48 protein-coding genes and 1 pseudogene (2 of these 49 running past the window's edge) are annotated in these 57,671 nt (G+C 38.5%); 12 read left to right on the plus strand and 37 right to left on the minus strand.

What is annotated here, in order from left to right:
* From ACJ004_RS16340 to ACJ004_RS16400, 13 genes are all read right to left on the minus strand, one after another.
* On the minus strand, positions 1-247 hold the 5' end (the start) of the coding sequence (locus tag ACJ004_RS16340) for an allantoate amidohydrolase (RefSeq protein ID WP_410894177.1). The gene continues 1,004 nt to the left of window position 1, outside the view; the window shows 247 of its 1,251 coding nt (coding positions 1-247); it begins with the start codon at positions 245-247; its stop codon lies off the left edge, out of view.
* Between the two features lie 200 nt (positions 248-447).
* Entirely contained in the window at positions 448-1,338 is an 891-nt protein-coding gene (locus tag ACJ004_RS16345) for a sugar phosphate isomerase/epimerase family protein (protein ID WP_410894178.1), read from the minus strand.
* 208 nt (positions 1,339-1,546) lie between these two features.
* Complete coding sequence (locus tag ACJ004_RS16350; protein ID WP_410894180.1) at positions 1,547-3,304, minus strand: thiamine pyrophosphate-binding protein; 1,758 nt, start codon at positions 3,302-3,304, stop codon at positions 1,547-1,549.
* The gene (locus tag ACJ004_RS16355) at positions 3,305-4,765 is read right to left on the minus strand and encodes a four-carbon acid sugar kinase family protein (RefSeq protein ID WP_410894182.1); all 1,461 of its coding nucleotides are present in this window, start codon (positions 4,763-4,765) and stop codon (positions 3,305-3,307) included.
* 26 nt (positions 4,766-4,791) lie between these two features.
* Complete coding sequence (locus tag ACJ004_RS16360) at positions 4,792-5,739, minus strand: transketolase family protein (RefSeq protein WP_410894183.1); 948 nt, start codon at positions 5,737-5,739, stop codon at positions 4,792-4,794.
* A 1-nt stretch (position 5,740) separates the two neighbouring features.
* Positions 5,741-6,565 carry a transketolase gene (locus ACJ004_RS16365; protein ID WP_410894184.1) on the minus strand — a complete coding sequence of 275 codons (825 nt, stop codon included), beginning with the start codon at positions 6,563-6,565 and terminating at the stop codon, positions 5,741-5,743.
* Positions 6,566-6,842: 277 nt separating this feature from the next.
* The gene (locus ACJ004_RS16370; protein WP_410894185.1) at positions 6,843-7,598 is read right to left on the minus strand and encodes an IclR family transcriptional regulator; all 756 of its coding nucleotides are present in this window, start codon (positions 7,596-7,598) and stop codon (positions 6,843-6,845) included.
* 522 nt (positions 7,599-8,120) lie between these two features.
* Positions 8,121-9,515 (minus strand): allantoinase AllB, encoded by a 1,395-nt coding sequence (gene allB, locus ACJ004_RS16375; RefSeq protein WP_410894186.1) that lies wholly within the window; start codon positions 9,513-9,515, stop codon positions 8,121-8,123.
* 192 nt (positions 9,516-9,707) lie between these two features.
* A complete protein-coding gene (locus tag ACJ004_RS16380) occupies positions 9,708-11,111 on the minus strand; it encodes an NCS1 family transporter (protein WP_410894187.1) in 1,404 nt (467 codons plus the stop codon).
* 595 nt (positions 11,112-11,706) lie between these two features.
* On the minus strand, positions 11,707-12,237 hold the full coding sequence (gene tpx / locus ACJ004_RS16385) for a thiol peroxidase (protein WP_410894188.1): 531 nt from the start codon (positions 12,235-12,237) through the stop codon (positions 11,707-11,709).
* Between the two features lie 135 nt (positions 12,238-12,372).
* Positions 12,373-13,290 carry a class II fructose-bisphosphate aldolase gene (locus ACJ004_RS16390; protein WP_410894189.1) on the minus strand — a complete coding sequence of 306 codons (918 nt, stop codon included), beginning with the start codon at positions 13,288-13,290 and terminating at the stop codon, positions 12,373-12,375.
* A gap of 475 nt (positions 13,291-13,765) precedes the next feature.
* Positions 13,766-16,123 (minus strand): putative bifunctional diguanylate cyclase/phosphodiesterase, encoded by a 2,358-nt coding sequence (locus tag ACJ004_RS16395; protein ID WP_410894190.1) that lies wholly within the window; start codon positions 16,121-16,123, stop codon positions 13,766-13,768.
* Between the two features lie 19 nt (positions 16,124-16,142).
* The gene (locus ACJ004_RS16400) at positions 16,143-16,709 is read right to left on the minus strand and encodes a hypothetical protein (RefSeq protein ID WP_410894191.1); all 567 of its coding nucleotides are present in this window, start codon (positions 16,707-16,709) and stop codon (positions 16,143-16,145) included.
* A gap of 328 nt (positions 16,710-17,037) precedes the next feature.
* On the opposite strand from ACJ004_RS16400, the gene ACJ004_RS16405 reads away from it, so the two are divergent.
* Together ACJ004_RS16405 and ACJ004_RS16410 are read left to right on the plus strand one after the other, a co-directional pair.
* The gene (locus tag ACJ004_RS16405) at positions 17,038-17,175 is read left to right on the plus strand and encodes a hypothetical protein (protein ID WP_410894192.1); all 138 of its coding nucleotides are present in this window, start codon (positions 17,038-17,040) and stop codon (positions 17,173-17,175) included.
* A gap of 244 nt (positions 17,176-17,419) precedes the next feature.
* Positions 17,420-19,099, plus strand: a complete 1,680-nt coding sequence (locus tag ACJ004_RS16410; RefSeq protein ID WP_410894193.1) for an Ig-like domain-containing protein — start codon at positions 17,420-17,422, stop codon at positions 19,097-19,099.
* Between the two features lie 319 nt (positions 19,100-19,418).
* Here ACJ004_RS16410 and ACJ004_RS16415 read toward each other — a convergent pair whose 3' ends face one another.
* Positions 19,419-20,201, minus strand: coding sequence for a hypothetical protein (locus ACJ004_RS16415; protein WP_410894194.1), 783 nt, complete (start codon positions 20,199-20,201; stop codon positions 19,419-19,421).
* Between the two features lie 302 nt (positions 20,202-20,503).
* Between ACJ004_RS16415 and ACJ004_RS16420 the strand changes: the two genes are divergently transcribed.
* Positions 20,504-21,382 carry a methyl-accepting chemotaxis protein gene (locus ACJ004_RS16420; RefSeq protein WP_410894195.1) on the plus strand — a complete coding sequence of 293 codons (879 nt, stop codon included), beginning with the start codon at positions 20,504-20,506 and terminating at the stop codon, positions 21,380-21,382.
* A 557-nt stretch (positions 21,383-21,939) separates the two neighbouring features.
* Positions 21,940-22,134, plus strand: a complete 195-nt coding sequence (locus ACJ004_RS16425; protein WP_410894196.1) for a Spo0E family sporulation regulatory protein-aspartic acid phosphatase — start codon at positions 21,940-21,942, stop codon at positions 22,132-22,134.
* Between the two features lie 118 nt (positions 22,135-22,252).
* On the opposite strand, the gene ACJ004_RS16430 is transcribed toward ACJ004_RS16425, so the two are convergent.
* Positions 22,253-23,050, minus strand: coding sequence for an EcsC family protein (locus ACJ004_RS16430; RefSeq protein WP_410894197.1), 798 nt, complete (start codon positions 23,048-23,050; stop codon positions 22,253-22,255).
* Positions 23,051-23,516: 466 nt separating this feature from the next.
* Entirely contained in the window at positions 23,517-24,041 is a 525-nt protein-coding gene (locus ACJ004_RS16435; protein WP_410894198.1) for a type 1 glutamine amidotransferase domain-containing protein, read from the minus strand.
* Between the two features lie 366 nt (positions 24,042-24,407).
* Between ACJ004_RS16435 and tagU the strand changes: the two genes are divergently transcribed.
* On the plus strand, positions 24,408-25,343 hold the full coding sequence (tagU, locus tag ACJ004_RS16440) for a polyisoprenyl-teichoic acid--peptidoglycan teichoic acid transferase TagU (RefSeq protein ID WP_410894199.1): 936 nt from the start codon (positions 24,408-24,410) through the stop codon (positions 25,341-25,343).
* Positions 25,344-25,427: 84 nt separating this feature from the next.
* On the opposite strand, the gene ACJ004_RS16445 is transcribed toward tagU, so the two are convergent.
* The 8 genes and pseudogenes from ACJ004_RS16445 to ACJ004_RS16480 all read right to left on the minus strand — a co-directional run.
* On the minus strand, positions 25,428-26,423 hold the full coding sequence (locus tag ACJ004_RS16445; RefSeq protein WP_410894201.1) for a sugar kinase: 996 nt from the start codon (positions 26,421-26,423) through the stop codon (positions 25,428-25,430).
* Complete coding sequence (locus ACJ004_RS16450) at positions 26,416-27,063, minus strand: bifunctional 4-hydroxy-2-oxoglutarate aldolase/2-dehydro-3-deoxy-phosphogluconate aldolase (RefSeq protein ID WP_410894203.1); 648 nt, start codon at positions 27,061-27,063, stop codon at positions 26,416-26,418. The genes ACJ004_RS16445 and ACJ004_RS16450 overlap by 8 nt, the downstream gene beginning before the upstream one ends.
* A 126-nt stretch (positions 27,064-27,189) precedes the next feature.
* The gene (locus tag ACJ004_RS16455; RefSeq protein ID WP_410894205.1) at positions 27,190-28,815 is read right to left on the minus strand and encodes a mannitol dehydrogenase family protein; all 1,626 of its coding nucleotides are present in this window, start codon (positions 28,813-28,815) and stop codon (positions 27,190-27,192) included.
* Positions 28,816-28,838: 23 nt separating this feature from the next.
* Positions 28,839-30,272: a glucuronate isomerase gene (gene uxaC / locus ACJ004_RS16460; protein ID WP_410894206.1), complete on the minus strand. Its 1,434-nt coding sequence runs from the start codon at positions 30,270-30,272 to the stop codon at positions 28,839-28,841.
* 17 nt (positions 30,273-30,289) lie between these two features.
* Positions 30,290-31,825 carry an MFS transporter gene (locus ACJ004_RS16465; RefSeq protein ID WP_410894207.1) on the minus strand — a complete coding sequence of 512 codons (1,536 nt, stop codon included), beginning with the start codon at positions 31,823-31,825 and terminating at the stop codon, positions 30,290-30,292.
* 118 nt (positions 31,826-31,943) lie between these two features.
* Positions 31,944-33,047 (minus strand): mannonate dehydratase, encoded by a 1,104-nt coding sequence (gene uxuA / locus ACJ004_RS16470; RefSeq protein WP_410894208.1) that lies wholly within the window; start codon positions 33,045-33,047, stop codon positions 31,944-31,946.
* Between the two features lie 54 nt (positions 33,048-33,101).
* Positions 33,102-33,794 carry a GntR family transcriptional regulator gene (locus ACJ004_RS16475; protein ID WP_410894209.1) on the minus strand — a complete coding sequence of 231 codons (693 nt, stop codon included), beginning with the start codon at positions 33,792-33,794 and terminating at the stop codon, positions 33,102-33,104.
* Between the two features lie 220 nt (positions 33,795-34,014).
* A pseudogene (locus ACJ004_RS16480) lies at positions 34,015-34,113 on the minus strand (amino acid ABC transporter ATP-binding protein); the annotation flags it as partial.
* Positions 34,114-34,733: 620 nt separating this feature from the next.
* Here ACJ004_RS16480 and ACJ004_RS16485 point away from each other — a divergent pair.
* A complete protein-coding gene (locus ACJ004_RS16485) occupies positions 34,734-36,356 on the plus strand; it encodes an ABC1 kinase family protein (protein WP_410894210.1) in 1,623 nt (540 codons plus the stop codon).
* A 243-nt stretch (positions 36,357-36,599) separates the two neighbouring features.
* Here the strand turns inward: ACJ004_RS16485 and ACJ004_RS16490 are convergent, their stop codons facing one another.
* The 4 genes from ACJ004_RS16490 to ACJ004_RS16505 form a co-directional block, all read right to left on the minus strand.
* Positions 36,600-37,037, minus strand: a complete 438-nt coding sequence (locus ACJ004_RS16490; protein WP_410894211.1) for a universal stress protein — start codon at positions 37,035-37,037, stop codon at positions 36,600-36,602.
* A 27-nt stretch (positions 37,038-37,064) separates the two neighbouring features.
* Complete coding sequence (locus tag ACJ004_RS16495; protein ID WP_410894325.1) at positions 37,065-38,420, minus strand: DHA2 family efflux MFS transporter permease subunit; 1,356 nt, start codon at positions 38,418-38,420, stop codon at positions 37,065-37,067.
* Between the two features lie 315 nt (positions 38,421-38,735).
* Complete coding sequence (locus ACJ004_RS16500) at positions 38,736-39,170, minus strand: MarR family winged helix-turn-helix transcriptional regulator (RefSeq protein ID WP_410894212.1); 435 nt, start codon at positions 39,168-39,170, stop codon at positions 38,736-38,738.
* A 137-nt stretch (positions 39,171-39,307) separates the two neighbouring features.
* Positions 39,308-39,631 (minus strand): hypothetical protein, encoded by a 324-nt coding sequence (locus tag ACJ004_RS16505; RefSeq protein ID WP_410894213.1) that lies wholly within the window; start codon positions 39,629-39,631, stop codon positions 39,308-39,310.
* Positions 39,632-39,886: 255 nt separating this feature from the next.
* Between ACJ004_RS16505 and ACJ004_RS16510 the strand changes: the two genes are divergently transcribed.
* The 5 genes from ACJ004_RS16510 (at position 39,887) to ACJ004_RS16530 (ending at position 45,435) form a co-directional block, all read left to right on the plus strand.
* Positions 39,887-40,078: a helix-turn-helix domain-containing protein gene (locus ACJ004_RS16510; RefSeq protein WP_410894214.1), complete on the plus strand. Its 192-nt coding sequence runs from the start codon at positions 39,887-39,889 to the stop codon at positions 40,076-40,078.
* Positions 40,079-40,241: 163 nt separating this feature from the next.
* A complete protein-coding gene (locus tag ACJ004_RS16515) occupies positions 40,242-40,667 on the plus strand; it encodes a hypothetical protein (protein WP_410894215.1) in 426 nt (141 codons plus the stop codon).
* A 512-nt stretch (positions 40,668-41,179) separates the two neighbouring features.
* On the plus strand, positions 41,180-41,776 hold the full coding sequence (locus tag ACJ004_RS16520) for a DUF5317 domain-containing protein (RefSeq protein WP_410894216.1): 597 nt from the start codon (positions 41,180-41,182) through the stop codon (positions 41,774-41,776).
* A 731-nt stretch (positions 41,777-42,507) separates the two neighbouring features.
* Positions 42,508-43,788 (plus strand): bifunctional diguanylate cyclase/phosphohydrolase, encoded by a 1,281-nt coding sequence (locus tag ACJ004_RS16525; protein WP_410894217.1) that lies wholly within the window; start codon positions 42,508-42,510, stop codon positions 43,786-43,788.
* Between the two features lie 1,260 nt (positions 43,789-45,048).
* Entirely contained in the window at positions 45,049-45,435 is a 387-nt protein-coding gene (locus tag ACJ004_RS16530; RefSeq protein ID WP_410894218.1) for a VOC family protein, read from the plus strand.
* A gap of 66 nt (positions 45,436-45,501) precedes the next feature.
* On the opposite strand, the gene ACJ004_RS16535 is transcribed toward ACJ004_RS16530, so the two are convergent.
* From ACJ004_RS16535 to ACJ004_RS16570, 8 genes are all read right to left on the minus strand, one after another.
* The gene (locus ACJ004_RS16535; protein WP_410894219.1) at positions 45,502-45,954 is read right to left on the minus strand and encodes an SRPBCC family protein; all 453 of its coding nucleotides are present in this window, start codon (positions 45,952-45,954) and stop codon (positions 45,502-45,504) included.
* Between the two features lie 49 nt (positions 45,955-46,003).
* Complete coding sequence (locus ACJ004_RS16540; RefSeq protein WP_410894221.1) at positions 46,004-46,480, minus strand: hypothetical protein; 477 nt, start codon at positions 46,478-46,480, stop codon at positions 46,004-46,006.
* A 298-nt stretch (positions 46,481-46,778) separates the two neighbouring features.
* Positions 46,779-47,717, minus strand: coding sequence for a ribose ABC transporter substrate-binding protein RbsB (rbsB, locus tag ACJ004_RS16545; protein ID WP_410894222.1), 939 nt, complete (start codon positions 47,715-47,717; stop codon positions 46,779-46,781).
* A gap of 23 nt (positions 47,718-47,740) precedes the next feature.
* Complete coding sequence (locus ACJ004_RS16550; protein ID WP_410894223.1) at positions 47,741-48,679, minus strand: ABC transporter permease; 939 nt, start codon at positions 48,677-48,679, stop codon at positions 47,741-47,743.
* Positions 48,679-50,178 carry a sugar ABC transporter ATP-binding protein gene (locus ACJ004_RS16555; RefSeq protein WP_410894224.1) on the minus strand — a complete coding sequence of 500 codons (1,500 nt, stop codon included), beginning with the start codon at positions 50,176-50,178 and terminating at the stop codon, positions 48,679-48,681. The genes ACJ004_RS16550 and ACJ004_RS16555 overlap by 1 nt, the downstream gene beginning before the upstream one ends.
* A gap of 1 nt (position 50,179) precedes the next feature.
* Entirely contained in the window at positions 50,180-50,575 is a 396-nt protein-coding gene (rbsD, locus tag ACJ004_RS16560; protein WP_410894225.1) for a D-ribose pyranase, read from the minus strand.
* Positions 50,572-51,477, minus strand: coding sequence for a ribokinase (gene rbsK, locus ACJ004_RS16565; RefSeq protein WP_410894227.1), 906 nt, complete (start codon positions 51,475-51,477; stop codon positions 50,572-50,574). The genes rbsD and rbsK overlap by 4 nt, the downstream gene beginning before the upstream one ends.
* Positions 51,467-52,471: a LacI family DNA-binding transcriptional regulator gene (locus ACJ004_RS16570; RefSeq protein WP_410894228.1), complete on the minus strand. Its 1,005-nt coding sequence runs from the start codon at positions 52,469-52,471 to the stop codon at positions 51,467-51,469. Before ACJ004_RS16570 ends, rbsK begins: the two co-directional genes overlap by 11 nt.
* Positions 52,472-53,117: 646 nt before the next feature.
* On the opposite strand from ACJ004_RS16570, the gene ACJ004_RS16575 reads away from it, so the two are divergent.
* Positions 53,118-56,825 carry a polysaccharide deacetylase family protein gene (locus ACJ004_RS16575; protein ID WP_410894230.1) on the plus strand — a complete coding sequence of 1,236 codons (3,708 nt, stop codon included), beginning with the start codon at positions 53,118-53,120 and terminating at the stop codon, positions 56,823-56,825.
* A 274-nt stretch (positions 56,826-57,099) separates the two neighbouring features.
* Here the strand turns inward: ACJ004_RS16575 and ACJ004_RS16580 are convergent, their stop codons facing one another.
* A protein-coding gene (locus ACJ004_RS16580) for a hypothetical protein (protein WP_410894232.1) crosses the window boundary here: on the minus strand, positions 57,100-57,671 show its 3' portion. The gene runs 67 nt beyond the window's last position; 572 of the gene's 639 nt are visible here — the last part of the coding sequence; its start codon lies off the right edge, out of view — the gene reads right to left on this strand; the stop codon is at positions 57,100-57,102.

Here is a 57,671-nt window from a genome sequence, read left to right on the forward strand (position 1 = left end):
AACCAATCATTAAAACTGGAGCAGAAGGATCTTTCCCTTCATAACGACCGATAATATTGTTAAGGCCATCTTTTCTTACTGTCATTCCAGCTGCTTTCATCCACTCTTCAATTAGTCTTTCTGCTTCTGAACTTTCGACTGTGAAAGGTAATCTTGTGACACCAACAGATGTAGATGAACAACCAGCAAGTTCTTCGATTCTAATCCTGATTCTTTTAGCATCAATGTCATGCTGAAGTTTAATCAAACCATCACTTCCTTGCTAATTTGGTCTACAGAAATATTTTATTATTAATACAAATTATGGTCATTATTTATGTTAAATACTAATTACATCATGATTAGATGTTCTACAATAGATAATTCTTGTTAATTACAGCGATATGAATTAGCGACAAGTAAAAATACTTGTCGCCAGTTAATCCAGAGAGGACTATCAACATATGCTTAGCTTACTAAACGACCTTTTTTTGAATGTAATAATGACCATGCATCTACTAGAGTACGTTTTGATTGTGCAATTACAATATCTGAAGACTCTGTTCCTACAGGTTTTACTTCAAAAGCAACCATGTTCTTAATCCCCTCACCGATATAACCAATTTCTAATAGTGCTCGTAAGTACTCTGCTAATTCTGGAACATCCACTTCGCTACCTGGATAGCCGAAGCGCGGATGCTGATCACCATAAGCAGGATCAGAAGTATCTTTAATATAGCAATTTCCGATATGAGCATGATTAATATAATCACGAGCAACAGTTAATGCATGACTAGAAGTTTCACGTTGCATTGGTAAATGACTTAAATCAAGCATTAAACCGAAAGTAGGATCTACTTTACGAACTTCTTTCGCCACTTCAACAGCAAGTGTATTAGAACCGATTAAACATTTTTTATCAGTCTCATCATCAAATGTTTCAAGTGAAAGGATTAAATCACCTTTAGATCTTGCATAATCACATAATTCTTTGATTGAATTCGTTAGTAATTGTAATGCAATATCTTGGTTAGTGTCTGGTTTAGCCCCACTTAAGAAACCAATTTTAGAAGCATTTAATTCGTAAGCTTGGTCGATTCCACCTTTAACTAAATCGATTGCTCTTCTACGCTCAGCTTCATTAAAAGAGTTTAGGTTTCCCTTGTTTCTTAAAAGAATTGGTTGTGCTCCAAATCCCACAGTCATTCCACCAGATTGTAGAGTTTGAATGACTTCTTTACGATCCTCAGAATTGTTTATAGATGTAATCTCAATACCAGAGAAGAAATCATCCTGTACAATTTTCTTTATTGTTTCAACAGTTGGCCCATCTCCGCCCATTGTTTCCGGATAAGCCATAAAATGAACGATTCCGACTTTCATTGAATTATGAAGGTTTGCTGACATTATTTTGCCGATATTTCGGCTTCCCTCCTTTAATAATTAAACTTTTTTATAAACCACATTACATTGAAGTACAGTCAATTTACTTAACATTATTTAGATGTCTTTGAAGCAAGGCAAACCAATTGTTTCAATAAAATCTGACTTCTTTCAAAAGCAATAATTATTTAGAAAAATTAATTTGGTTAGAGTATTTGAATCCGTTAAGTGCACCGTTGTTTGCAAACTCGCATGCTTTATTTGGATCAGGATCAACAATAACTTCAATTAAATATGGTTTTCCAGAGTCAACTGCACGTTGTAGAGCAGGTTTGATATCATCATAATGAGTAACAAGCTCACCACGAACACCCATACCTTCAGCCGTTTTAACAAAGTCGATTCCGCGCTCTTCATTATCAGATAATTCATTTTTGTAATTTAAATCGGTAGAAATTCGGCGGTTATCATAGAACCAGTTTTGTTGTTGACGAATTAATCCAAGTAATGAGTTATTTAAACAGAAAATAATTACCGGAATATCATGTTTTGCAGCTGTAGCGATATCTTGTAATGACATACCTAAGCTTCCGTCACCAAGGAGGTTTACACTTTGTCTTTCAGGGAATGCAAGTTTCGCTGCCATTGCTGCACCAAGCCCCCACCCCATAGTACCTGCACCACCAGTTAATAGGTATGTTCTTGGTTCATAAGTTTCAAATAATTGACAAGACCAGATTTGACTGATACCACAATCATGTGATACGAATGCATCGCGATCTAAGAATTCACGAAGTTCGCGTATTGCACGCTCTTGTCTGATTGGAAGTGATGTGTAATCAGTTTTACGAGCCCATTTTTTACGGTCTTCAGTTAAGTCAAGTTTAGAGCCTGCCTCAGCAGTTGCAGCTACAGTAGCCGCAAGTGCTTTATAAGCTTCTGCAAGTTTAACCATGAATGTTTTAACATCAGAAGCAATACCTAGAGTAGTTGGTACAACTTTACCAAGTTCTTTGTTATCAAGGTTTACGTGGATAACTTTCTTACCGTTTTGTGTGAATACATCAACATTCCCAGTAGAACGGTCGGCGAAACGGCCAGCAAGGTTGATTACTAAGTCAGCTTCAACAATTGTTTTGTTACCGAATGGAGTGTCGAGCATTGTTCCCATACGTCCAGCGAATAATGGGTGATCGTTAGGGAATGTATCCATGCCCATACCAGAAGTTACAACAGGGATTTGAAGTTCTTCAGCTAATGCTTTTAATTCAGCAGTAGCGTTTGCAATGTTAACCCCGCCACCAGAAAGTAATACTGGTCTTTTAGCATCTTTTAATAATTCTAAAGTTTTCTCGATATCCGCGTCAGTAGCTTGTGGTAAGGCATCTACTGGAGTGGAAGCGATCAGGGCATCTAAGTCTACTTCTACTTCTACTTTTTGTTGATCAACTGGCAAATCAAGTAAAACTGGGCCCTTTCTACCTGTAGTAGCTGTTACCCATGCTTCTTGGATAAATTGAGCAGCTTTCGAACCGTCTGTTAAACGGTATGAAGCTTTCGTTACAGGCTTTGCCATTTCAACGATAGGAGCTTCTTGGAATTGCATGGTTCCAATTAAACTATTTTTTTGTTGGCCCGTAATCGCTATCATTGGAATCGAATCCATCCATGCACTGTAAAGGCCTGTTAAGAAGTTCGTTCCACCAGGACCTGAAGTTGCAGCACACACACCAACTTCACCCGTAGCTCTTGAATAACCGTCAGCCATAAAAGCACCCGTTTGTTCGTGACGAACTACATATGATTCAATTTTAGTTAATTCTTTTATTGCATCGTAGAATGGCAGGATTGCTGCCCCCGGTACACCGTAAATGTGTTTTACTCCTCTTTTTTCTAAATACAATGCAATTAACTCCGCAGCTGTCATTTTTTGTTTAGCCATTTAAATCTCTCCCTTTTGATCGTTTTTAATATTTTCAAAGATTTGTGCAATCGATTCTTTTTCTCCTACATTGCCCGGAAATACTATATAAGGGGTATCTTTGAACTTAGCTTCACTTCCAGTTAACCACACTGGAACACCAGCTATTGCTTGCCCTAAAATTTTTGCATATTTTATTTTCAAGCCCTCAGTTGCCACATCACTAGAGGTTATACCGCCTTTTGCAATAATAAACTTTGGCTTAACTTTTAGTGAGCGAACCACTTCAACCAAGGAACCTGACACAGTTTGACTAATTTTTAAATTTTCTTCTATTTCTTTTGCAATAATTACATCTCTACTTGTAAAAACAAGCGTATCGCGATTAGAAGAAATATTATAATCTACTAATTGGCATACTCGTGTTAGCTCTTCAGCTCTAGTTTCTTCATTTAGAACTTTTACAACATTAATTTCGATTTGTTCAATCGGGTATTTCTTTATTAGTTCGTTGATTTGTTCCGTTGTTTTTTTCGTGTGAGAACCTACAACGACAAATCCACCATTGTTACGGCTTTCATCTTTTGAAACAATCTCATCAGCTGACAAATATGGACGATCATAAATTCCAGCAATCGATTTTACAAATGATGCTGCAGTTCTAAATAAGAATTGTTTACCAGAATCAATTGCTTTAAGGACAGCTAATGATACGATGTCTAAATCATAATAAGATTTGGCATTCACTATAATAGGAGTATTATTGCGTGCTGAGAGTAAAATCTCGTAAACTTTATCAATCCCACCATTATGAATATCTTCAAGTGAAATGATCAATGAGGACTCTGAAGCTACTCTTCCATTTGTCTTCTCTTCAATCCATTTTGGCAAATTAGCTGTTTTGAAGCCGAAAACTGAATCATTCGCAAATTCGGTTTCACTTACTGGGACAAGCTGGAGATCTACACCTAAATAATGAGTATTATCAAAGGTATAACGATGAGCTTCAAAGAATGCCGGTACGATTAAATGACCTGAAATCTGACTTTTAGCAGCTTTTAAAAGTTCATCTTGTAGTACATCAATTTCCAGTGGATAATGTCCTCTTAATGTTGAGTCACTTCTACTAATAATTGAGAAGCTAATACCCATCTCTCGAGTAACTTCCGCAATATTCCGAACAATCTCTCTATTAATGTTTTCAGTTTTTTCTGCATTGTAACTTCTTGTGTTTGTTAAAATGTAAAGTACACTTCTCTCATCAGATAAACCTTTTTTAATCCAATCTTTTCTCCAATCCGTAATGACAAAAATATCATGGACAGTTTGGACACCAGTTGGATCATCATCTAAAACAATTAATTTATGTTTTGTTTGTTTTAAATGATCTTTAATTTTAGCACGCAGGCTATCATCCGATTTAGAGAAGAGGGGATTTTCTAATGTATCTTTTAAATTTGGATATTGGGTTACGTTTGACAAAAACCCTCCCCCTTTCAAAAAGGTAATTAGCTATTTACTTTTTCACCTAATAGTTCATTTGCTGTTGAAACAATACGATGTGCTCTTAATTCAAAGAGGTCAAGTAACTCATCCATTTTTCCAGAAACTCCGAAACGGTCATTTGTACCGATTCTTCTTAATTTAGCTGGTTGACTTTCTGATAATACTTCAGCAACTGCACTACCTAATCCACCTATAATTGAATGCTCTTCAACGGAGATAACATTTTTTGTTTTTGCAGCTGAAGCTACAATTGCTTCTTTATCAATAGGTTTAATTGTATGAATGTGCAAAAGTTCAGCGCATACACCTTGTTTTTTTAATTCTTCTACCGCCTTTAGTGATTCATCAAGCATAATACCAGTACTAATGATTGTAATATCAGAACCTTCACAGTATTTAATTGCTTTACCGATTTCGAAAGGCTCTTCTTTCTTTGTAACAATTGGTACAGGTAATTTACCAACACGTAAGTATATTGGTCCATCATGGTAATAAGCTGCTTCTACTGCTTTTTCCATTTCAACAGCATCTGCTGGAACAATTACAGTCATACGTGGAAGTGAACGCATTAAAGAGATATCTTCAAGCGGTAAATGTGTTGCTCCCTCTTGAGCAGCTGATGTACCAGCGTTGTGTCCGACAATTTTCACATTGTTATTTGAGTAACATACAGAAATTCTCATCTGATCAAATGCGCGTCCAGTAAGGAAGTTTGCATAAGCATTCGCAAATGGTACTTTACCCGCTATTGCCATACCCGCTGCAGTTCCTACTAAATCACATTCAGAAATACCGATGTTAAAAAAGCGGTTTGGAAATTTATTTTTAAATAGATTTGTCATATTTGATTTTGCGCAGTCCGCATCAAGTACCACTAAATTATCATGTTTTTCTCCAAGTCTAATTAGTGCATCAGCAAAACCTTTACGTGGTGCTTCTAGATTTGCCATCTTAAGCCAACTCCTTTAAAGCGATTTCTAATTGCTCATCATTTGGAGCCATTCCATGCCATTCATGTGTATCTTCCATAAATGAAACTCCCTTACCTTTAACCGTATGAGCTAGAATTGCAGTAGGTTTACCTTTTGTACGTTTAGCTTCTTTAAACGCTTCGTTTACTGCATTGATATCATGGCCATCGATTTCAACAACGTGCCAGCCGAAAGATCTAAATTTATCTCCAAGATTTTTAACACCTTTTACATTTTCAACGAAATCATCAAGTTGGATTTTGTTCCAGTCGATAATGGCACAAACGTTATCAAGATTGTAATGTGCACTTGTCATCGCTGCTTCCCATATTTGACCTTCTTGTAATTCTCCATCACCAATCATGCAATATGCTCTTCTATTGCTGCCATCTAGTTTTGCCGTTAAACCAACACCATTAGCAACTGATAACCCTTGACCAAGTGATCCTGACGATATGTCTACACCCGGGATATGCTCCCCACATGGGTGTCCATGTAATCTACCGTCTACATCCCGGAATGTCATTAACTCTTCAACCGGGAAGAATCCTTTTTCAGCTAATACTGAGTAAAACACGGGTGTACAATGTCCTTTTGATAGGAAGAAACAATCACGTTCTTGCCATTCTGGATTGTTGGGATCAACATTCATATGTTCAAAAAATAATACAGACATTAGTTCAGTAGCGGATAAGGATCCTCCTGGATGCCCACTTCCAGCATGATTTGTCATTTTAACTATGTGCCGACGAATTGTTTTGGTTAGGTCATTATAAAACTCGCTTTTCTCTTTAGAAAAAACCACTATTACTCCTCCTCCGTTTCTCAATAAGCAACACGGTTTCATGTATAAGTTAAAAAAATAACGTATTTTGTTGCTTATCAACTAACCGCGTTTCTTATTTTGATAATATCATCGTTTTTTGAATATTTCAAGTATTATTGTCGTTTAAATTTTTTTTTAAGTTTGTTGAATTACAAAAGATCAGAGTACCTATTAAATAAGAATCGAAAATAACCCCTAATCAAAAATTTCTACATAAAAAAAGAACTGGTCTTATACCAATTCTTATTTTAAATATTTAATTGTCTGTGTAACCAAGCCTTTTGGAAATCTTTTTACCTATATCCATGATAATTGGTTTAATTTCAGCTAATCTTTCTTCAGTCATTCGGATGCTTGGTCCTGAAATACTAACAGCAGCAGTAATTTTCTTCCGATTATCAAAAATTGGTGCTGCAATACAGGTAATTCCCGGTTCATTTTCTTCAACTTCAGTACCAATACCTTCGTTCCTTATTTTTCCCAATTCTTTAAAAAAGGATTCTTTATCTGTAATCGTTTGTTCAGTATGTTTTGGTAAACCATGCTTGTCAATCATATCTACAATCTCATTTAGCGGCAGATGGGCTAAGATGACCTTCCCAACTGCCGTACAATGTATTGGGGCCCTTCTTCCAACTTGTGAATGTGTTCTAAGGGTTTCACTTCCCTCAAGCTTTTCAATATAGATTACCTCTCCTTGATCATATACGGTCAAGTGGATCACCTCATTAATATGTGATTCTAACTCTTCCAAAAAAGGTTTAGCTTGAGTTCTCAAGTCAATCGATTCTAGTAACATCGAACTTAATTCTAAATATTTATATCCTAATTTATATTTTTTAGTTTCAGGATTTTGTTCGATGAATCCATGTTCTACAAGAGTACTTAATAATCTGAATATAGAGCTTTTATTTAAATCTAGGTTGGAGGCCAGCTCAGTAACACCCATCCCTTCTTTACGCTCGCTTACTAAAGAAATAATTGTTAACGCCCTATCTACTGACTTAACCATTTATATTAACCTCCGATTAATGCCTAAATTACTCTTACCACAAGAGCAATAATGTCCTTATTAATACTAAAACGACATACTCTTTTTAATTTCCTTTATTTTAACAGAAAAAATGTTGCGTAAGAAGCAATAATGTTTTTATATAAAATTTTACCATAAAGTCGTAACTATTCAAATTAGTGTTTGATTTAAAAGAATTCAAGGGACATAACAGCATTCAAAATTATATTTTATGACAGGCTCTTTTCGTAACCTTGTTGCTTTTGGAGCTTTATAAGGTTCATTTACTAAGTTCCTAGGCAATTTTCGCAAATGTTCTTACGAAAAGATGCCACGAAGATATAGTTATACGGGTTGATGAACTTATACGAAAAACAACAATCTATGCGAAAATAGCCTTATGATAAAACACGAAAAGAAGGTGACGCAATTAAGAGCACCTTAAGTGCCCTTTTAGGTCAACCTTCTTTAGATAACACACAAGTACCTTAATTAGTTTCAACTTGAGACTTCAAGGAGCTTTTAGACACTAGCAGGTGCTTCTACGAAACTAGTTTTCGCCGAAATAAACTTCCCAATTGGCTGACCTACAATTCCTTTCTCAAGGTCAAATACTAGTTGTCCTCTTACAAATGTTTTCGTCACTCGACAGTTTATATTCCTTCCTACATAGGGACTATGTTGATGACGGTAATACAAATCTTCTGACTGAACGGTGTACGATTTATTGGGATTAAGGAGAATGATATCAGCGTCATAGGATACTTTAATGCTACCTTTATTTCTTAAGTTAAATATTTCTGCAGGCTTTGTCGCAATCATCTTTGAGAATTCCCTTACAGAAACTCCACGTTTTTTAACAGCCTCGTCAAACATTAAATCAACATTATTTTGGCAACCACTAATCCCTCCCCACATCTCAAACATATTATTTGTTTTGCTTTGCTTCATTTCAGGAGGGCATGGGGAATGATCTGATGTTAAAATATCAATTTTCCCATCCTTAAGGGCTTCCCATAATTTATCTTGTTCTGTTTTAGCACGAAGTGGTGGGGCACATTTCGCAACAGGACCTATTTTTTCAAAGTCTTCCATATCTAACGTAAAATAGTGAGGACAAGATTCTATCGTTACTTCTTGGCCTTGTTGACGTGCTTTAAGGATCTCTTCAACAGCCTCTGTACTACTAATATGAACAAAGTGTAATTTACATCCAGTCTCTTTACCTAATAACAATGCACGTTTTACAGCATCAACTTCAGTAAAAATTGGACGGGATTCTACATAGTCTCTTGCTGTTGTTTTCCCTTGTTTCTTCTTTTCAACTGCTAGTTTATCAGTAAGCTCTGCATTCTCAGCATGTATAGATAAAACATGTCCCAATTCTGCTAGTTTTTTCATACCTTGATATAGAGTAAAATCATCAACATTTTTAAAGTCTCCAATTTCCTCACTACCACATGTTGCCATAAAACATTTGAAGGCCACTACACCTTCGTTAGAAAGGTCCTCTAAATCTTCGAGATTATCAGGAACTAATCCACCATACAAAGCATAATCAACATACGCCTTATTTTCAGCAGATTTTAATTTTAAATGGAGTGAACTCTTTGTAGTCGTTGCAGGAAGAGCATTTAAAGGCATGTCAATAAAAGAAGTAGTACCTCCTGCAGCTAGTCCTTGAGTTCCTGTTACAAACCCTTCCCACTCCGTTCTTCCTGGTTCGCAAATATGAACATGGGCGTCTATCATCCCAGGCATGACATATTGATGAGAAGCATCCACAATTTCAGCAGATTCCCCGGCTATTTCTTTTGAAATTTCAGCAATTTTACCATTAAGTATGCCAATATCAAGTTGTTCTACTGAATTTTCCATTACAACATTACCGTTTTTTATCACTAAATCAAACTTCATTCTCCCAACTCCCTTCGATATTTTGGAATTTTCTGTATATTTACTTTACTTAGCTACCTTAATCAATAAATATAAATTAATTCCCTTATTCCAAATGATGTAATAATCTCGAATAAAAAATTGACGTTTCAATATTAAAAATAAATTGCATAAAAGTAGATGATAAAAAACATCCACTCCTTATTCATTATCTTATTGAATTTTCTCAAATATCGTGCCCTTTTTGAATTTTGAATCTTTAAATGCAAACCTCGTCAAAAGAATATATGCAATACCTCCTACAACTACACCGATAATCCAACCCAGCTCCACTTTCATAAAGGCTGCGCCCGCGCCGATAAGCATTGCAAGCAGTGCGCATGGATTATATCCCGTAAATGGGCCGTCTTCATTATACAAATCTTCAACATTTACTTTTTGCTTTCTTAATATATAATATTCGACTAATAAAATAGAAACAATCGGGCCTAAAAATGCGGAATAAATAAGAATGAACATACCAAGACCCTTTGCCGAAGAATCCTGTACAAGTACCCAAGGAAATGAGCCTAATGCAAGAAGTCCCGTTATAGTAACAGCAGCTTTATATTTCATTTTTGTAATCAATGTAATAACATAGGTCGGTGGAATAATATTGGCAACCATGTTAACTGCAACCGCACCTATAACAATAAATACTGATACACCTACTGTAATATAAGGGTTATCTACTACTATAGCAAACGCTTTCACAGGGTTAGAGTTGCCGGATGCGGAAGCAAGCATTGCGCCGATTGTAAGTACAAATCCGTACGCTATTAAAATAGGTGAAAAGTACAAAAATCCGCGTTTTTTATCGCTAATACCAGATTTGAGCTCTCTTGAATAGTCCGCTGCGCTCAAAAAGATAGCCGCATAATTTCCCATAAACATCATGATGAATGCAAAGAACGGCAAGCCCCAAGAGCCTTCTGCATGAACCCACTTTTCTACAATAACATCACTATGGGAAGTTAGAAGAATTCCAAATACATAGACGAGTGCCAGCATAATAACAACGGATGCAAGCGTTTCCACCCATGCTATGGCATGGAAGCCGAACAGCGAGAGCACAATTTGCACCAGCTGAATCACCACAAAGCAAATGACAACATTATCAAAGGAGCCACCCGTTATGATTTTCGCAATTTCATTTAAGGCAGTACCTCCAATCCAACTTTGAAAACCATACCAAATAATGGCAGGGATCCCCCGTAAAAGTGATGATATGACAGAGCCTTTTATCCCGAAGGACATTCTGAGCTGTACAACATACGGTATTCCCGTTCTGTATCCGAGCCTGTCATTTAAAGCAAAAAAAGTTGAAATAATAGCAATTGCAATTGCAGCGGCGGCAAATGTCTGAAAGATGTTTAGCATTGCAGTTCCCGCTACAATCAAACTAGCTCCAAGCGTCATATTTCCTAAATTAACCCCGTCTCCGATCCACATAAACATATAGGATATCGGACCTACAGTTCTACCTTCTTCTGTTTTCGGTTTTAGTGATTCATCCACACCCTCAGCATGTTGGATCTGCATCTCTTCAGTAACGTAACTTTCTAAATTTGTAGACATTGTACACCCAACCCCTTTTTTATTGTTTGCCGCATTCTGATATAATGCATTGGTTACAAGTTAGGTCTTAGATGTTTGCATATAGGCTTTGATACAATCTTTCCATCTTTAAAAACGCTTGTTCCCCTAAGAATTGTTGGTGTCACTGTCCCACGGAAGCTGGCACCGGCATAAGGTTAAAGTACTATTCTCCATCGATCCCAGACCATTTATTGATTGACTAGAAATATAGTCGCTCATTAAGCAACGACGTTTCATAAAAAGTGTAAAAAAACAGCATGACAACTACATTAAGTTAGAAAATAAACTCGATGGTCTCTATCACCCCCTAAAAAACCTACTAGTAAGCGTTTTCAAAAAATGAACTCTTAACTACCTACCATTGTCAAATATCAATAACAAAATTGAAAAAGCCTAGTCACCTTCCTTTTGTTTCTCTATACGCAACTACGTTCCAATTAATGAGTAAAAAAAACTTTTATTCTTTCCTATTTTTATACTATCACCACTAACTAGGCTTTTCAATTAATTTTTTAAAATTTAGAATGTTTTCGATACTTTACTAACAAAACTTAGTTTATTTTGCTTACTTACATCACTTTTTAACTTTTATAATTGACTTAATTGCTTCTAAAGCTGCTTCATAGTTAGGATGTTCCGTAATTTCCGGAACGTATTCAACATACTGCACAACATCTTTTTCATCTACAATAAACACTGCACGGCATTCTAAACGATGTTCCTTTATATATGTGCCAAAAGCTGTTCCGAATGACATCTTAAAATGATCTGAAAGAGTTTGGACTCGTTCTATTCCTGATGCTCCGCACCATCTGTTTTGTGCAAATGGAAGATCCACACTAATTGTTAACACTTCTACATTATTTCCTAGATTGCTAGCTAATTGGTTAAATTTGCGTGTTTGTGCGTCACATACTCCTGTATCAAGAGAGGGTACACATGAAATAAGGCGGATCTTCCCTTTTGAATCTTCAAGTGTAACTTTTGAGAGATTGTTTGCTAATACTTCAAAATTTGGTGCTTTATCACCAACACGAATTTCACTCCCAATCAACGTAACTGGATTACCAGCAAAGGTTACTATACCAGATCTTTCTTGAGTCATATTATATTTCCTCCTAATCCCTTAGCAATCTTCTAAAAAGAAGATTATGTTCTACAATAGCAATCTATTATGTGGTTAAAGTGGTCTTCTTATGTGTCTAAAATAAGGGGTACAGTTCAAAGTCCCTATAATATATTAAACATAGTAAGAAGCGCTATTGCTACTTATTAAAAAGTGTTCAATTTTTTCTTTTACTACGTTCTGAACTGCGTTTTGGACTAAAGTTAATGTTTCAATTGGTAGTTCAGACCACTCTTTTTCTGTAACATAATTTTCTCTATTAAGTGTTTTTAGCATCGTATGTTCTAAATCTGTTGCAATATTCACTTTACTAATTCCACCGTTGGGAATTTGAATTGCATTCTTGATCATCTCTGAAGGAGTGCCTGAACCGCCATGTAACACTAAAGGAACGGATGTTAATGTACGAATTTCTATTAAACGTTCAATATCAATTTTTGGATCTTTAACAAGATAGACCCCATGTGAAGTTCCAACAGAAACCGCTAATGCATCAATCCCTGTCTCTTCAACAAACTGTTTTGCTTCTTCAGGCTCTGTAAATAGCTCTTCATCAACGTCTGTTTCAATAAAGTCCGTTGTCCCAAGCTTGCCTAATTCAGCTTCAACTGTTACACCTTTTGAATGTGCATACTCAACAACCGTCTTTGTTATCTCGATATTTTTCTTAAATGGATGCTCTGATGCATCAATCATAACGGATGTAAAACCAACTTCGATAGCTTCAGCAATTACACTGAAATCCTTCGTATGATCTAAATGTAACACAGCGGGGATCGTAATATTCTCCTCTTGGACTACACGATAAAACTCTCGGCTAAATTCCGTTAAATTAATTCCATATCGTTCTTGCTCCCTCTCAGAAGTTTGAACAATAACTGCAGAATTCTTTTCTTGGGCCGCTCTAAGTATAGGAGCTATCATCTTTGTAGCTCTAGGAGTAAATGAACCAACAGCAAATTGATTTTGCATAGCTACTGAAAGTACTTTAGTTAATTGGATAACATTGTTTTCTTTTATATTTGTTTCCATTATTTTTTCACCACCTTTCTGTCGTAGTTACAATAATTGTAAAAATTAATAACGTTTGATTTATTTCATTTCTTTCACACTCTTTTTGTTACTTAATAAGCAACGCTGTTCCTATTTTATTTTAATTGCTTTGTAAGAATATTGCAACAATTTTTATTCTTTCTTTTTCTATTGTTTTATTTCCCCTAATCGTCAATAAGCTCTATTGGCTACCCTCTTGCCTTATTTTTTCGACTTTCGGTCGTCAATAAGCTCTATTGACTACCCTCTTGCCTTAGTTTTTCGACTTTCGGTCGTCAATAAGCTCTATTGACTACCCTCTTGCCCTAGTTTTTCGACTTTCGGTCGTCAATAAGCCCTATTGGACCCGTCGCTTAGATGTTTTAGACAACCGTTCTCTAGAAAATACTCCATTCAACTTCGGATACAAAAAAAGAGACAAAGAGTATTCGCTCCTTGTCTCACGTTATCACCTTTATACATTAACCACACAGGGGTCTGACTCCTGTTTTTGTTGTAAGATCAACTGCTCACAATCCTCCACACACAACGGGCAGCTAAATAAGTAGCCTTGGAATTCATCACATCTTATGTCATTCAGAAAGGCCTTTTGAGATTCCTCTTCTACCCCTTCAGCAAGAACCTGGAAGTTCAACCCTTTTGCCATCATGACAATCAACCTGACGATCGCGGCATCCTTCTCGCTCTTCTCTAGTGAGGAAATAAACGAACGGTCAATCTTTAGGCGATCAATGGGAAATTGACTAAGATAGTGGAGCGAGGAATATCCTGTACCAAAATCATCCATGGCAATTTGAAAGCCCATTTGTTTTAAGAAAGATAATTTCGCGAGAGTCTTCTCAATCGAGCCCATCGCAATACTCTCTGTAATTTCCAATTCGATACAATTAGGGTTCGCGCCAGTTTCTTTAATGATATTTGCAATCGACTCAATAAAATCATTATCTTGAAATTGCAAAGAGGAAATATTCACGGCAATTCTTAAATCAGAAATTCCCTTTTGCTGCCACGCCACGGATTGCTTGCAAGCTTCCAGTAAAACTTTTTCTCCGAGCGGCACGATTAAACCCGTGTCCTCGCAAAAAGGGATAAATTTCGCTGGCGGCACCATTCCATAACCAGGTTTGTTCCAACGGAGTAAAGCTTCTACTCCGACAATTTCATTCGTAATGAGTGAAATTTGCGGCTGGTAATAGAGGACGAACTCATTCCGCTCAATCCCCTTCCTAAGCGAGCTTTCTAATTCCATCATCGGTTCCATACTCATCGAACAGCTATAAATCATAAAATGATTCTTGCCCTTGTCCTTGACTTTGTACATAGCCGTATCTGCTTTCATTAATAATGCTTCAAAATCACTTCCATGATCAGGAAATACCGAGATTCCTATGCTTGGAGTAATATGAAGCTCACACCCCTCAATCGTAAACGTCTCTCTTAAGGTCGATAAAATCCGTAAGGCTTTTTTTTCTATGGCTTGGATCGAGGTATTTTCAATTAATAAGGCATACTCATCCCCGCCAAAACGGCAAACCACTTCATTTGGTTTCAAACATTGAACAAGTCTTTTCCCTACTTCTTTTAGTAGTAAATCCCCATAGGAATGTCCCAAACTATCATTAATATGTTTAAATCGATCCAAATCAAGGAGCATAAAGGCAATTTTTCGTTTACCTGATTTATTATCAATCGCCAGGGACACTCTTTTTTCCATAAATCTTCGATTGGGCAAACCAGTAACCACATCATGGTAAGCAAGGTGCTCCATTGAATTCAAGGTTTCTACTAATTTATCTGTTCGCTCTTTTACTTTCACTTCCAGATCTTCATTTAAATTATTTAAATCATTTACTAATTTATCATTCTCTAATAACGTGAATAATTGCCTTAAGATGAGTAATAAGATACAAAAGAACAACCCCACCATAATCGGGTGGTCTTTATATAGGGAGCCAATAACATAAATTGACAGAAACAGAACACTTAAATAAGGAATACTATGCCTAAAAATCATCCCTTTTTTTGGCCTTTTGATTGGTTCTTCTTTTGCAGTGATTGGAACATGATAGATTCCTGACAGACCAATTAATAAGATCGATAGAATCCATAATGGTTCATTTACACTTCCGACTGAGTACATATCCATCACTTTTAGATAGGAAAAGATAGAATCCGCAATAATTTGAATGAGAAATCCAGAAATAAGCAGAAAAGATGTCGGCTTGTTAAAGATACTATTTTGTGCAGCAAAAATGGACAACACACCTACAAGCACACCCAAATCCAATATCGGATACATTATATCTGTGAGATTAAACACAAGCATCGACGTGTGATTGATCAATGGATTCATAATAAAAACCCAATTAAAGGTCATCGCCACAGACATAACGATTAACATATCTAAGAAAAACCTTATCGTTAACAAATGGCTTTTAATTTCATTCATGAGTACAAGCAGGGCAATAAAATAGAAGCCATTCTGACAGATCCAAAAGATCCCCGGCAGGTTATGTGCTTCGCCACTATCCTTTAGTACAAATTCATAAAATGTCCAAATTAAGGTTCCAATTAAATAACTAAGAATCCCCAAGCCGAGTATTAACCAAAAACTTTTGGCTGTTCCTTTATGCTTAAAAAAGGTATTGAAAAGCCAAGCAATTGATGTAAGGCAGGCAATGATTTGGAAGGTCACTCCGCCCCAATCTAGAAAAGTTTGTTTATGCTGAAAAATCATATTCCAAAGGACGTTAGTAACAATAAAAACAAAGATAAAAGAATAGGCAAACTTTTTGGTTTTAAGACTAAACATGAGGTTCTCCAATCGTGTTCTACGTAAAAATCAGTTTTCTCTTTTGTGCTTGCGGGTCATTCAAAATCCAACGATAATTTTGCTTATTTTGATAGACTTTTTCCGGATAGATGATCGCCGGAATGACATAATCTCCTTTATAGTAAATTTTTTCACCCGCCGCCTGCAATGGTATTTTATAGACATTTCTCAATGCTTTGTAGAACATCCTTTCCAAAAGAACCACACAGTGAGATATCTGATGCTTCTCTGAATAATGAACAAACACCGATAATAATCGATCAAGGTTTTTCCCTCGATATTGTTTTAAAATAGCTACCTTATCGATTTCGATAACGGACCGCGGATTGATCGCAATTTCTTCGATCTCTTGAAAAGGAAATACGGTATTAATATTATGTTGCTGATCGAGACTATAAGGCTTAAATTCTATTGTTCCTACCCTTTGATCGTTCCCGTCTGTGATGATATAACGATCGGATGCACCATTTTCATTTTCCAAAACATATCCTTTTTCCAGCCAACATTCCATCCAAATCTGGTTAAAACTATTAAGCAATGCTAAAGAATCTACTTTTAGATACATGGTTCCTCCTAAGATTAGACAAATTTCGACACCTTTGAACTAATCTATTATAACCGCTTACTGAATAGCTGGGCTAGATAGTTGGAAAAATTATCTTTCGTCCCCTAGAAAATTTTGTCAATTCAATTACAGAAATACACTTAAGTAAAACCAAGGGCTGGTGACAACCTACCAATTGAATAATAGAACAAAAGTCCGGGTACCTTATTCTTATTTTTATAGGAGTATAGTATAATATCATTATAAAAACCAAGATGAACATCAGGAATATAGTAAATATTATTCATAAACGTCACCCTGATTTAATTGCACAAAGGAGTAATTATTAATGTCAAAAGGCTATTGGCTAACCCCAGAAGAAATGCTTAAAAAGAAACAGCAGAAAAAGATTCTTACCTACGGTATTATTGCCATCGGCACGATTATACTCAGCACCTTGGTTACAATCGTAGCAAACAATATTTGACTATTATAAAACCCTAGTTCCTAGGGTTTTTATGTTTATATTTTTGGTTACAATCTAGTAAATATTGAATTTTTATATTTTTGACTGCGGGGTAATTGGTCCTAAAACCAATAACACTTGCAATTAACATAAAATTTCGGCCTCGTTTCGACAATCCTTCCTTTTTTACCCTATTTTTTCCTTTCTTCCTTTTATTCTTTAAAGTATAATAATCAAAGAATATGAATCTTGGAGGAATTTATTAGTGAAAACACCGTTTCGTAAACGAACCCTCAATTTACTCATGGCGAGTACCATCGCCCTTACACCCTTTGCGGCTAACCTTACGTTTGCTCCAAATGCGGTTCATGCAACAGGGATTGCAGATTTCACCGCAGTAGCACAGGATGAAATCTATAAAAATCTTACTGCTTCCGATATTGCTGATATTAACGTTGCTTATAACAATATCTCGAAAGCAAACTTCACTACAATTCTTGGACCAAATTTAATTAAAAAAATCGATGCCCAAACATCAAATGGAACAGCTGTTATTCTAGCTAAAGATATTGCAAAACTTCTATATCAAACCAATTCTACTAATCTCTCTAAAGAATTAGAAACATTCAAAAGTGCTCATTCCAAAATTTTTGCCGGAAAGCTATCATCTGATGATTTGATTTCAATATTAAATGCATTTGAGGATAACCTAAAAGTTGAAATAATTAACTCCTATGTAAACGGGGGATATACATACTTTGATCAACTTGTAACAGCTGCAATTAATGATACTCAAAATGAATTCAGCAATTTTGATGGCCTCTATCAAGAGTTAGGAATCTCAGTGACTGAATTCCTTACAATGAAAACAAATTTAGAAAAAGCTATTGACCCAACGAAAATGGCATCTGCGGCTTTTTCATCAGGGTTGATTCGAGGCGAAGGCGGAAATATATATGGTGCTAGCACATATACAATAGGAACTACTGCACCTGCATACAGCTTTAAAGCACCATTTATGAATGAGAGTTTAGATCTTACTCATGATGTAGTTTGGAAAACGAATAACTCATCCATCGCTACCTTCACAGGCAATAAGCTAATTGCCAAAAAAGCGGGAAAAGTAAAAGTAGTTGCTTACTATTTGAACCAACCAATTATCACCAAAGACATCACGATTAACCCGGATATTGTTGCACCGGCAATTCCAACTGTATATCCAGTGGACAATAATGATACTGCAATTAAAGGTAAAGCGGAAGCTAACTCAACAATTACAGTCAAAAATGGAAGTACAACCGTTGCTAGCGGTAAAACGGCTTCCAACGGTACGTTCAGTATTTCCATGAAGGCTCAAAAAGCTGGTTCAACTCTTTATGTAACAGCTAAAGATTCCGCTGGTAATGTAAGTAAAGCAAGATCAATCAAAGTTCTTGATAAGACCGCTCCAGCAACACCAACTGTTTATTCCGTTGACAATAATGATAAAACTATCAAAGGTAAAGCAGAAGCTTATTCCTACATTACAATCAAAGACGGCAAGACAACCGTAGCAACAGGTAAAGCATCTTCTAAAGGTACATTCAGCATTTCAATTAAAAAAGCTCAAAAAGCTGGTTCAACCCTTATTGTAACAGCTAAGGATGCTGCTGGTAATGTAAGTTATGGAAAATCAACTAAAGTACTTGATAAGATCGCTCCAGCGAAACCAAGAGTATATTATGTTCATTCAAATGATAAAGTAGTCAGAGGGACAGCAGAAGCTAATTCCTACATTACAATCAAAAAAGGTTCAAAAGTAATTGCAACTGGTAAGACTTCCTCTAAAGGAAAATTCAGTGTGAAAATCAAGGCCCAAAAGAAAGGTACAGTATTGGCCATTACAGCAAAAGATAAATCTAATAACGTTAGCAGCAGTAGGGTAATAACAGTACTAGGAAGATAAATATCTTTTTAATAAAGGCTATTTTCGCATAGATTGTTGCTTTTCGTATAAGTTCATCAACCCGAATAACTATTTGCTTCGTGGCATCTTTTCGTAAGAACTTTTGCGAAAATTGCCTAGAAACCTAGTAAATGACCTTTATAATTCTCCAACAGCAACAAAGTTTACGAAAAGAGCCTTAATAAATAAACACAAACAGTGCCTGATACCGTTTGTGTTTATTTTTTTGTGTTTAGCTTTATTCTTCAGTTTTTGCATAAAAAAACCTCCTGGCTTGAGGAGGTTTGCATGGTACAACTAGTGATAGGACTATTACAGTCTATTGCCTTTTACTTATGTTAATAGCAGCATATACCTTCAGGGCATTGTATTCTTCTGTTGAAAGTCTACCCAGAACTGTATTTTTAATCTCTTCCTTCTCTTGTGCAGTAACCCCGCCTTGTGCCTTTTTGGCTAATACACTAAGCTCACCCATGGAAAACTTTGATAATAAAAATTTCATGACCTCTTGATTGGAACTGAACTGTAATCCAGGCTCTACTTTTTCCTCAGAAGGTTGCTTCACATTCGATGTATCCTTACTCTTATCTTCCGAGGTTGCTCTGTTCTGATCTTTATTCGAAACTGGACTTGTTGCGGCCGTTTCCTTATCTTTATTTGAATCTGCATTTTCCGTTTCTTTACCGGATTCATTATTAGTTACTGATTGAGTATCCTGTCCATTATTTTCCTTAATAGTAGAATCCGATGATAGATTATTCAGCAGCTCACTTTTTTGATCTGAACCTAATTCTTTTGCAACGATTTGCTGTACACTAGGATCCTTTAAAAGGTTATCATAATCTTCCTTCGTCATTTGACTCGCAAGTTCGTTCACCATTTTTTCCGAAGCTAGGCTCATCCCAATCTTGTAGCCAGCTAAGCCTAGGGCAAGAACTAATAAAACCGGAATCCCAAATTTGATTCGTTTCATTTTCCAAAAAGGTCTTACCATTATGCGATGCTCATCACCCTTCTTTTTATAATAAGTTCCCTTTTCATCTTTAAAATAGTGAATATTGAAAAGAACCAGTGGTGTTTTTATTTCTTTCATATTTGGCATCTTCTGTAACTCCCTTTTCATTACAATTACGTTATGTATACCTTTATTGCCCAGCAAATGAGGCATCATACTACACACCTTAATTTATCAATCTATTTTATCATTTCCTCTCTTTCAAAAAAACACAATTTTTGACAAAATTTATGTTTTTCTACATCAAAACCCACTTTTATTACTAGTTGGAAAGTACCGGGTAAAATTAATTATATTTTATAAAATTATTTTTTAAATAGTCTGTAACCTTATGTGAAAAATGTTATATTTATTATACTTACATCATAAAACCAAACGGAGGAATTATTTTGGATCGGTTACAGCAATTGCTAAATAACTTGGAAATCATACAATCTACCCATGCTGAAGATGCATGTATCGTTTTAGCAGATACAGATAAGGTTATAGGATATCTTCCTGGTAAAACAATAGATTTAAAAATTCCTATTGGTGCTCCTGCTGATCATTTCAAAGGAACGGTCACACACAACGCTTTGCTTACTGGTAAGCCACAAAAGGAAGAACGAGGAACAGAATCCTTTGGAGTAGCATACATTTCAACGGCAACGCCAATTATCGAGAACGACGAAGTAATCGGGGTTATTTCAACGATTGTTTCTAATAATAAAGTAGATATTTTGCGCAAAGGTGCTCATAAACTAACTGGGGTAAGTGGAGAACTAGCTGCATCATCCGAAGACGTCACAAAAGTAAGCGAACGCATTGCTATAGAACTTAAAAATCTTAATGCGGAAACTAGTTTACTTCGGGATGAAATTAAAAAAATCGAGGAAATTCTTGGGTTATTAAAGAAAACGTCGGTTAGATCCCGGATTCTGGGTTTAAATGCCTCCATAGAAGCGGTTCGTTCCGGAGAGCATGGAAAAGGGTTTGCTGTAGTAGCGAAGGAAATTGAGAAAATGGCTGAAAATAATCGGGAAACCGTAGAAGGGGTAGAACCACAATTAAAGGGAATGGTGGCGAACCTTGAAAAAATCATCACCACCATTCAACATATTGCTTCCGATTCCCAGGAACAGTCACTAAAGATGGAAGACTTCCATCAATCATTCGAACAAATCGTAACCACGGCTTCAGAATTGAGCCAACAAGCGAATCTTATCTACATGTTCAAACAATATGATTGCATCCTATCAAGGATGCTTTTTTTTGAGGTATTTTATTAGTTCAGATGGAGACACATAAATAGTCCATCATAAACTATCTACCTCGGAGCCTACTATTTATTAGCCGTTGCTGAAAATCTCTATTAAAACTTAATAAAATATAAACGGTTTATTCATAGTTTGTTCATGATTAAACGGTAAGATAAATACATGAAGAGGACAGCATTTACCTTTCTCTTTTTCCTAAACCCCCTTTAATATATTTTGTTTAGATCCGGCAATCGGCCGGATTCTTTTTTTGATAAAAATTATTTGAAATTTTAAAATATTTTTATTTTTCATTTTGATGTTATTACAATATAATTTGTCGAAATATAGGAGATGTTTATTTTCAAGCAGTTAGAAATCTCATGTTGAATAGATATGGTATACCAATATTATTTACCTTTTTTCTAATATTTTTACTTTTTTTTTCGTTGTTCACATGCAAATTCGACTATGTTACTATCATAATGGTATTGGAATTGTGTTATCAATAGAAGACGAAAAAAGACAGGAATCAAGTCATCATGCCTTCCAAACCAATGGCAGTAAAAAATTTATTTTTGAGGTGTATGATGAAAACAATCGAAGCTACTCAAATGGAAAACATGGAACTTTTACTAGAAATCGTTAATCTTAAAACGAAACTACACGAAATATATAAGCAGGTCGGACCTAGCAGTTCCGAATACATCAACCTTTCCATAAAACTTAATTCACTTATGCATAACTACTTTGAGGAAAAAACTGAAACTCTAGTTAGAATCTAATATCGCTGTTTTGATTGCTGAATAGAGTTAGTGGTCGGGTCCATTGGATTCGGCCTTTTTTCTGTTTAGTTTTAAAGGGGAAGTCCAAAATGCTGCCCCTTTTCTAAAGAAACTTGCCCTATTTTGTTTGCAATCTCTCAAGAATTCTTCTTTTCCGGTACAGCATAATTCCCGTCTCAGCAAGGTCATTAATCATGGTTCTATTTGTAAATGCACCGAAGATCATCCCCGCAACAGGTACCATCTGAAACAGCTTCTTCCATCCAAACTGGTCTCTGTATGTATAAACAACCTCGCGCCAGCCTTGCAGCTGCGACATCATTTCACTAGAACCACTCCCTTGTTGATAATAGCTGGAAAGCTCATTGAGAATTGCTCGCTTGCCAACGATATCAGCAGATGAAAACTGCAGGCATTTAATCATAAAAACGCGTTCGCTTTTTTCGTTTGGATCAAACCCATGGATGATGGCAATTTCCTGTAGTGTTTTTAATGAAATGCCCATTAATGCTGGAACATCGAGTGCAAGAGTAAAAATCCCGCCGATTCCTGTGCTCGCTCCTTGAATCGTCGCAAACTTCTTCCATTGTCCGGTTAGCTCCTGGCTTAACTTATCCATTGCAGTTAACGGGATATCCTCGATATCAGATACCTGGTTGATTTGCTTGCCTGTCTCTTTTTCAATTTTATCAAATAGATTTTGTTCTTTAATTAAATAGCTACCGCCATTTTGAATATAGGAACCGATTTCTTCCAGTAGTTTACCTACTTGGTTGTGGATGAATTGCGGCGTAATTTTATCGAGAATTTTAAAGGGCAGCCGTCCAAGGCGATCCCAAATCCAAAGATCACTCTGTCCATTTTCCCACTTCTCAATAACAGCTAACTCTTTCAATAAATCATCTCGTGTTTCCATGTATGGTGAGTCACCCTCGTTCGTTTATTAAAGAATACATACGTATGATCTGGGGAAAAGTTTCATAGTGGTGGATTGAAGGTCGTGGCGGAACATCGTTTTACTATCTTTCCTTTCATAGAACCCAATCATTCTTTAAAAAATTAAGTTGAGGTAGGGATTGTGACCGTTTCCTCTCAAAAATCATACGGATGGGAACGATTAGAGGTTATTTGTGTCCGGTCTCTCCAAAAAATGATGCTGACCGTCACAAATAAAGATTATATTTACCAAAAAAATTGTTGCTGTTGGTCACGAATAGCTCCTCCATTGCTAAACGAAAAAAAGACAGCGAACAATTGATCGCCATCTTCTTTTCCATGTTATCACATTAAGTTTTTGTTTAGCTGGGGACTGCCCCGAGAGACTATTGACGACCGTCCCGCCCTTTTTTACCTGGGTTCGGGCGTCTATATATAGTCAAAGACTATTTCTTTTCTAATACATTGATAAATTCCCGTAGGTAGTCAGGTAGATCCGGCGGACGGCGGCTGGAGACAAGGTGGCCGTCAACAACCACAGGTTCGTCATACCAAATAGCGCCTGCATTTTCCATATCATCTTTAATCCCCGGGGTACTTGTTACTTTTTTGCCATCAAGAATTTTGGCAGATATCAGGACCCAGCCAGCGTGGCAAATTTGTCCGATTGGCTTTCCAGCGGTATTCATCTGCTGCAATAGCGACAGGACTTCTGGAAAGCGCCGAATTTTATCTGGAGCCCATCCTCCAGGAACTAAGATTGCATCATAATCTTCCGCGCAAATCTCGCCATAGGCAAATTCGGAAGCAGCCGGTACGCCGTACTTCCCAATATACTTTTCATTCGCTTTTTCACCAGCAAGATGAACGACGGCCCCCTCTTCCTGAAGTCTGAGGATTGGGTACCACAGCTCTAAATCTTCAAAATCATGGTGCACAAGACTAAGTACTTTTTTCCCTTCTAATCGCATCGATTTATGCTCCTTTCAAATGATGTTGTTAGTAATACTGTAAACCTTTTTTGATCTAAAAAACCAGTTTGCTAAAGATTTCCTCCATTGAGATGTATCATATTGATCGTATATAATCAATGAATCTTGCTTGGTATACATAAGATAATGTACGATCAACAGAAATTCATAAGCATCGTTATTACTTTTAATCTAGTCATAATCAACCATAATACTGCGACTTAATTCGTTCTTAAGCACATTTTTTCAACCCTAATCCATAGGAGTTCCGACACATTTTGACAATTACGGCGAAAGATGGACGACTTTCAATTACTTTTATCGTATGATATGAACAACTGATTCCTATAGTTCGGAGGTTTATGAATGCGATTAAAAAAAAGAAAACGACGACTTAGAAAATGGGTAAAGGTTACCGGCACAATCCTTCTAATCATATTAATTGGCAGTGGAGTATACGGGTCCATTGTATATAACTCTCTTAAAAGTGCGGTTGCTGCGATGCATCAACCGATGGAACGAAAACACTCTGAAAAACGCGAGGTGCCTGTATCACTCAAGGAAAAAGATCCTTTTTCCGTGTTAATGCTTGGTGTTGACGAGCGAGAAGGAGACTCGGGCCGCTCTGATACAATGATTGTATTAACGGTTAATCCCAACAATAATTCCGTAAAAATGCTTAGTATTCCACGTGATACTCGAACGGAAATTATTGGAAAAGGAACACAGGACAAGATTAACCATGCCTATGCCTTTGGCGGTATTCCAATGTCCATAGATACAGTTGAAAACTTTCTTGACATACCAATTGACTATTATATTGAGGTTAATATGAAAGGATTCACCGATATGGTCGATGCGGTTGGCGGCGTAAAGGTGAAGAATGACTTAGATTTCACCCAAGATGGATACCATTTTGCAAAAGGGGAATTGACTCTTAACGGTAAAAAGGCTTTAAGCTATACAAGAATGAGAAAACAAGACCCTAGAGGCGACTTTGGCCGCCAAACTAGACAACGTCAAATAATTGAAGGTGTGCTCAAAGAAGGGGCTAGTTTATCAAGTCTAACCAAGTTCTCCGATATTTTTACCGTGCTAGGTAAAAATGTAAAAACGAACCTTACTTTCGATCAAATGGTAGGTATTCAAAAAGGATATAAACATGTAGGAACATCTATTGAGCAAATGGAGTTAAAAGAAGAAGGGACAAGGATTGATAACATCTATTACGGGTTGATTTCAACAGAAGAAAAACAAAGGGTCCAAAACGAATTAAAGTCTCAACTAGAAATAATAGAGTAAAAACGAAAGCTGAATAGAGAGAATCTCCATTCAGCTTTTCTCCTATCTATTTCTCTCAAAGAATTAGATCCTTCCTTGGGTTCTTTATCTTGTGATATTACCTAGTCCATTAACTAGAGCATTTAGCTCTTCGAGTGTAGGAATCCCTTCCCAATCGCCTTTAAATTGAGTCGCTAGAGCCCCTAAAATGTTAGCTCTTTCCAGCGCATTCAGCAAGTGTTCAGAGGTAATTTCGTTTTTTTCCTGTTGATACCTTTCCAGAAATACCGATAGAAAACCCGCTGCAAAGGCATCTCCGGCACCAACCGTATCAACCACCTGTGAAACAGTATAGGGCGCAGCTAAGACGGTATCATCCTTCACAAACCCCATCGAACCTTCCGCACCAAGCTTTAAGGCTACAACACTCGGTCCCATCTCTAGAAATTTCTCCCCATACGCTTTGATGTCTAGTTTTCCAAGTAGAAACTCTGCTTCTTCAATGCCTGGTAAAAATACATCACATAACGGGATCAGGGAGAGCAGAGTTTCTCTTGCTTCTTCCTCACTCCAGAGCTTTCTTCGTAAGTTTGGATCAAAGGATATAGTCATTCCTTTTTCCCGTGCCCGCTCCATTGCTTGACGAATGGCTGCTGCTGTATGTTCTCCCAATGCCGGCGTAATGCCTGTTACATGAAGATGTTTCGCACCCAATAACCATTCATCTTGGATATCAGAAGGATGCAACTTACTGGCAGCTGAATTCTTCCGATAATAGTAAACCATCGGGTCGCCAAATCCCTTTAAGTCTTTATAATAAAGAGCGGTTGGTGAATGCTCACATTTAAGAGCATGCGATACGTCCACTCCTTCACCAGCTAGCGTCGAGAGGATAAAGTCACCGAACGGATCCTTGCCCACTTTACTAATCCAGCGTACCTTTTTCCCCATCCTCGTTAAGCCAATGGCTAAATTGGATTCCGCGCCACCAAGAGTTTTTGTAAATAGCGCTTCATATTTAATTCCCTTTTCACTCATCGGCTGGAAGAGGACCATGCTCTCGCCAATCGTGACCACATCCACTTCTCGATTCTTAGGCATGGATCTCAACTCCTTTTGCAAGCTTCGTATATGCCTCAGCGAGCTTAGTGATTTGTTCAAAATCACCCTTTTGAATCAGTCCGTTATCAACAAGATTGCCACCAAGCCCTACAGCCGTGGCACCATATCCTAACACTTCCTTAATATTATCCAAATTAACTCCTCCAGTTGCCACCATTGGAATATGGGAAAGCGGGGCACGGAGATCCTTAATGTATTTCACACCTAAAGACCCAATCGGGAACACTTTTACCGCAGTGGCGCCAAGGGTGTAGGCCCGGACAATCTCGGATGGAGTCATTGTGCCTGGCCATACTTCAACACCTTGTTCTAACCCATAGGTCAACACTTCTTCGTCCAAATTCGGAGAAATGAGATATTCTGAACCTGCTGCAATTGCCTCTTTAGCCATCTTAAGGTTCAAAACGGTCCCTGCCCCAACACGTAATCGGCCGCCAAATTTACCCCTCAACTCATCGATCATAGTCAAGGCACCCTCAGTATTAAGGGTAACCTCAAGAAAGGATACCCCACCAGCCTCAAGGGCCTTCGATGTCAGCTCTCCACTGCCTTTTGGAATTCCTCGAACAATCGCAATGATTTTTTCTTTTGCCAAGTTTGTTAATAATTCTGTCGTCATTAGTACACCCCATCTATTTAATGAATGAATAAGGGACCAGTCCAGGTCCCTTTGAATTTAAAAAAGAAAAAAGAGTGACTCAAAAACTAGTAGCTTCTAAGTCTCTCTGAGTCACCCCTTACAGAATTATAAATGGAATTGATGATGCAATGTCGATCTTACTGCGCCTGGTCCTTTTATCAGCTGCTTGAAGAATTCTTCTACTTTTTCCCCCAAGCCAACTTCATACAAATCAATACCAAAGATTCTTTGGTTTGAGAGTATTGGACGTAAATGGGTTCCGACTGATTCGGGACGGCCAAATTCGATCGTTTGAAGATATTGCTGTAAATCTTCTAAAAGTGGGTCTGGACTAATGTTCATTTTTTCACCCGAATCATTCAAGCCCAACAGATAGCGGCACCAAGCAGCAATCGTTAATGGGATAAATGATAAATCATTGACATCAAGATCTTCTCTTTGGACATACAATTTAATGGTTTCCCCAAAGCGAATTCCTAGTTTCTGCGACGTATCTGACGCAATTCGCTGCGGTGTATCCGGATTATTCGGATTTGGAAAACGTACTTCAATGACTTCTTTAATAAACGCCATTGGGTCAATAATTCCAGGATCGGTGACAACCTTCATCCCTTCGTCGTAGCCGATTTTTTCGACTAATGCCTTCAAATCTTCATCCTTCATTTCATCCGCGATTGAAGTATAATCAAGCAAGCAGCCAAAGATCGCTAAAGCGGTATGAAGGGGATTTAAACAAGTACATACTTTCATTCGTTCGACAAGATCGACCACTTTTTGTTCGGTAAAGTAGACACCTACTTTTTCTAACGACGGTCTTCCATTTGGAAAACGATCCTCAATAACCAGGTATTCAGATTCCTCAGTATTCACAAATGGTGCAACGAGCGACCCATTTTTTCTTTTTGGAATCAATTCGGCACTGCCAAATCCTAAGTCTGTTAACTTTTCTTGTACGGTTACCGAAGGAAGCGGCGTAATTTTATCAATCATACTCCATGGATACGTGATGAATGTTTCATCATTTAAATAATCGATAAATCCTTGCTCCACCGCACCATGTTCCTTCCAAATCGAAGCAACGGTAAGAACGGCTTCTTTCAGCTTGTCCCCATTGTGGGAGAAATTATCTGTACTTACGAGTGCTAAAGGAGCTTTTCCATGTTGATATCTTTCGTGTAAAAGCGTTGCCAGCAAAAGCATGGTATGTTTTTTAGGCTGATCCAGTCCTTGCGCGATTTCTTCGCGGACCGACGCCCGGATTTCTCCATTCATATCCTTTAAGTCATACCCTTTTTCCGTGATCGAAAGGGAAATGAATTGCAGGGATGAATGACTTGCCACCTCTTTTAAACGCTGCCATGAGGATGGACCGTTATAGGTTGCAATACTTTCCGCCACACTTGCGATCACTTCCATATCCAATGAACCATCAGCTTTCATCACGACATCGAGGCTTAGATTATCATAAGGTTGATAGATTTTTTCAATCAAAGCATCATCAGAGGTGGAAGCCACAATAATCCCTTTATTAGTTTCATTCTTCTCGATTAAATGCTGCTGTAAAACAGAATGAAACGCTCTAAATAAATTTCCGCCCCCGAAATGTAACCAGATTGGCTCCTTTTTCGTTTCTTCCCAAACTTCTTCAAAATTAAATGCTGGTGTTTTAATCCCAATCTCTTCAAATTTATCTTTATTGGTTTTTAGCTGGTCTTTTTCTAGTAAAAGCAATGCGGCTCCTCCTTCTTACTTCTTTACACCAACGGCACCTGGGCAGACTTGAGTTGAAAATCAAAATATTCCAGTGCGTTGTTATAGGAGATATCTTGGACCATTTGACCTAACCATTCTAAATCATTTGGGTATTCTCCGTTTTCAACCCAATTACCAACGATATTACACAAGATTCTTCTAAAGTACTCGTGGCGGCTATAGGATAAAAAGCTGCGTGAATCGGTAAGCATGCCGATGAATCTGGATAACAATCCAAGATTACCGAGGATTTTCATTTGAGCGACCATTCCATCAATGTGGTCATTAAACCACCAGGCCGAACCAAACTGTACTTTAGACGGGATCCCGCCTTCTTGGAAATTGCCGGCCATGGCTGCCAATACTTCATTATCTTTCGGATTCAAACCATATAAAATGGTTTTAGGAAGCTGCTGCTCCTGATCAAGCTCATCCAAAAGCAGGGAGAGAGGAACAGCAATAGGCTCATCTCTGAACGAATCAACGCCCACATTCGGACCAATCGCACGGAACAGACGAGTGTTGGCACTTCGCAATGCCCCAATATGGTATTGCATAACCCAGCCATTCTTATGATAGGCCTTACCAAGGCTTACAAGTAACTGTGTTAAAAATTGATGGTTTTCCTTTAATGAAATCGACTCATGGTTCAATGCCTTTTTCACAATGGCATCAAGTTCTTGTTCAGTTGCTTTTTCATAGACAACCGTCTCGATACTGTGATCGGATAATTTACAGCCAATTTCTGCAAAATATTCAATTCGACTCTCTAAGGCATCGACTAATTTTGTGAAATCGGTAATTTCAATTCCAGTTAGCTTACCTAGCTTGCCCACATAATCCGCCCATGGCTGCGTATGTTGAATCGCCATCACGATGTCCGGGCGAAAGGCTGGCAAAACCGTGGTTGAAAAATGGGTATCCTCTTGTAACAACTTATGATAACGCAAATCATCAATCGGGTCGTCGGTTGTCCCGATTAGCGCGACATTTGATTGCTCGATTAAACTTCTTGCTGAGAAATTCGGGCTCTGGATCTTCTCATTACAGGTCTCCCAAATTTCTTTAGCAGTCGCTCCTTTTAAGACGGTATCCACATCAAAATATTGTTTTAACTCCGAATGTGTCCAATGATACAGTGGGTTTCCCATCAATTTTTCGACGGTTTCAGCCCATTTGACAAATTTTTCGTAGTCATCAGCTTCACCAGTAATGTAGTATTCTTCTACTCCATTTGCCCTCATCGCACGCCATTTATAATGGTCACCGCCTAGCCACAGTTCCGTTATATTTTTATATCTTTTATTTTCATAAATTTCACAAGGGTCTAAGTGACAATGATAATCATAAATTGGCATTTTAGCAGCATAGTTATGATAGAGCACTTTTGCTGTGTCAGTTTGAAGTAAGAAATCTTTATCCATGAACGCTTTCATTCCATTCGCCCCTCTTTTTAATTTGCCTTTGCACGAGGATAGCCAGCTGGTGTATTGCCACCCCATAGCTTTTCATATTTATGACCTGTCAGCGCTTCAACCACTTCTTTTGTTTTTGGATCGACATTTTCTTTGCTGCCGTTGTTTTTCAAGCGGTTGACTTCATCGACAAGAATACCATGTGTTTCTTTATTTAATTTAAAGGAAAAGGCAGCAACTAATGCAACAAGTAGAAGTCCAACCACTCCAATAAGCATAATACCTATAATCGTATGAACCGCACTTTCCGGTTGTGTCGTTGCTTTTTGAACAAAGCCTCCACCTTCCAAGACGGCCCCAACCAAGAATGTAGCCAGTGCAACGGAAGATTTTCTAAAGAAGGTCATCACGGAGGCAAAGATCCCTTCGCGACGTTGTTTCGTAATCATTTCATCTACATCCGGAATAAATGGGAATACATTCCAAGGTACGAATTCTAACATACTTCTTCCGATTTGATACACGAATGAAATAATCCCTAAAGTCAGGATCAAGTTACTTGGATGCAGGTAATAAACAGCCCCATATCCAAATACACAAAGAATCATCGTTGAATAAGAAATTTTCGCCAAATTCGCCGGCCCCATTTTGATCATTAAAAATCCATAAACAATGGCACCAGGAAGTCCAATAATACTAAAGGAAAGTAAATTGGCTGCAACTTGGGAAGTACTATTCAATGCATAGACACAGTAGAAAACGAACACAGCGTTAAATGCATCTTTAGCTGTCATCGAGCAAATATAAATTAATAAATGCTTACGGAAACTCTTTACTTTAAAAGTGGAAGCAAAATCAACAAGTGTTTGAGTAATGACCTTTAAATTTTCAGCAAAGCTTTTATGCTCTTTCTTTTGATTTGCAAATTGCTCCATCGCCTCTGGCGATACTTCTCGTTCCCATGTGGAGCGGAAAGAGATAAAGACACAAACCGCAAAGATGACAGCGAAAAGGGCACCGTTAATCAAAAATGCAGTCGGACTATCTTGCCCTAATACACCAAATAATTGACCTGGAATAAATGTGGCTAAAAAAGTACCCGTACCTGAAATAAACATTCGAGCGGTTGATAATTTCGTTCTCTTATTAAAATCAGTTGTCATTTCTGATGGCAGTGTTTCCCAAGGGATTAATACCATGGCCGCGATAATTTCAAATGCTAAGTAAGTGAGCAGGTAATATAAAAAATTCATTTCTGATACCCAAAGTAACACATACACGAGCATTAACGGAGCGCCCAATAGTAAGAAAAATCTACGCCGTCCATATTTTCTCCCCAATTTAAATTTAAAGAAGTTATCTGAAAAGCTTCCCATAAATAAACTGACAACGGCATCCACAATCCGGGCAATCGCAATAATTGATGCACCTTCAACAGGTGTTAAGCCAGCAAACGTCGTAAAGAAGAATAGTAGCCAAGCCCCAATAATGGTAAAGGCTCCGCCGCCCATCATATCGGTTAAACCAAAGCCAATACTCGTTTTTAGCGAAATTTCCTTATTCTTTCTAGGCATTATAACGCCTCCCTATATTTGTGATATTCAACACAGAAACGGTAAAACGCTTTCATTAACGTGATAAGAATGGAAACAAGGAAGATCTTATTCCCATTCTTACATTTACGATAGACTACTAATCTTGAACAGTTTGCAATGTTTTCTTACGTGATTCTTTTTTTAATAATACATTCGTATCCCATGCACCTTGTAAGTACATAGCTCCTAAGGCACGATCGTATAAGCCATAGCCTGGTCTGCATACCTCATCCCAAATATGTCTTCCATGATCGGGGCGAATATAACCATCGAAACCCTTTTCATAGAGGGCATTTACTATACCTGTAATCGGTAAAGAACCATCTTCAACTCGGTGGGACGACTCAATAAAACTGCCATCTTCAAAATGCTTTACATTGCGAATATGGGCAAAAGGAATCCGATCTGCGAAGGAATTGACAATATCCACTAAATCATTAGCTGGATTTCCTCCTAACGAACCAGAACAGAAAGTTAACCCATTGGATGAACTATCTACCGCACTTAATAGACGTTGAATATCTTCCTTGTTTTTTACAATCCTTGGTAAACCAAAGATGGAAAATGGCGGATCATCCGGATGAATGGCCATCTTAATTCCGCATTCTTCCGCAACTGGGCACACTTCTTTCAAGAAATAAGTCAAGTTCTCTAATAAATCCACTTCGGTAATATCCTTATATAGATCAAAGAGATGCTGTAAATCCTTTAATCTTTCAGGTTCCCAACCAGGAAGGGTGAAATCTTTTGTGTTCTCTTCCATATTTTTTACAACCTGTTCCGGTGTTAACGAGCGGACTTTTTGGGCATCGAAGAATAATGCGGTGCTGCCATCCTCCATCTCTTTAAATAAATCCGTGCGGAACCAATCAAATACTGGCATAAAGTTGTAGCAGACGACTTTCACGCCAAATTGGCTTAAATTCTTCAAGGTTTCTTTATACGTCTGGATATATTGGTCTCTTGTTGGCAATCCAAGCTTTATATCTTCGTGAATATTAACACTTTCCACCACTTCGGTATTTAATCCGTACTCATTTGCTTGCTTGACTACTTCTTCGATCTTTTCAACCGGCCAAAGCTCTCCGACAGGCACATCATGCAGTGCCCAGACGACTCCTTTCATTCCAGGAATCTGGCGGATTTGTTTTAACGTAATTGAGTCATTGCCTTCTCCGTACCAACGAAATGTCATTTGCATGTTGTTCTCTCCCTTTGTCAGCGCTTTCTTCCTTTTAAAAAAATAATGTTCTATCTATACCTGTGAATAAAAATATTCAGGGAATGCTTGAAGTAAAATATCTTTTTCAGATAGCATCAATCTCATGTGATCTCCCATAAGTGCTTCTGCTTTTGCTTTATTTTTTTCAGAAATGGCCTGATAAATTTCTTTGTGATGGTCAACTAATACATCCCAGTCTAGATCCTTCGTGTCGATTAATCTTAGCAATCTAAACCGATTTAAATGACCCGCCATATTGTGAATCATTCTCCATGTACGCTCTTTACCACAAGCTAAAAATAACTCCTTATGAAAATTTTCATCCAAGTCATGGAATTTTTCGATCTGTTGTTTTTCGATATCATGACTGATTAAATGCTCTTGCATTTTTAAGTTCATTTCTAAATTGAAGGCGGATTCTCCCGAAACTTGTTCACAGCATAATCCGACAATGTTCTTCTCAATGACCTCGCGAACAAAACGAGCTTCTTCGGCAAGATCCATATTGATTAACGAGACGAAGGTACCACTTTGCGGGATGATCGTTAACAATTCTTCCTGCGCCAATTTTAAAAAGGCTTCTCTAATTGGTGTTCGACTAACGTTCAATCGGTCTGACATGGTTTTTTCAGAGATCTTTGTTCCGGGAATTAATTTTAATTTTAAAATCTGCGCTTTTATTTCTTCATAAGCAAATTCTTTTGCATTTACGATATTGTTTACCATTCGATTTCCTCTTCCCTTTTCTATACTGAAATAAGTATATCAAATGAGAATATAAGTTGTACCTCCTTTTCAGGAAGATTGACATATTAGTATACTAATATGGTAGTTATAAATTCATTATAAGGGTGACTCCTTTTTTTTGCAAGCGCTTTTCTATAGTTAATGATTCAAAAAAAAACGAATCCACTATGAAAGGGATTCGTTTCTCAAAAAATTTAGTTTATGACTCTTTTAATGTCCGTTTTAAAAATTCTCTCGTCCGTTCTTGTTTAGGATGACTGAAGATTTGCTCTGGACTTCCTTCCTCCGCAATCACGCCGGGCGGTCGGGCATTAAGACGGACTCTTAACTACCGGACTGGCAAAATTTCCGGGTGAAAGGGCATTAAGACGGACTCTTTCTTACCAGACTAGCTAAGTATCTAGGTACTCGGTCAATTAAACTAATTATCGCTGTCCCCGCCCTTTTATGATTATACTCTCGCCTGTAAATGAATAAACATGTACAAGAGAAAGGGGATAACCATGGACAATCAGGGATTCTTAAATTTTGTTATCTATAAATTACTAGCCCTATCTATACAGTTCATCACGCTTTATCTCCTCATCTTATTATGTGAATGGTTTGCGGAGAAAAAAGGCTATAACCTCTTTGAACGAGCCTGGTTAATCACACTAATCTCTTTGCCTCTACTAACTTTAATTCTTTGGACGATCATAGTAGGACGGTTTTATTTATTTTGAAATTTACGAGCTTTTTTTACCAACAACTTGATGAGTTTTGACCTTTATACCGCTTATTACGGACAAATCTAGTCCTCTTGTGATGAGTTTTGTCCTTTATTCGGCTTACTTCTCAATACAATGCACATAGTTGAAACTTTCTATCTATCAATATCGTAATAAATAGTAAAACCTAGAATGGAATGTGGGGATTCGTATGAGGACGAAAAATAAGCTGGTGCGGATGTCGAGGGTTCTCTCTCTGGCCTTTTACATTTTTCTGCAAATTTATTGGTATAAGTTTCGGAGAAAGCCTAAGGCGGAGTGGGAAAAACTTTGGGGGAAGGTCGGAGAACGGTTTCGAAAGACCCTGTTTGATTTAGAAGGCCTGCTCATCAAGGTAGGACAAATCCTGAGTACGCGTGCCGACTTGCTGCCTCCTGCCTTTATCCGCCAAATCGAAGATCTGACCGATAAAGTTCCGCCCTCGAGCTGGAGTGAGATTGAGGAAATTTTAGAAAAAGAATGGGGAAGCTTGTATCAGCAGCACTTTCTATCGATTGAAAAAACGGCGATTGCTTCCGCATCGATCGGTGAAGTCTATAAAGGTGTGCTCCAAGATGGTACCGAAGTGGCGATAAAAGTTAAACGCCCGCATATCGATTCAATTGTCCAAACGGATTTCCGGATTTTAAGTATTGTCATGTGGTTTGTGGATCATTTAGTCCCTCTTCCCAAGGGATTTATGAATTTTAAAGTTCTTTTTAAAGAAGTAAAGCAAGTTATTGAACGCGAACTGGACTATTCCCAAGAACTGAACACCATCGTTGCGTTTAAAGAGCGATTTAAAGAGCTGGATATCGTCCATATTCCGTCTGTGTATGCAGAATTGAGTACGCGAAATGTCCTGGTCATGGAATGGGTCGAAGGCTTACGGCTGACCAATAACGAGGCACTGGACCAATTATCCATAAGTCGCCAAGAACTGGCTCAACGGCTGTTGAAAGTCTTCCTTCCTCAATGGATGGAGCCTGGTCCCTTCCATGCCGACCCGCATCCCGGAAACGTTCTTGTCTCAAAGGAAGGAAAAATCATTTTACTAGATTTCGGAATGGTTGGTGAACTTTCCAAAAAGGATGCCGGTTATTTTCAAGGATTAATCGAAAGCTTTCTCGCCAAAAATTATCCGAAGGCCGTGGATTGCTTATTCCATTTAGGCGTGTTGCTCCCTGAGGCTGAATCCAGAACGATTGAACGAATATTAGCGGAATACATCACCTTTCAACCGGCCCAATTAAAAGAAATGGACCTTCTCGCCTTTAAATTGGAAATCAATGATATGATTCAAGCCCTGCCCATTCAGGTTCCAACCAGATTTGTCTTTTTAGGCCGGTCCGTTGTAACCATTGAAGGAATCATCCGTAACCTAGCTCCCGATGCGGAAATCTTAGAGTTAGGCAAACCGGTGTTTATGGAGTGGTTAAATAAACAAGGGAATAATAAATGGCTGTTCGTCTGGCAATGGCTCCAATCTCAACCAATCTTTAAAGTCTTTCATTCTGTAACAGAATTCCTAAATGCACCACAAAAATTGGAGCAATTAAAGGAAGTCGAACAACGAAGACAATTCCAATTTACCATCTATGAAAATACCAAAAAGCAGTTATTCCAATTAACTCTTTTCGGTTTGACTGGAATTGCTGCAGGATTCTATATTGCACACGACCTTATCTGGCAGGTATCAAGCGGAGTTACAGCGATCTCGCTTGTCGGGTATGTTGTTTGTAGTTATAAGCAGAAGAAATGGATGAAGTATATGCAAGAAAAACGGAGGCCATAGGCCATGGGGGCAGTTCAGTTGACCCAATGCACTTCAAAAAAGCCACAGGATCCATCCAACCGCCCCTGTGGCATTCCTGGAATCTACTAGAATAATTCCTTGTACCCTTTTAGTCTCACAAGCAAGGAAATAACTAAAAAAAGGCCCCATCGCTCTGATGGAACCCTTAGTCTTCTTCAAATCTACTATTTTCAGCATTTTTATCATTTCATACATTAAATATATCAAATGGGGTAATTATCATCACTCCGGTGTACGGATAACTAATACATCACAATTAGCTGTCCGTACGATAGCTTCAGATACGGAACCCAGTAAGAATAATTCAACAGCATTTAGCCCCGTCGCACCACAGATAATTAAATCTGCCTCTACTAAACTGGCAAGCTCTTTAGTGATGATCGTTTTGGGAGAACCATATTCGATTACTACCTTTACATTTTCTATTCCTTCGCTATCTGCTTGTGCCTTGTAACCATTTAATAGTGCTTCTGATCGCTGCTGGGCACGATCAACACTTGAACGGTCGTACGTTTCGAATGAACGTGTATTGATGATGTTTACGATGGTTACTAGTGCTCCCTTGTTACGTTTTGCCACATCGATGGTTTTGCGAAATGCGTATTCAGCTTCCTTTGAACCGTCTACAGCTACAAGAATACTTTTATAATGATTAGCCATCTATCCTCATCCCCTTCTAATATTTAATTAATTAGGCTTTTTGATGAATAATGACAGTACAACATTAACCACCGCTAATATTAAACTTATCGTAAACACGAGTGATGATCCCGCCGCTGCCGCTTGTGTTGGTTCATTCATAACTGCTAAGTGACTAGTTTGTTTAGCTGAAAAAATCGATACCATTACAGCAATACCAATCGCACCAGCTACTTGTTGGATCGTTTGCGTTAACGCAATTCCATCTGGATAGTACTGTCTAGGAAGTGAATTTAGTGTATTGGTTTGTACGGAAGCAAGCACCGCCCCAATACCTAACATCATGACCATATGAGTGACAACAATCATCCATAATGCCGTGCCTGTACCGAATTGTGAATAGAATACATAACCAATCGCTACTAAAATGGTTCCAGGTGTAATCACCGCTTTCGGGCCATATTTGTCAAATAAACGACCAATGGTTGGAGCTAATACACAGTTAAGTAAGCTGCCTGGAAGCAAGATAAGTCCTGTTGTAAACGCGGCAATTAATAAAGCCATTTGCATATACATTGGGACAACGACTAGCATGGACAACATATTAAAGAACGTGATAAAACCCATAATGACTCCCAAAACGAACAGTGGGTATTTAAATGCTTTAAGATTCAGCATTGGAGTCTCCATTTTCGTTTGGCGAACCGCGAAAAGAATGAGTGCTATGAATCCAACGATGATTGATACAATAACAGATGAACTAGTCCATCCTCCGTGCTCACCACCTGCACTTACACCGTAAACAATCCCGCCGAATCCAATCGTCGAAAGAATAACAGAAACCACATCAATCGAAATCTTCCGGATCTCATTCACATTCGGTAAATAAACGAGCCCGAAGATAAGGGAAAATAGTAAGAAAGGGATGGTAACCCAGAAAATCCAATGCCATGATAATGTATCTAAAATAAGTCCGGCTATGGTTGGACCGAATGCAGGACCAGCTAACATAACTAAGCCCATAATCCCCATTGCTCCGCCTCGTTTATTGGGAGGGAAGATCGTAAAAATCACATTTTGCGTTAATGGTAAATTAATGGCTAATCCGGCTGCCTGGATAATCCGTGCCACTAATAAAACACTAAATACGGGTGCTACTGCTGCTAGAATCGTCCCGATAATCATGAGCGAGACAGCTGTTATAAACATTTGACGAGTCGTAAATTTTTGCATCAGAATCCCTGTAACCGGGACTAGAATACCTAATGTAAGAAAATAGGCGGTTGCTAACCATTGTATGGTCGTCGCATTGACACCGAAGATTTGACTTAATTGCCCTAAAGCAATATTTAATGCTGTTTCACTAAAAAGACCGACAAATCCTGCTACTAATAGAGCTGCCATGATGGGACCTGTTTTGAATTGCTGATTCACCACAGAGCCTGTTTTGATTTGTTGATCCTGAACTATTTGTTGATTCACTAATTAAAACTCCTTTAATTAAAATTTCATTTTCCCCTTTGTTCTTTTCACTTGGTACATATCCGTAGTACACCCCCTGTTACTACCAGTCTGCTAACTATATCAAAAATTTTTCTTTAACGTCAACCTAGTTGACAAAATATTTTTTATGAGTTATTATCAATTTAGTTGACGATTATCACAAAAAGAAAAACCCCCGCCTTGTCCAGTTAACTAAACGAACAAAGTGGAGGTTTTTTATATTCCCCATTCTAGCTTTAATATATCTTTAAGAATAGTTACTTGCTCCGCACCTATTTTTTCGGCAATTTTATTCTCAAGTTGGGCTTTAAGGGCCGCGTTTTTTTCGTAGCATTCTTCTCCTAATGCGGTTAACTGGATGCACTTCTCTTTTCTGTTGTTTTCAACATTTTTAATTTCGACTAATCCTTTTTCCGAAAGCTTTTGAATAAACTTATGTATCGCCTGACGAGAAATTTCTACATTTTTTGTCACATACGAAATGCTAGGTTGTTTTTTATATATCCTAGCCATGATATACCATTCAGAATTTGAAATATAAATCTCACTCTGGTCGTTCCAAGCTTTCTCTGAGATTTTCCGGACCAAACTATGACGTTCGCTTAGTAGGTCAATAAGATCTAAATTTTGTAATTCAGAGTTCGAAATCAAATGATTCACTCCAATCCTAATCTTCGCCACCTACTATACAAAAACAGGTATGGGTTGTCAATTTGGTTTACTTTCAATAAGAAAAAGCATCCCTTTGAAAAAAGGAATGCTGATGATGAGTTTAGACAACCGTCAGATTAATGCTGCTTATCTTTTATCTTTTCATGGATTTTTTCGAGTTCTTTCAAAGACAGTTCACCAAGAGATTTTTTTATTTCTTCCTCAATCTGTTTTCTGTTGCTTTCTCGAAATTGATCCCACCATTCCCGAAGACCTTCCGTATCATCTAAAAGATATTCGATATCTAACTCTTCTAATTCATCGTCCGACAGATAATTCATTACAGCTCCTAACATACGAGTAAGCTTACCGATTTCATCTTCTTTTTCCTGGTCACTTTCCAATAGAACACTCGTCTCTTCATCAGGTACTTCGTTCACTACTGAAGCTTTTCGTGGCATTGTTACCCTTCCTTACTATATTTACTTTTAAAATATATATTTTAGTATGACCATTAAAAATGAATATATAGTATAAATTCGTTTAATACTTCGTATGACTCTCTTCTATGTGACCGGACTCTCTCTTTTTCTTCCTTTTCTACGTTCATTTCACATCTCTTAACCTACTTCATTTATCACAAGGACATATATAATAAAAAGAACTAATTCAGATTACTTGAACGAGACTTCAATATAGGAGAGTGAGTTCGTTTTATGTCGATTGGAAAAGTGATTTATTATCATCGGCGCAAGCAGAATAAGACGCAGGAACAGCTTTGCCAGGGCATTTGCTCGGTGACACACTTAAGTAAAATTGAAAACAATGCAAAAGAAGCAAATCCGAAAACACTGCAAATGTTATGCGACCGCTTGCAGATCTCACTAGACGATTCAGGATGTTATTAAGGCATATGGGTTAAGGTAATATATACAGAAGGCATCCTATGAGTTTAGAATAGGATGCCTTTTTCTATTGGAGGGAAAATAGCGAATGTCTATTGCTTTCTCTTCACTTATTTTAATCAAGCGACATATCTTATTATACTAAGACAAGGTATGGAGGGATGATGTGAAAACTGAACATCTTGATGATATCAGAGGTGATATAGATGAGAAAATAATTTGTTACACGAATAACATAAGAAAAACTAAAATGAAGGCTAAGAAGCTAAAAATTCTTACAGTTATCTTTTCATTTTTTATTACGTTCTTATCTAGTACCGATCTGACCTACATCGGCTTGACTGAACCAATTTCCACCATTTTAATAGCATTATTTAGTGCCATTATTCCGGCCTTGATTGCTTATGAGGGAATTATTGCTGATTCAAAACTTATAAAGCAGCAGACGATTACCCTTCATCGACTAACAGAATTAAAGCATGATATTAACTTGTGGAAGATGGAAGAAATGGATGAAAACCATCTAGACATGAACAAAGTCAACCAAATCCAAAAAAAGTTCGATGACATCATTAAAAGGGAATTTTTATAATATAAGCACTACAGATGATTTAAAGACCAGTTCGAAGAGCGAATTGGTCTTTTACTTTGTTTAGGCGATTTTTTAAAAATTGCTTTGCATTTTCGATAAAATAACAAACCTCGCCCATTTTCCTCATGTTTCTCTTTTAATCAAACGTTTGATTGAATTACTGAAGCTACTGATCTATAAGGATTCCCCTTGCTAAGGATGGAGGGAAATAGTCGATTTACGCGGCAGTATTCCGCAGGAAATATCCTATATTTCCACAAAATTAGATGGGTTTCACTCGAAGTTACATTATTTCATTAATATAAAGCCTAATTCATCAAATATATGAAAGAGAAATGCTGTTTTTTGTTAAAGAAGAGAAGAAAATTTCCATATATACACAAATTAGACAAATTCCATAACAAAATTCTCTTGCATTCGAAGAAATTCTTTGATTATATTATTGTGGGAATATTTTTCCTACAGAGAATTTTTGAACTTTTCATATATTCTAGTATTGGTGGTTAGCAGCTATGGTCTTTGACGGTATCATTATTTCTCTTATAGTGGGTTTTCTTCGAAAAGGAAACTTACGTGCACTAGCGCAGTTAAAGCTTAAGTGGGGATGGATTTTTCCTCTGCTATTGATTATTGAATTAGCCGTTTTTATGCTCCAAAACGATATTAAATTTCTTGGAAAAATAAGTGGATCTATCTATATAGTAGTTTATGTACTCGGTCTTTTATTTTTATTTATGAACCGCAAAAACCTTGGATTTAATCTTATTTTAATAGGTGTATTTCTGAATTTTCTAGTGATGGTAATTAACGGCGGACGTATGCCGGTATCAGTAGAGGCGGCTGCAGTTTTGGATCCAGGTTACATCGAGGCCCTCAAAGACAGCTTATACGCTAAACATACAATGTTAAACTCATCAACCTATCTCGGAATTCTGGGTGATGTCATTCCCATCTCAGACCCTTATCCACGTACCCAAATCATCAGTATCGGTGATATACTTATGAATATTGGAATCTTCTTTTTCATTCAGTACCTTATGATTCATCATCCAATTACAAAAAAAGTCGTTGCCATACCTCCTCTTATTAAAGGAGGTGAAAAAAGATGAAAAATGAACAAAAAAAAGGCATTAAATTAACTGGAATTCTTTACAATGCAATCATTATCGGTTCTATCATTATTGCTTTAACTTCTGGATTTAAATTAGTTTAAGAGTAAAATGGTAGGGAGAAGTAATTTTTCACTTCTCCCAAATTTATTATGAGAGTGATGAGTATGCGTATTATAAAGACACCTGCAAATACATATCTTTTCTTGATTTCAGCTATAGGCATTTTATTTTTTACCTTCTTTATTAAAATCCCACAGTATTCCCAAATGCATTGGGTTATTATGTTTACTTTTTCCGGATCTATTTTACTGCTTAATTACTACACCATACTGATTCCTCCAAAGGGTAATTCCCATTCAATGGATTCTTCTATTTATCTAGCAAGTCTTTTTTTGTATGGATTACATTCTACTTTACTCGTTTTATTGATACATTCGGTTATATTTGCAATAATACAGCGAAAAATCGCATGGTGGAAACATCTTTTCAATTTCTCAGTTTATACTTTAATGATAATTTGTTCCTATTATGCTTTTATTTTAATAGATGGCTCCATTGGACCTATAAGCTCCAAATTCATCATTCCGTATTTGCTTTCTTTTTGTACTTACTTTGCATTAAATCTACTATTAGTTGGGGTCTATTTCATTTTAGTTGCAACCGAAAACATAATAAACTTTTTCAAGGAAATTCTTAAGGAAACGACTGCCACATATCTTAGTACACTCGTGCTTTCATTAGTTCTTGTTATTTTAATGAATCCCAATGAAATATTCGGCCTGTCCCTTTTCACCTTTATTGCCTTTTTATTGTCTTTAGCATTTAAACAGCATTTTAACTTATTTAAAGAGATTTCTGAGAAGGCCAACAAAGACTTCCTCACTGGCCTTAATAACCACGGTTACTTTAAGGAAATTTTAGAAAAAGAAGTGGCTGCCGCAAAAGAGAATGATCAGCCATTGAGTATTGTCATCCTCGATATCGATGATTTTAAAAAATACAACGATCTGTACGGTCATATTCAAGGGGATCATTTGCTCCAAGAGTTTGGTGCCCTTTTGAAAGCGGATTCCGATGCGGCGAATTTTATCGTTGCTCGCTATGGCGGTGAAGAGTTTTCGATCATCATGCCAAATACCGATCGCCAGTCCGCCTACTCATTCATGAATGAATTGCGGAAGAAAGTAAATGACACATATTATAAAGGGGTCGAAGGTCTCCCCTACGGTTGCTTATCCTTTTCATCTGGGATTGCTGAATGCGAAAAAGAGACCTATAGTATTTCTGAACTTCTCAACAAAGCCGATCAAGCCATGTATGCAGCGAAAAACCAAGGAAAGAATCTTGTCCAGATTTACAATGGGCATTCAGAATACTCCATTCAACGATCTCTTTCGCTTGAAAAAGAGCTAGAGGAATCTGAATATCAATTAAAAATTTTCCTTTCCAAGGATGTCTATACCTACCGTCATAGCAAACGCGTCTACCAATATGCAGTGGATTTCTCTCGGGTGCTTAACTTAAGTGTTCATGAACGTAAAACGCTGATCCTGGGAGCGCTTGTCCATGACATTGGAAAAATTGAAATCCCGCGCGATATTCTAAGTAAAAAAGGGAAGCTCGAGCCTCATGAATGGGAAATGATGAAGAAACACGTAACCTTTGGAAAGGAAATCATTGCAACGAATAAGAAATTAGAAGACTTGATTCCTATCGTCGAGCTCCACCATGAACGATATGATGGAAACGGCTACCCATATGGTTTAGCGGGTAAATCTATTCCGAAACTGGCGCGAATTCTCTGTGTAATTGATTCCTTTGATGCCATGACGACAGAACGGCCTTATCAAAAAACAAAGACCTTCCAAGAAGCGATCGTTGAATTGCGCGATTGCTCTGGTAAACAATTCGACCCTCAATTCATCGAACCGTTTATTGCAATGATCAAGGAGTTTGATAACTCGGGGGATGAACGAAAGAAAGAGCTTGTTCCAAGTTTCGTAATGTAAGAAAATAACCTGAGCCAGGCTAACTGCCTGGCTTTTTAGTTTTTCTAGGCCAGGTTTTCAATTATGAAGGCTTACGAAATTTGGAGATTGGCGGGATTGTTGCGGAAGTTGGCGGAAACCTTCTTCAGTTTGGCGGAATAAATCGGTAAATCGGCGGGATTCCTCCTCATCTTGGCGGAATTCCCGTCCCGATCGGCGGAATCCACAAACCCAAGAGATCCCCAGAACTGCAAATTACCGAAATCTAAGCTAGAATCCTCTTAAAATAGGTATCTAAAAGGGGGGTTGGCGGGATTGTTGCGGAAGTTGGCGGGATCCTCCTACAGTTTGGCGGAATAATCCGAAAAGCGGCGGAATTCCTCCTCATGTTGGCGGAATTCCCGTCCCAATCGGCGGAATCCGCAAATCTAAGTGGTCGCCAGAGATGCAAAATTACCGAAATCTAAGCTAGAATCCTCTTAAAATAGGTATCTAAAAGGGGGGTTGGCGGGATTGTTGCTGAAGTTGGCGGGATCCTCCTACAGTTTGGCGGAATAATCCGAAAAGCGGCGGGATTCCTCCTCATCTTGGCGGAATTCCCGTCCAAATCGGCGGAATCCGCAAACCAAAGAGATCCCCAGAGCTGCAAAAATCCTGAAATCTAAGCTAGAAAAATCCTCTTAAAATAGGTATCTAAAAGAGGGGTTTGGCGGGATTGTTGCGGAAGTTGGCGGAATCCTCTTATAGTTTGGCGGAATAATCCGAAAAGCGGCGGGATTCCTCCTCATGTTGGCGGAATTCCCGTCCCAATCGGCGGAATCCGCAAACCAAAGAGATCCCCAGAGCTGCAAAAATGCTGAAATCTAAGCTAGAAAAATCCTCTTAAAATAGGTATCTAAAAGGGGGTTTGGCGGGATTGTTGCGGAAGTTGGCGGGATCCTCCTACAGTTTGGCGGAATAATCCGAAAAGCGGCGGGATTCCCCCTCATGTTGGCGGAATCCGCAAACCAAAGAGATCCCCAGAGCTGCAAAAATACCGAAATCTAAGCTAGAATCCTCTTAAAATAGGTATTTAAAAGAGGGGGTGGTGGGATTGTTGCTGAAGTTGGCGGTATCTTTCTTTAGTTTAGCGGAATAATTCCGAAAAGCGGCGGAATCTCCGTCCGGAGCGGCGGAATCCGCGCCGCGCGCCGCCCCCGCTCCAAAAAACTCCCCCTCATCTGCAGTCTAATCCTAAATCTGTGGTATCATGGAACTAATTTTATAAGGGAGATGACCGCCGTGATTCAGTATGAATGCCTCCACCATGTTAGCCTTACGGTTACCAATTTAGAACAGGCAAAGCATTTTTATAGCAACATCCTATGTTTAAAAGAAATCCAACGTCCCAACTTTGATTTTCCGGGTGCCTGGTATGAAATAGAAGGACAACAGCTCCATCTTATCGTCCTCCCTACATCACAAACGATTCGCCAAGATAAACGCCTGAGCAGCCGAGAAGGTCATTTTGCCCTAAGAGTGAAAGATTACGACGCTACCCTAAATTGGTTGAAACGGCACGATGTTGAACTATTAGAGAAACCCAAAAGCATGAGCGGTTTTGCACAAATCTTCTGTGCCGATCCTGATGGTAATCTCATCGAACTAAACGTCGAGCAAACAAACTAAACAAAGGACCAAAAACAAAGGAGAAGTGCACCAGCACTTCTCCCCTGCAACCTTTTTAAAATCCATTTATCTAGACATAACCTCAAGATGAGCTTCAAGGCGATCAATCGTCTCTTTGTTGCCATCTATGGCAAATGACTTGACCTTAGCGAATTCCCTTTCTGTCTCAAAAGATTGGCGAAAAGTAAATTTTGTTTTTCCTGCATGCTCTTCAAAGGTTGCCGTTATTTGAAAATGCGGCCCAGACACATGATTCAAAACAACTCGATTAGGTTTTACAATCTCAACAAAGACACTTTTGTTTGGAAAGTCGGCACCATCAGGGCTATGCATGATGAACTCCCAAGTGCCACCTGGTCTGAGGTCAAACTCCTTAAATGTATTCGTAAAGCCTTTGGGCCCCCACCATTGCGCCAAATTCTCCGGTTGTGTCCAAGCTTGATAAACAAGTTCCCGTGGTGCATCAAATATTTGCGTGATAACCGTCTCTTTTTCCCCTACATAAATTTCATGATTCATTGGATATATTGATCCTCCTGACCTGCTTTTGATTCTATTCTTACCATAACTAAACTTGCCTAATAAGTGTCTCCTGTTCCATTTTACCAATCAATTTGTAGAATCCCAATAAGATTAGGAGAAGAAAAGGATTGAGTAGGACGGAGTGATACAACTTCCACCAACCGTAATGGAAATATCCCCAAGGTTCGGGTAATAACGTTAAGACTTCATATAAAACTATTCCGACATTCCAAGCTAAAAAAAATAAAAGTTGTTTCCATAATGGACGTTTTAAAGGATACAAATTTAAAAAAATAACATTAACAGATGGGACTAAACATAAATACACAGGCAGGGATCCCCAATCTACACCTTTGTTAAAATACCAGTACCCATGGTATTTCAAACTGACAAATAAATCAAACACCAATTGCAATAAAGCTGTAAACATCCAAATTTGCAGCATTTCACCTCTCGTTAATCGTTTTTTTACTTTTAATGAAATGAGGTTAAAGATGACGACAGATACAATAATCCCGACCATTTAATTAACTCCCTTATGTATGAGTAAGATTAAATTTTCCATTTTTAGTAAAAAACATACTCACCTTACGAGTTTATTTCCAATTAATTTCCAGTGAATGTCGTAAGTTTTGTAAATGATATAGTAAGTGCCTGAAAATATGTAATAAGTGACGAAAATTGTGTAGTAAGTCCCCAAAAATATGTAGTAAATGCCCATAGTTATATAGATTCGTTCATAAAACTCTAGAAATGCCGATCCAACCAAAAAAAGAGAAGTGCACCAACACTTCTCCCTTGCCATCACGATAGCGTGACCATTACTTTTTAATTAAATCTAACGATACTGGAACAAACTTATCAACTGATTCTTTCATAAATACTTTCATCGCTGTTTGTACACCCTTTTGGCCGATTTCTTCAGGCTTTTGGGCTACTGTTGCTGCCATTTTTCCGTCATTGACTGCTTTAACCGCGTCATCCGTCGCATCAAAACCGACAACAATTACATCTTTTAATCCAGCAGCTTCAAGTGCTTGAAGAGCTCCTAACGCCATTTCATCGTTGTGAGCAAACACGGCTTGGATATCTTTATTGCCTTGAAGTATATTTTCCATTACAGTTAATCCTTTAGCACGATCAAAATCGGCTGCTTGCTTAGCCACCACTTGAATATCAGCTACTCCATCAATCGCTTTGTGGAATCCTTCACCGCGTTCACGAGCAGCAGAAGACCCTGGTATTCCTTCTAATTCTACGACTTTCCCTTTTTTGCCTAACTTTTCAAGAATAAAGTCACCAGCCATTTTACCGCCAGCTACGTTGTCAGAAGCGATATGGGATACAACGGTTCCGCCATTTGCACTACGGTCAACCGTGATCACTGGAATGTCTGCATTATTTGCTGATTCAATGGCTGCTTTAACCGCATCAGAATCAGTTGGGTTCACGATTAGGACGTTTACGCCTTTTTGAATAAGGTCTTCGATATCACTTACTTGCTTTGCTGAATCATTTTGTGCATCAACCGTAATAATCTCAGTATCTTGTGCTTTTGCTTCTTTCTCAGCACCTTCTTTTAACGAAACAAAGAAAGGATTGTTTAAAGTGGAGATCGATAGACCTAATTTTAATTTATCATCTTTCATGTCTTTCGATGAATCCTTATCTGAAGAAGATGTAGGTGCCTTTGTGGAACAACCTGCTAAAACTACCATAAGTAATGTTAAAAACAGAAACCCTTTAAATAGCTTTTTCATCTTTATATTCCCCCATAATTTTATTAAGCAGTTTTTTTACGATCAAGCAAGACGGCTAGTAAGATGACACCTCCTTTAACTACCTGTTGGTAGAAGGAGCTGACGTTCATTAAATTTAAACCATTATTTAAAACTCCAATAATGAGTGCCCCAACCAATGTTCCAAAAATCCACCCTTTTCCACCGGAAAGACTTGTCCCGCCTAAAACAACCGACGCAATCGCATCCAGTTCATAAGAGGCACCGGCAGTAGGCTGGGCAGAATCCAACCTGGATGCAAGGATGATCCCTGCAAGTGCAGAAAGTGTCCCTGTAATTGAGTAAATCCAAATTTTCACATTCGTAACCTTGATTCCTGATAAGATCGATGCCTCTTCATTTCCGCCAATCGCGTAAACTCTGCGGCCAAACGTGGTCTTTTTCAGGATAAAATAAAGAATCAGATAACAAGCGAGCATCCAAATAACGGGAACGGGAATCCAGCCGAAATAGCCTCTCCCCATGATTTCAAAAAATGAACTAGTCGACAGACCGGTAATCGGGCGGCCATCGGTATACACCAAGGTAAGGCCGCGGAAAATCGTCATCGTTGCCAGCGTTGCAATGAACGGAGCGACTTTTCCCTTCGTGATAAATAAACCATTAATGGCCCCCATCACCGCACCTGCTAATAAACCAATTAACATTGCTAGCGCTGGATCCATGCCGTTTGCTAACATCCCGGCCGTTATCGCGGAGGATAAGGCTAAAATGGATCCTACGGATAAATCAATTCCACCCGTTAAGATGACGAATGTCATTCCGAAGGCAATTAACGCGTTAATGGAAACTTGACGTAACACATTAAAGATATTATCTAAAGTTAAAAAGCTATCACTTACGATCGATAGGATGACCGTAATGACGAAGAGTCCAATTAACGGACCTAGCTTTTGTAAGATTTGGAAGTTCGCGGACTTCATTACTGATTACCTCCCGTTGCGGATTGCATAATATTTTCTTGGGTTGCTTCGGACTTGTTAAGCACGGAAGCTAATTTTCCTTCATGAATCACGAGCACCCGATCACTCATACCTAAAATTTCAGGAAGCTCGGACGAAACCATAATGATTGAAACCCCTTGTTTCGTAAGCTCGTTCATTAATTGATAGATTTCCTTCTTCGCCCCGACATCGACCCCGCGCGTTGGCTCATCAAGGATCAATATTTTCGGATCAATTCCCAGCCATTTTCCAATGACAATCTTTTGTTGATTCCCGCCACTTAAGGATTTGACACTAATTTCACGGCCCGATGTTTTTACATGAAGCTTTTCAATCATTTCATCCACTAGGCTCATTTCCGATTTAGTGGAAATCACACTTTTAGTAGAAATTTTATCAAGCGTGGTAATCGATAAATTCTCACGTACGGAGAGATCGAGAATGAGCCCTTGGCTTTTTCGGTCCTCCGTCACAAACGCAATTCCAGCATGAATCGCCTCATACGGTGACTTGATCGTTACTTCCTTGCCATCAATGAACATCTTACCGCTATCAAGGGAGCGATAGCCGAAGATCGCCTGCATGATTTCACTGCGGCCAGCACCCATCAGACCCGCGACACCAACAATTTCACCTTGATGAATGGAAAAACTAATATTTTCAAAGGAGCCTTTGCTCGTCAAATTTTCCACCCTGAATCGTTCTTGACCAATTTTCGTATCTCTTTCTGGGAATCGCTCACCCAGCTGCCGTCCCACCATTAATTTCACAATTTCATCAAAGTTTGTCTTTGCCACTTCTTTGCTATCAATGAATTTTCCATCTCGAAGGACGGAAATTCGGTCGCAGATTTGAAAGATCTCTTCCATTCGATGAGAGATATAAACAATCCCAACCCCTTGTGCCTTTAAGGAGGAAATCACTTTAAACAGTGCCTCAATTTCCCGATCTGTCAGCGCAGCTGTGGGCTCGTCCATGATGAGGACTTCCGTATTGGCAGCAACCGCACGGGCAATTTCAATCATTTGCTGTTGACCCACAGATAAATTTCCCGCTTCCGTATTCGGGTCAATCTCAATCCCTAAACGGTTCAAATATTCTTTCGTCTTTCTCTTCATTTCTTTATCTCTAGTAATCCCAAACCTACCGACGGTCAGTTCTTTTCCGAGAAACATATTTTCATAGACAGTGAGATAAGGAATAATATTTAGCTCCTGATGGATTACAGCAATCCCTGTTTGCTCAGCTTCCTTTGGATTTTTAAAATGGACTTCTTTTCCTTTGATAAAAACCTGACCGGCATCACGTTCGTAAATACCTGTTAATATCTTAATCAACGTCGATTTCCCTGCGCCATTTTCGCCCATCAAGGCATGGATTTCTCCGCGCAGCAACTGAAAATCAACTTGTTCCAAAACCCTGTTTCCAGAAAAGGATTTGCTTATGCCTTTCATTTCGATGACTGGTGTGAGGCTCATATTAGAAAATCACTCCTGCGTGTAAAATGATGTTGGCATAGGGAGTGGCCTCCCCGGTCCGAATTACAGCCTTCGCTTGCTTCGATAACGTCTTTAATTCTTCATGGGTAATATAGTCAATAGAAATGCCATTTACTAGATTTGTAACTTGTTCGTCTATATCCGGATTAAGTTCTTTGATTTCATGAGCAAGCGTTACTTTCTCCACTGCCATATCCGCTAATAGTTCTTGCAGTGTTTCCATAAAGGATGGTGTGCCTAGGTTTAGGGCAAGGTCAATTCGGATCGTCTCTTCCGGGATAGGCAGACCGCAATCAGCAATGACGATCGTATCCGTATGCCCAAGCCTTGAAAGGACTTCGGAAATGTGACTATTTAATATGCCGTTTTTCTTCATAAAATTTCATTCCTTTCCCGTAAAAACGCCTGAACTTCTTCCATAGTTGGCATGCCCCCTTGGGCCCCAAACTTAGTTACCGAAAGGGCCGCAACTGCGGATGCAAACTGGCAGGCCTGCTCTAAAGAGGCCCCTTGGCTGATGGAATACGCGAAACCTCCATTAAAGGAATCTCCTGCACCAGTCGTATCAACAACGTCTACTTTAAAACTAGGAATCTCTCTTTCTCCATCTTGAAAAAAGGTGATCCCCTTTGAACCCCTGGTAATAATACATTTCTTAACCATCTCTTGCCGCTCTTGCTCGGTCCATTCAATCGAATCAAAGAGTAATTGCTGTTCATACTCGTTTGGCGTGAGATAATCGACCTTTGCTAACAATTCCTTTGGAAGCGGTTGAATCGGTGCCGGATTCAAGATCACCTTTACCTGATGCTTGCTGGCAAGTTCCACTGCTTTTTCCACACTCTCTAGTGGAATTTCAAGCTGAAGCAACAAAATATCACTGGTAGCAATGACATCCTCAAACGATGCTACAAGCGCTGGTGTCACATGATAATTCGCACCTGGAATCACAATAATCTGATTATCTCCATTGGCGATGGTAATGGAAGCGATCCCCGTCGAGGAATCTGTAACCGGTTTCACATTAGACACATTGACACCCTGATTTTCCAAATGCTTCACTAAATCCTGACCGAATAAATCTTGTCCGACACAGCCAATCATGGTCGTTTCCGCCCCTAATCTTGCAGCGGCCACCGCCTGATTGGCTCCTTTTCCTCCGGGAATGGTATGAAAGGTTTCTCCCATCACCGTTTCACCTAGTGTTGGTACTCGATCGGTACTCGTTACTAAATCCATATTGATACTGCCGATAACTGTTATTTTTCTATTTTTCAACTGTTGTCACTCCCAAAGCCTTTGTTGATTGGCCTTTCATTAACGAAACTTGAAACAGATGATCGAGCTTCTCGACCGTCTTCCCCTCAATCAATTTAAGCAACAGCTCCCCTGCTGTCGCACCCAGTTCATAAATCGGCTGTGCCATCGTCGTGATTTCAGGACTAGTCAATTGGCTAAGCTGGATGCCATCAAAACCAATTAACGAAAGATCAGTTGGTACTCGAATCCCAAGTTTACTAGCCGCCTTTAAAACACCCACCGCCATATAGTCATTCCCTGCAAAAATTCCATCAATATCAGGATTCGTCAGGAGTAACCTCGTGGTTGCCTCTGTTGTCTGCTCTACGTGATAGTTTCCATCCACCACTAAATCTGGATGAAACCATGGTTCATTCTCCACTTCGGCTAAATAGCCCTTATACCGTTCATCCGAATTGCTAATCGTGTATGGACCGCGAATATGGGCAATCTTTTTGCAGCCAATCTCCTTCAAATACTGGACTGCTTGCCTGGCCCCATCAAAATTGTTAACGGAAACAGAGGGCAAATCGCTGCTGATCGGCCTGTCTAAAGCGACAATCGGGATGTCTCTACTTTCAATATGCTTAGGCGTTAACGTACTAGTGACAATAATAATGCCGTCCACATATTTCTGCTTCATTACATCCAAATACATAATTTCCTTTTCCACTTTCCCATCCGAATTACAGAGGATTAATGTATACTCCTGACTGCTCATCACATCTTCAATCGCTCTTGCCACCTCAGGAAAGAACGGGTTCTTAATATCTGGAACAATGAGGGCAATCGTCTTCGACTGTTTCTTAAAAAGACTTCTAGCCACCTCATTGGGCACATAATTCAACTCGGAAATAGCGAGCAAAACCTTTTTTCTCGTTTCCTCATTGACATACCCTTTATTATTTAAAACTCTAGAAACAGTGGCAACAGACACGTTTGCTACAGCTGCTACTTCTTTAATGGTGCTCATGCTGTTCCCTCGCTTTCTTTAATGATTATAGGGAGACTGTAACCCGTTACATATTTGTGAAAAAAATTTTAACTCTACTAGATTTCCTTGTGTAACCCGTTACACATCGCTCAAAAATAGAGTTGGTTAATAGTGTTTCATCCTGAAACTAATCTTATGTAACCCGTACACTAATTCTAAAAAAAAAGAGTTGGTATTCTATCGAATCTAATCAGTGTGTAACCCGTTACACACTGATTAAAAAAATATCAGTTATTAAAATTTGTAATCGCTTGCAATTTCATTTTTATTTTAGGCGCTATTATATTTGAAGTCAACACTTTTTCTTCTTAATTATTCAAGGATAACTTAATTGTTTGGTTTTTATCCACATTTCGCATGGAAAGTAAGTAACATATACCAAAATTTATCCTCCATTACCATTTAAAAATTAAAAGAACTTTTTCAGCTACCCCCAAAATCTTAGTATAATTATCTAAGCTTTTGGAGATGGTCATTTTTTGTCGAAAAACCTTCCTTCCGCAAGAAACGCGAGAGTAAGGATTACTTTCAGTTACTATTTCAGTGAGTTTTTTGCAGTTTTACCTGTATAAAATCAATCTATTATTATACATTTTTCGAAACTACCCCTATAGGAGGAATCTAAGTGAATAGAGTTTTTAGGTGGATTGTTAGATCATTATTTGCACCTGTCACGGGAAATGCGGGGGCAGTAGCAAGTACACTTGGTTTTTTTCTAGGATTTTTACCATTAGATAGTTTAAGAATTCCATTATTGCTTGTTCTTTCGCTTTTGTTGCGTCTAAATATTATTGCCTTATTCCTTGGAACGTTAATCCCAATTTTTATTCCAAAGATGAGTCATTTACCCATCCTGGATTTAAGCCGATTAGAGGATTACTGGATCATTTCGACCCTAAAATCGAAAATCCAGCTTTCACAATCCCTTGCCCCAGGGATCCTGGGAGGAGTAATTGGTCTTGTCTGCTACTTTTTCTTCCATTGGTTTTACAATTTAGGGCTGAAAAAGAAAGAGAGAGATCAAGAACATGTTTTTCTTGATCCAGCCAAAAGACGCTGGTCCATAATCAAGCGCATGAGCGCAGGCTTTACGGTGTTAATTATTCTAGTATCGACTCTTTTCATTGAGAGTCTTAATTCGAACCCAGAATTTCCTGAACTACAATTGAATAAAAGCGAAGCATCGGGCGGGATCGAGCCGATTAATCAAAGTTTTAGTGCAGAACAGCTCGCCACACAGGTACAAAAAACGAATCCTTCTCCTCTTAGTCAAAAAAATATGGAGCCATTGACCCAAAACCAACTAATGAGGAAACAAGAAGTTTATGGTTTTTACGTCAATTGGGACAAAAACAGTCATACTTCTTTTAAAGAGAATATCGATTCTATTACAACATTAGTGCCGGGCTGGATGCATCTCACCTCTGGTCTTACCCTAAAAACCAGTACGGACAAGGCAATTATTGCTGAGGCCAAAGCCCATAATATCAAGATTCTCCCATTAGTGAATAATTTTAATGATAATAAATGGGATGGCGAAGTTCTTCACCGCTTATTTATTACTCCCGGTGCTGAGGATCTTTTTATTAAAAAGATTTTGGATTATGTGAGAACAAATAAATTTGACGGAATAAATATTGACTTGGAAAATATCAATCCAAACGACAAAGAAGATTTCACTCAATTTATCGCTAAAGTTTATGAGGCATTTCATCAACATGATCTCATGGTCACAATGGATGCTCCGCCGACTGACAACAATATTAACTATGCTTCTTTAGCACCTAACGTTGATCGCATGATTGTCATGCTTTATGACCAGCACGAACCGATGAGTAAACCTGGATCTGTGGCTGGAACTGATTGGGTTAAGGCGAACTTAAACCAGATCAATATTCCTGCTGAAAAATTGATTGTGAGTTTGGGAAACTTCGGATACGACTGGAAAGAAAACTCCAATCAGCCCGCAAATACGATGACGTACGAGGAGATCATGAATTTGGGAATTGGAACCAATCTCCAAATCCACTGGAATAAACAAATAGGCAATCCTTATTTACGCTACAAGAAAGACGGAAAGAACCATACTGTTTGGTTTTTAGATGCGGCTACATTTTATAATCAAATGAGGTTAGTGATAGATCACGGCTCAAGAGGAATAGCGGTTTGGCGCCTCGGTTCTGAAGATCCTTCGATCTGGAATTACATCAATAGACCAAAGGAAATGAACGAACCATCCAATGCGCTTGAAACCCTAGTCAGTCAAAAGTCTGTTCATTTTTCAGGGGCTGGCGAGATTTTAAAAATTGCTTCTCAAGCAGAAAACGGAAAAAGAGCGATTCAGTTGGATTCACAAGGGATGATTCAATCCGAAGCCTATATGAAATTACCAAAGCCTTTAGAGGTAGTACGGTATGGCAAACCGTCATCAAAGGAAGTCGTCCTTTCCTTTGATGACGGTCCGGATGAAACCTATACACCACAAATATTGGACATTTTGGACAAAAATCAGGTAGAAGCGACCTTCTTTATCCTTGGAGAGAATGCTATGCAGCATCCAGAACTGGTTAAAAGGATATATAGAGAAGGCCACGAAATTGGCAACCATACCTTTACCCATCCTGATATTGCATCGATCACACCATTTCAAACGAAAATGGAGCTCAATGCAAATCAGCGTTTATTTCAGGAAATTACCGGTCATTCGATGACCCTTTTCCGTCCACCGTATGTGGCCGAAGCGAAACCAAGTAAAAGGAACGAACTGGAGCCGATATTGCGAGCACAGGATTTGGGTTATACGACAGTCGGTGAATTAATTGATTCAGATGATTGGCAGGGACTTTCTAGCGAGGAAATAGTGAAACGGGTATTGAATCAACTGCCAGAAGGAAATGTGATTTTGCTGCACGATGCTGGCGGTGACCGCTCTAATACGGTAAAAGCCTTGCCGATTATTATTAACGAACTTAAACAGCGCGGCTACACATTTACCTCCGTTGCTGATCTCATTGGAAAAAGTGATAGTCAGATTATGCCTTCTACTAACCAGGACAGCCCTTATTTGGTCTATGACAAGGCTGTATTCAAGGTCCTGCAAGGCTGGCACTTCGGATTAAGCTTTCTGTTCTACTCAGCAATCGCTATAGGAATCTTGCGACTGGCTATCTTCGTTTTCCTTTCTAGAAAGCAGGTAAAAAGGTATAAAGAGACCGAGATCGACCCAAACTTTACCCCTTTTGTTAGTGTGGTTATTGCTGCCTATAACGAGGAAAAGGTAATTTGCAAAACCATAGATTCTATTCTATTGAGTGATTACCCTGCTTTTGAAATACTGATTATTGACGACGGATCAAAGGATGATACGGCTGATATCGTTCAAAAGACTTATGCAGACCATCCACTCGTCAAATTAATTCAAAAAACCAATGGCGGAAAATCTTCGGCTGTGAATCTTGGTTTTAAAGAAGCAAAAGGGGAAATCGTGGTTGCGCTTGACGCTGATACACTTATCGCTGAAAATGCGATTTCCTTACTTGTCGGCCATTTTAAAAATGATCATGTTGCCGCGGTTTCAGGTAATGTGAAGGTCGGCAATAAGGGGAACCTCCTTACAAACTGGCAGCATATCGAATATGTGACAGGCTTTAACCTAGAGAGAAGGGCCTTTGCAGCGCTCAACTGCATTACGGTTGTACCAGGTGCAATCGGTGCATGGAGAAAGACGGATGTAGAAGAAGCCGGATACTTTCAAGAAGATACACTGGCAGAGGATACCGATATCACGCTTACTCTTTTACGCTCGGGGAAAACGATTGAATTTGAAGAAAAGGCTTATGCCTATACGGAAGTGCCGGAAGATATTAAAAGTCTGGCAAAACAGCGTTACCGGTGGGTTTATGGTACGTTACAATGTTTATGGAAACATCGTGAGGCTTTATTCAATAAAAAACATAACTCATTAGGCTTTATCGCCCTTCCAAATATGTGGCTATTCCAATATATTTATCAAACCATCTCGCCTATTGCAGATATATTGTTTATTCTATCCCTGTTTAACCCGCACCCTGAAAAAGCAGTGATTGGATTTATGCTTTTTTACTTGCTGGATTTCCTTACAGCTCTATATGCGTTTCGATTAGAGAAAGAAAGTCCGAAACCACTAGTCACCTTGTTTCTACAACGTATCTTGTACAAACAGTTGATGACCTATGTGGTGATTAAATCCATCTTCTCGGCCATAAAGGGAGTAACCGTTGGTTGGGGTAAACTAAAACGTAAAGGTAATGTAACTAAGGAAACCTCGATTGTGAAGGTTAAAGAAACGATGTAATGAAATCCGTGCGAAGGTCTTTCCCGTTTGGGAAAGATCTTTTTTAATAGAAAAGCGGAAGCACCCGTTTAGCGGCGTATGGACTGGAGCGCTTCGACTGAGATAAAGGAAACACGAAGAGCGCCAGCGCATTCGTGCTTGACTTATCGTAGGGAGAAGAGCGAAGTACACTAGCCGCTGCGTGCTGGAGCTAGACAATTCTCAAATTTAACAGCTATATAATTTTTTGTAACATAAAAAGGATCACCATCTTTCGGTGATCCTTTCAGATAAATTACATTTTCTTTCCATTGTTTTCCTTTGTATCCCTACGGGTCTCAGCAGCTTCTTTTGCTGCTTGAGAGACTTGTTGTCCACGGTTGGTATTTGTTGTGGTTGTAGTAGATGTAGTAGTTTTCTTCGATGTAGTAGTCGTCGCAGGTCTTGGCGTTGTTGTTGGCGCTTTTGTGCTTGTCGCAGGTTTCGTTGTTGCAGGTCTCGTTGCTGCAGGTCTCGTTGTTACAGCAGGCCTTGTGGCTGCACTTGTTGCAGCAGTTCTCGTTGTCGTGGATTTACTTGATGTTGTTGGTGCTTTTGTGCTTTTTACAGATATCGGTGTTGCAACAGGCTTTGTGGTTGTTTTCACATTCGTATTAGCAGGACTAGTCGTAGTTCTACTGTTAGATTTTTCTATATTCTGTTGAACGGCAGCAGCAATATCATGGTCTTGTCCATTCATTATTGACTTTTGAGCTATGTTCTTCTTGGCCGCTTGGTCAATTATATCCGCTTTTTTTCGGTCTGCGGATATCCTGAAAGGATTTTCTTTTACCAATTGTCTAGTAAGTGAATTATCTAACATGGCAT

This window comes from Neobacillus sp. 204 (genome assembly GCF_046562815.1).
Lineage (GTDB): Bacteria > Bacillota > Bacilli > Bacillales > Cytobacillaceae > Neobacillus.

What these genes read in the sequence shown, in the direction of transcription:
- ACJ004_RS16345 (WP_410894178.1), bottom strand. Translation starts at nt 1,338, where the DNA reads ATGGCTTATCCGGAAACAATGGGCGGAGATGGGCCAACTGTTGAAACA.
- ACJ004_RS16350 (WP_410894180.1), bottom strand. Translation starts at nt 3,304, where the DNA reads ATGGCTAAACAAAAAATGACAGCTGCGGAGTTAATTGCATTGTATTTA.
- ACJ004_RS16360 (WP_410894183.1), bottom strand. Translation starts at nt 5,739, where the DNA reads ATGGCAAATCTAGAAGCACCACGTAAAGGTTTTGCTGATGCACTAATT.
- ACJ004_RS16370 (WP_410894185.1), bottom strand. Translation starts at nt 7,598, where the DNA reads ATGGTTAAGTCAGTAGATAGGGCGTTAACAATTATTTCTTTAGTAAGC.
- allB (WP_410894186.1), bottom strand. Translation starts at nt 9,515, where the DNA reads ATGAAGTTTGATTTAGTGATAAAAAACGGTAATGTTGTAATGGAAAAT.
- ACJ004_RS16380 (WP_410894187.1), bottom strand. Translation starts at nt 11,111, where the DNA reads ATGTCTACAAATTTAGAAAGTTACGTTACTGAAGAGATGCAGATCCAA.
- tpx (WP_410894188.1), bottom strand. Translation starts at nt 12,237, where the DNA reads ATGACTCAAGAAAGATCTGGTATAGTAACCTTTGCTGGTAATCCAGTT.
- ACJ004_RS16390 (WP_410894189.1), bottom strand. Translation starts at nt 13,290, where the DNA reads ATGGAAACAAATATAAAAGAAAACAATGTTATCCAATTAACTAAAGTA.
- ACJ004_RS16395 (WP_410894190.1), bottom strand. Translation starts at nt 16,123, where the DNA reads ATGTTTAGTCTTAAAACCAAAAAGTTTGCCTATTCTTTTATCTTTGTT.
- ACJ004_RS16400 (WP_410894191.1), bottom strand. Translation starts at nt 16,709, where the DNA reads ATGTATCTAAAAGTAGATTCTTTAGCATTGCTTAATAGTTTTAACCAG.
- ACJ004_RS16405 (WP_410894192.1), top strand. Translation starts at nt 17,038, where the DNA reads ATGTCAAAAGGCTATTGGCTAACCCCAGAAGAAATGCTTAAAAAGAAA.
- ACJ004_RS16415 (WP_410894194.1), bottom strand. Translation starts at nt 20,201, where the DNA reads ATGCCAAATATGAAAGAAATAAAAACACCACTGGTTCTTTTCAATATT.
- ACJ004_RS16425 (WP_410894196.1), top strand. Translation starts at nt 21,940, where the DNA reads ATGAAAACAATCGAAGCTACTCAAATGGAAAACATGGAACTTTTACTA.
- ACJ004_RS16430 (WP_410894197.1), bottom strand. Translation starts at nt 23,050, where the DNA reads ATGGAAACACGAGATGATTTATTGAAAGAGTTAGCTGTTATTGAGAAG.
- ACJ004_RS16435 (WP_410894198.1), bottom strand. Translation starts at nt 24,041, where the DNA reads ATGCGATTAGAAGGGAAAAAAGTACTTAGTCTTGTGCACCATGATTTT.
- tagU (WP_410894199.1), top strand. Translation starts at nt 24,408, where the DNA reads ATGCGATTAAAAAAAAGAAAACGACGACTTAGAAAATGGGTAAAGGTT.
- ACJ004_RS16445 (WP_410894201.1), bottom strand. Translation starts at nt 26,423, where the DNA reads ATGCCTAAGAATCGAGAAGTGGATGTGGTCACGATTGGCGAGAGCATG.
- ACJ004_RS16450 (WP_410894203.1), bottom strand. Translation starts at nt 27,063, where the DNA reads ATGACGACAGAATTATTAACAAACTTGGCAAAAGAAAAAATCATTGCG.
- uxaC (WP_410894206.1), bottom strand. Translation starts at nt 30,272, where the DNA reads ATGAAAGCGTTCATGGATAAAGATTTCTTACTTCAAACTGACACAGCA.
- ACJ004_RS16465 (WP_410894207.1), bottom strand. Translation starts at nt 31,825, where the DNA reads ATGCCTAGAAAGAATAAGGAAATTTCGCTAAAAACGAGTATTGGCTTT.
- uxuA (WP_410894208.1), bottom strand. Translation starts at nt 33,047, where the DNA reads ATGCAAATGACATTTCGTTGGTACGGAGAAGGCAATGACTCAATTACG.
- ACJ004_RS16475 (WP_410894209.1), bottom strand. Translation starts at nt 33,794, where the DNA reads ATGGTAAACAATATCGTAAATGCAAAAGAATTTGCTTATGAAGAAATA.
- ACJ004_RS16485 (WP_410894210.1), top strand. Translation starts at nt 34,734, where the DNA reads ATGAGGACGAAAAATAAGCTGGTGCGGATGTCGAGGGTTCTCTCTCTG.
- ACJ004_RS16490 (WP_410894211.1), bottom strand. Translation starts at nt 37,037, where the DNA reads ATGGCTAATCATTATAAAAGTATTCTTGTAGCTGTAGACGGTTCAAAG.
- ACJ004_RS16495 (WP_410894325.1), bottom strand. Translation starts at nt 38,420, where the DNA reads ATGGCAGCTCTATTAGTAGCAGGATTTGTCGGTCTTTTTAGTGAAACA.
- ACJ004_RS16505 (WP_410894213.1), bottom strand. Translation starts at nt 39,631, where the DNA reads ATGCCACGAAAAGCTTCAGTAGTGAACGAAGTACCTGATGAAGAGACG.
- ACJ004_RS16510 (WP_410894214.1), top strand. Translation starts at nt 39,887, where the DNA reads ATGTCGATTGGAAAAGTGATTTATTATCATCGGCGCAAGCAGAATAAG.
- ACJ004_RS16520 (WP_410894216.1), top strand. Translation starts at nt 41,180, where the DNA reads ATGGTCTTTGACGGTATCATTATTTCTCTTATAGTGGGTTTTCTTCGA.
- ACJ004_RS16535 (WP_410894219.1), bottom strand. Translation starts at nt 45,954, where the DNA reads ATGAATCATGAAATTTATGTAGGGGAAAAAGAGACGGTTATCACGCAA.
- ACJ004_RS16540 (WP_410894221.1), bottom strand. Translation starts at nt 46,480, where the DNA reads ATGGTCGGGATTATTGTATCTGTCGTCATCTTTAACCTCATTTCATTA.
- rbsB (WP_410894222.1), bottom strand. Translation starts at nt 47,717, where the DNA reads ATGAAAAAGCTATTTAAAGGGTTTCTGTTTTTAACATTACTTATGGTA.
- ACJ004_RS16550 (WP_410894223.1), bottom strand. Translation starts at nt 48,679, where the DNA reads ATGAAGTCCGCGAACTTCCAAATCTTACAAAAGCTAGGTCCGTTAATT.
- ACJ004_RS16555 (WP_410894224.1), bottom strand. Translation starts at nt 50,178, where the DNA reads ATGAGCCTCACACCAGTCATCGAAATGAAAGGCATAAGCAAATCCTTT.
- rbsD (WP_410894225.1), bottom strand. Translation starts at nt 50,575, where the DNA reads ATGAAGAAAAACGGCATATTAAATAGTCACATTTCCGAAGTCCTTTCA.
- ACJ004_RS16570 (WP_410894228.1), bottom strand. Translation starts at nt 52,471, where the DNA reads ATGAGCACCATTAAAGAAGTAGCAGCTGTAGCAAACGTGTCTGTTGCC.